The following is a 53,801-nucleotide window of genomic DNA, read 5'->3' on the forward strand; positions in this document are numbered from 1 at the left end:
CTTTCCCTTCCACCAGCCATGGACCGACTTGGGCATGTTGTTGCCCATCACGGACCCGGGTGTTCCCCACCGGAAAGGAATGATCAGGTACCGGCGGCCGGCCTTTGAGACGCGGACCTTGATCGAACTGTCCAGCATCTTCTTCATGTCATATTCGGGACAGCCTTCCTCAATCACCCTGGCGTAGGCCAGATCGGAATAAACCTCCGCAGAAAATGCGTTCAGCCGCCGGATATTGATCGAGCGCGCGTATTCCCCGGTGCGTGACCGGATCACGCCGCCGCCCGGCAGCGGGGCACCGTTCGCATACGACTTCCACATGTCCTGTGCCTGCTCCGCCAGAACGGAAACGGCGTGCGCGACAGTCGGGAACTCCCCCCCCAGGTCTCCGATACCACGCAGCAGGTTCAGGTCTGTCAGGACAGAGGCCCGGATGCGGCTCACCGCGTCACCCCCCCCTGCGTTGCACCCAGCAGGTCGAATTTGCGCAACACGACGCGGCGCGGCAATTGTAAGCCAGACGCGTGCTCGCGATCCTGGGGGAAGTCACGGAACAGGAAATACAGCGGCGACCGGCGACCGGTCATGGTGAAGGTCTGCCCTGCCGCCGGCACTGGCAGATCCGCAGGCCACGTCAACGTCCCGTCCGCGTTCACCACGGGAATGCCCCCCGTGATGATCTCGCTGCCATCGGCTGAGAGCCAGAACACACGATCAATGCTCAGGGGTGTGAACGCCAGGCGGTCGTTCTCTCCCACGGTAATGGTGCGCCCGAATGGCTCGCTCGACTGCGAGAGGGTGACGCGGTCATACTCTCCTGCTGCAAAAAATGGGGAATCGGACGGGATAGACATGACGATGTCGCCACTCATCCATTCCCCGTACTGCGCCCATTGCCGGACCAGTTTCATGGAGGTCATCGCCGACCAGGCAGCCTGCGCCGCGAACCAGATATGGCCGATGCCATGACATTGCGGGCAGTTGGGCTGCGGGGCGTTCAGCGTGCCGCCAATGCACGGGCACGGCGCAGACGGTTCCCACGAAATGTTCTGCCCCAGACCGCCGGTGGAGGATAACAGGGCATTGCATACCGCGACATTCGGCAGCATCACACAAACCCCATGCGGATTCCGTTCAGCCGTCCTTCGATCACGCTCTCACGCCCCTCCAGAGACTGCGCCAGCCCCGCGACCTGAACGGACAGGCTCTGCGAAATCCCGTCGATTGAAACTGATCCGGACTGGGGCAGGAACTGGTCCTCGATCAACGACAGCACGGCGCGCTTGAGCACGTAATCTGGCACCTCCGGACATGTCAGGAACGGGTTGGTCAGGCCTGCCTGATAAACGACCTGCAGCATCAGGGGGATGGTGCGGCCGCCCGACAGTGCCCCCATGACAAATACGTTCAGCGGCAGGCTGGACGGCGTCTGGGTGGCGACGATGTTGATCCGGCCATATTTCCGGTCATACCTGATCCAGTCCGACGGAACGACGTAGAGCGGCGCCTGCGGATTGGGGTAGCAGAACCGCAATTCCTGCACCGTCACGATGTGCGTCCGGCGCAGCTGGAGGAACCCCCACTCGTCACCCGAGAAAAATCCCGGATCGTAATCGTATCCCGGCTCCTCCAACGTTGGATAACCCGCCGTGTTCAGGGCCGCCAGAGCCGTCTGGTCGTAGCCCTGGGGAAACATCTGCCTGGGATGGAAGAAGGTGCGGAAACGCGCTTCCGCCAGTGATTCCTCCGCCCGAAGCTTCTCCCACAAGAAGTCGTCGCTGATTTCAACCTGCGGAAAATAACGCGCGGCGACGGACAGCAGGCGGTTCTGTCGCAGCAGTGGCAGGGCCTTCGCACGATCAAACATGCTGGGCTCCTGCGCGACGGTGCCCGTCGTGCCCGCTGCCGTCGTGCTTTCGCTCACTGAGGATCAAACCCCGGCAGTGTCAGCGGCGTGGGCAGCGTATCGGCCGTGATGCCCGTGATCCCGGCCGCAGCCAGTTGCTCAATGATGGCATTCTGGTTCTGCACCAGACCAAACAGCAGGTCACCCAGCCCCACGGACCGGGCGATCGGCATGCAGCGGTTCAGTTCGTCCTGCAGGGTCGCGGTCGGCTTGAACGTGTTGGACGTCATGAAGGCGGCTCCTCGTTAAATACGCGTTACGCAGCGGGCGCAGCCGGTTCTTTGCCGCCGGCGGGGTCGTCCTTGCTGGCGTCGGTTTCACTGTCCGTCCCGGCCTCGCCGCCCGTTCCTGCGCCGTCGGTCTTCCCGGCGGCCTTGCTTACAGCGGGCGTGCTCTTCTTGTCCTCGACCACGCGATAGCCCTTGATCCCCTTGAAATGGGCGGCGACGTCGTCGCTGACCTCCTCGGAAACCATCTGCCCCTTGTCGGGGCTGAACTTCACACCGTTCACCTCCGACGAGGTATGCGGGATCTTGCTTACAATGCGCGGCATCGGCGCGTCTCCTCAGGACTGGTGGGGAAATCGGAAAAGGGGCGACCGATGCCGCCCCCTCCCCGTCAGCTATTGGCGTGCGGGCGCCAGACGTCGTTGTTCGACAGGATGTTCTTGAACACCGCGATCTGCTTGCGCTTGGACAGGCGCAGGTATCCGAACAGCATCTGGGCCCACGGGATCACCGCCTGGTTGGTCGGATACAGCGGGAACTTGATCATCGGTAGCAGCTGACGCCAGACCACCGCGCTGTTTCCGGGCCGCATCGGCAGCAAGAATGCCTTGGACGTGCCCGGGATATCCTGGTTCAGGTCCGTCCAGACTGTCGTGGCTCCGGCGCAGGGGATACGGCAGACCAGACGGAAATCGCTGCCCTGCCCCGGCACGGACCCGGCAACCACGCCCGGACCGTTCTGGCGGGAACGATAGATCGCATAACCGGTCTCCTGGGCACCTGTGCTGCGCTTGATCGTCAGGGTCGCCCCCATGCCAGACGCGATCGCTACCTGGGCGGAGATGACGCCGGTGGACTGCCCGGATGCATTCACGCCCGCCACCAGATAGTAGTAGTTCCCCGCCTGCGCCGCCGTAAACTGGGACGAAACATCCGCGTCCGCCAGCGCAACGGGCGTGACTGCCGACGGTGCGATGGAGGCCTGCGCCGCCGCAATCGCCGGATAGATCACCTCGAACGGCTGCTGCATCTCGGAATCAGGGATGAACACGTCCGGGTCGTTGGAGATATTGCCGAACGAGGTCCGGATACCGTTGACGGGCGCACCCAGCTTCAGGCCACCATCCGAAACACCCGTCAGCGGCACGCGATAGGCCGGGTCGAGGTTCGTGTCGAAATCCGCCTGCGTGTTGTAGGAGCAGAACAGGTTGGTCGCGCGACCGAAGTTTCCGTACCCGGCCACCTTCGCTGCTGCCTTGTTGACCAGGTTGACGCTGGCCAGCTGCTGCCCGCGGCAGTCAAGGATATTGCCGGGATCGACCTGCCCCGCCGCTACGCCATAACGGATCTGCGCCTCAATGCCGTCGAACTCGGTCGGCACCACGGCGGAATCACCGCTGAACGACAGGTATTCAGCGTCGGTCAGCAACTGCAGCGCGCCGTTGTTCTGCTCAACGGCCTGTGAATCGGAAATCGTGTTCTGCAGGGTCTGCACGAACGACACCTGACGCTGGGTCATCAGGAATTTGACCATGCCCACGCGCCGGTTGTAATCACCAACAGAGTTGGGAATGTTCCCCATTTCCGAATTGGTGCTGCCGCCGAGGAAGCCGCCGACGCTATCCTGTTCGGTCCATTCGTCAACGGTTGCCCCGGCCCCCTGCTTGAGGAGCATGTTGAACAGGCGGAAATCCTCGTTCGACTGGATGGTGGACTGCATCGTCATATCCAGCGACTGGATACGCAGCGCGGCACCCCCGGTCAGCTGCGAGACGTCGGTGCCGTATCCCGCCTCAAGGGCTTTGCGAAGCCCTTCAAGGTCTTTCACCGACATCATGCCGGAACGGGCATCACTCGGCTGGATCAGCGCAGGGTTGAAATTCATGGTCTGTATTTCCTTGCTGTGATCAGGCCGACGTCAGACGGACTGAATCGCCTTGACGAGGGGTTCGGGGATCTCGGCGCCCTGGTTCAGGCACCCTTCGATCATCGACACGTCCACGGCCGAGATGAGGCCCTTCTTCATGGCCTGCATCGACGCCTGCATGATTTCGGCCCGCGACGCGCCCTGCGGCTGGGCCGGGGCACCGGCAGGCTGGCTCTTTTCCATGATGCTCAGGACCGAAGCGCGCCCGCGGCCCTGCGCGCCGAACGTATCGAGACGATCGGACAGGGACTTGATGACCGTGTCCTGATCCTTCACCAGCCGCAGTAGCGACTGCATGCCAGACAGGGCCTTGACCATCTCGCCGGCATTCTCTGCGCGAACGGCTGCCAGTTCGCTGGCCAGCGCCGTGTTCTGCCCCTTGAGGAAACGCATGCCCGTGACAAGGGCCGCACCGTCAACAACTTCGGCTGTCTCGCCGCCTTCCAGCGTCACGGTCAGCGACTTGCCGAACATCTCGGCGTCATCGTCATCCTCTTCCCCGCCTTCTCCGGCCTTGCGGCGCGCTTCCTCGGCCGCCCTGGCCTCCGCCTCTTTTTTCTTGCGGGCCTTTTCAAGTTCCTCCTCGGTCAGGGGCTTTCCCCCTTCCTTCGGATCGTCCTTGCCCTTATCCGTGGTGCGCGACTTGCGCATTTCCTCGATCCCGCTCAGATCATTGAGCAGCGCGTCAAAGCCCCCCGCCGTGGGCGCCGGGTTGGTTTTTTCAGTCATGTCTTGTCCTTTGTTCTCGGCCCCTCTGGAGGTCGCCCAGGAACCGTTCGACCAGCTCCGAGGCCCGGTCCGGATCCACGTCAAAAGCCTGCGCGACGTGCGCGACGAGCGCATCGACGGACGGCTTCACCCGACCGGCGCGGATGTCCCCCGCCAGCCTGTCCCTGAAATCCCAGTAATTCTGGAGGTGCGGATCCGGCATTTCGGAGCGCAGCGCTGCCCCTCCGCTCAGTTCCGCCATGTCCGTGCCGTAGCCAGCTTCCAGCGCCTTACGCATGCAAAACGCCCCGGCGGCCATGCTCTTGGCCAGCGCCCCGAACGGCACGACCGCCACGGTGGGCACGTGCAGGTTCACCGGCGTCCCGCTCATCCCGATATTGGTCCAGCGCACCCGATCGATGACCGGGCGCTGCCGCCCGGTTTTCGGGTCCGCGATCTTGCTCCGGTGGCAGTCTCCTCCCACCGACGGGAACCAGTGCTTCGGCGGACGCTGGCGCGTCAGGGAATCCCAGAACATGTTCGCATGCTCGACGGTCGGCCCCTCCCCGCCATAGATTTCGGCCTTCACGAACGTCTTTTTGCCATCTGCCCGTACGTCCACAGGCTTGCCGATCTCGAACAGATGGTGTGACGGCTGCCCGGCCACCGGCCCCATCTGGGTGCGATGATCGAGGTCTATGTTCCCGTATTTCAGGAAGTAGGGCGCGCTTTCCTGAAGCGCTTTCGACAGGACAACTTCGCCCTGATGATCCACGCTCTCGTCCGACGCCTGCATGTAGACAAAGCGCCGGCCACCCTCTTCACGCGGCTGGGCCTTGAACATGCTGTCGATGCAGAAAAACTCTTGATCGCTCATGCCCCAAGGCTGCCGTCACGATATGAGTCATTCCAGCCGGAAGGTCATCTCGGATCGCAGCCTTATGCCTTTCCGGCGAGGCGCACTGCCGTCATTCTTGTTTGCATGCATGCATGCATGCATGCAATTTATCGGGCTGGATGTCTGTCAGTCGCGGGTGCCTGGGTGCCTGGGTGCCTGGGTGCCGCACCCTTCCGGCCTGATTGGCAAGTTGCAAGAAAGGCGTCGGAAGGAAAATTCCGACGCCTTTCTTTTTACCCCTCCCACACAAGCGGCAATTCCTCAGGTGCCAGCGGCCTCCAGCGCGGCCTGGGCGTCCGCGATGACCAGCAGCAGTTTGCCTCTCTCACGAATCAGATCCAGAAACCTGTCGCGGCCTTCATCGCTCAGTAGGGATGCCATCCGGGCTGATTCGATCCTACGCTCCACGACCACAAGCTGGTTCTGCGCCGCCGAAAGAATGGCCTGGTCAGCCGCCCGGATCCGTGCCTGCCTTTCCCCAAGGCTCCCCAGCATTCCGCTGATTTCGGTTGCGGCCTGGGTGGGGTTATTGCGCTCTGTCATATGTGCTGCCTTTCTTTCTGATTTGCTTGCAAGCTTGCAAGCAAGGCGTCGTGGCGGGTTGCTTCGGAGGCATGCACTATGCCGCGCGCGAGGCATGATCGCGGCGTTCGGAGCGTGCCTGATGCAGGTATCCGGCGATTCCCGTTTCATCCAGCCCCTCAAGGGGTGACGTCACGATATCGCGGAGATTGTATTTCTCCGTCAGCCGCCGTCGGTTGCGGCGCTCGACCGGATGATCTGCAAGGATGTCGATCAGTTCGACATCACTGGTCTGACCCACACGGTTGATGCGCCCGTCGCGCTGCGCATGCAGCATTGCCGTCTGTGGCGTGTCATACTGCGCCAGCCATTTCCCGCGCTGAAGGTTCGCGCCCACTGCCGCAGCATCACTGGCAACCATGATGTCATGCTCGCCAGCCTGGTAGGCCCTTTTTTTCCGGTCCTTCTCGGCAGAGGAATCAGCCCCCGTCAGGGTCACGACCCGGTGCCCTTCCGCGCGCAGGCGTGACGCGATGTCATGGACCCGGTCCAGCGACCGCGCGAACACCACGCCCGGCCTGCCGCGACGCTGTTCCGCAACGGTGACGGTGCGATTGGTTTTCGCTTCGCCCCCCAAAGCCTGCATGATGGCGGTGTTGCGCAGGATCCCGATGGAGGGGTTCATCCGTTCGGCAATCGCGCGATGGTCGGCATCGTCGGCCGCGCTGAACGCGGCGGGCGCCAGCTTTTTCATCGCCTCCACATCCACATCGCCCTTCATGCGCGCGATCCGCGCCCTGGCCGACGCCTGCTCGACCTCCGCCAGACGGGACCTCTCCGCCGCGCCCAGGGGCACGACTTCCTCCGTCTTGGTGGCGTTCACGCCCGAGGCGATGCGCCCGGTGTAGAAGTGGCGGGCCATCTCGCGCCGCAGGCCTTCACGCGCGGCGCTGGTATCGCCGCCGTATTTGCGCATGAAGGCATCCCGGTCGCCGTAGCGTTTGCGATCCATCTTCGACAGCACGTCAAACGCCTCGGACGCGTCATTCTTGACCGGGTCTGCTGTCATGTTGACGTAGTACGGGGTGCTGTCCGCCACGGCGTCAACCACGTTCGCCAGGCTGGAGTTTTTCTTGCCTGCCCGGTTGAGCAGGTTATGCCCCTCGTCCACGTTCAGGTAATCGTGGTGGATGCCCTCCCGGTCCAGAACGCCGCGCACGTAATTCATCCGCCCGTCGGCATCCATGCCATCCAGTTTCTGGGTGATCTCGGCAGGCGATACGCCTTCCTGCCCCGCCGCCATGTGCAGGACGTCATCGCGGAACGCCTGATGGGTGACGACCGAAAAATGCACGTCCGGGTTTTTATAGGCCGCGATCCGCTGCTCCCGGTTTGCCGACGGATCCGCATGCCAGCGGAATTTCCCGGGCTGGAGCAGGGTAAGGGCCTCTCCATGGAACTGCCCCTGCACGATGGACGGTACCAGAAATAGCCCGCGCTTTGCCTTCCCCTGACCCTGCAGATGCGTGAACCCCGCCAACCCGATGGAGGTCTTTCCCGAGCCCACTCCCAGGCCGGCGACCACCCGCCTGTTGTGCTCGATCAGCTTGACCGCCCGCTGCCGCCCGACGAAACGTCCGCTCATGTCCGGGCGCCACAACTTCACCGGCTGCCCGGCACGGAACTGGGAACCGACATGCGGCATCATCTGTGCGATCGTCTGTTCCGCCGCATGACCCACAGACCACCGTTCCCCAAGCGCCGGCCCCTCCGCACCGACAGGGGAGGGGGCCGCGTCGGCACCAAAGAACTGCATCTGCGCTTCGCCGCGTCCCTCCTCCGCCGCACGCGCGGCATCCAGCCGGTCCGCTACGCCGCCCGCGGCATATCGCCCGTTCTCGCGCTGGCGCAGCGCATCAATGCGCTCGCGGTGTTCGGCCATGCGCCGTTCCCGCGCACCGGGATCGAGCGCATCCAGATGGCGCAGGTCGTGCGCGATGACCGTCTTTCCGACCGCCAGCGGCGCATCGGGGCGCAGGCGGTTGTAATGGTCCGCGAAACGCCCGATCACATGCGAGCGCGCCACGTCCTGCATGGCGGCGTAGGCGTTCGCGGGGCCGCCCATGGCATCGCTGTATTTTCCCCACGTCATCGTGGCCCGGTCCAGCGCGGACGCCTTCTCGTCATGCGCCTTCTTCCAGTCACGCCACTGCGGATTGACGGACGTGCCGAACATGTCCTGCGTCTCGCGCACGGGTTCCTGCCCGGCATGCGCCTCCAGATCCGCGCGCATCTGCGCCACCTTCGGGTCGGAACGCGCAAAATCCTCCGCGAAGCGCGCCCGCAGGCCCCGCCGCTCCGCATCCGTGAGGTCGCCAATCGGCTTGAACGCTGCCGCCCCGTCTGGATGCTCCGCCAGCGCGCGATGCAGAGCATCCACAGATGTCTCGTCCACCGGGAAATTCTGACGCTGCAGGGATGTCCGTGCCCCCCCGAGGGAGGCGACATGCTCATCCGCCATTTCCTCGAAACGGGGGCGATGCTCCTCCGCCCGGACCATGTTCCCGGCGGCGTCATACTGGGGGGCCTGCCGCCCCAGCGCCTGCATGAAGGCCTGCCGGTCGCCCGCGCGCCGCATGGTCGTTTCCGACAGCAGGTCGGCCAGCGCCTTCGCCGGGGTTTCCCCGTCGGCAATACGACTGCCGATGAACGAACGGATCGCCGCCTCGTGCCCCTCAACCGACGTCGTATCGTCCGGGGTGGCATAGGGCGCGGCCAGGCGCGGCAGCACGCCCGGCTGGCTGTCCATCGCCATATCTGGCCGGTTGGCCACGCCATGGGGCAGCCATCCATCCTCGTCGTGCCGCCCCTCGATGATGTCGAGCGCCCCGCGCACATGCGCCAGATCCTGCGGATCGACAGGTTTCGTCAGGCGCTCGATGCCCGACCGGTTCAGCGTGACGATGGTGGATGCCCCCGCCTTGCCCACCTCGTAATCGCCCTTCTGCAGGCCCAGCGCATGCAGCTGCACGATCGCGGTTTCCAGGGAGGTCTTGCCCATCGGCACCTGGACGTGATCCTTGCGCCCCTGCTTCATGGCCATGACCATGGCGGCGTTGGCCTCCATCTCGCCATAGGCAGTGCCAAGCCTGCGCTGCGCCCCGCTGACCAGATCCTTGCGCTTCGTGTTGAGTTCCTGCGCAACGGTCAGGTCCGAGGCGTCCATGGCGGGCGAAAGGTCGATGGCCTGCGCCTGGTCGTGCATTTCCCGCGCATCGGCCAGCGCTCGGCGTGACGTGTCCATGTAATGGTCGGTGTGGAACCTCTCCATCGCCGTGGCGGCGTCGGCCATGTCCCCGGGCGACAGGTCGCCATGCATCCGCTGCGCCAGCACCTGCGCCGCGCCCGCGACGCCCAGCACGTCCACCACGGACCGGTCCATCTGCGATGCGCCCGTGCTGGCCAGCGACAGGGCGTTCATGGCGTTGTAGGCCCCGGACGCAACATGGCGTTCCAGCGCCTCCCGGCCGCCCATGCGGCTGGCCTCGTTCAGGAAGGACCGCGTGCCGATAGTGCGCAGGTCCTTCTCGATGTCCGCCGCCACCGCGCCGTGGCTGGCCGGCTCCGCCTCGATGACGAAGGACTTGGGCTCGACGGGAGCCTCGGACGTGGAAATTTCGCGCAGTTTTTTCCGCGCGTCGGCCTTTGCCGTCTTCAGGGTCTTTTCCGCGCGCAGCAGGTCGATCGCCCGCCTCCCGTCAATCTCCCACCCTGCCTTCAGCGGCGGCGGGTTCTCGCGCACCTTGTCCAGTTCACGCCCGATCCGGTCCGCTGTCACCTTCGGGAGGCCTTCGGGCAGGGAGGCCTCCCGCGCTTCGTTGACCTCCTGCTCCAGCCCCTCCGGCGTCAGGCCGTTCGCCTCCGCCCGGTCGCGGTAATGCGCGGTGAAACCAAGCCCGGCCCCCGACGGCGCGGACGGGTCCAGATCCTGCATGCTGATGGTCTGGTCGCTCTCCGACGCCATCGGCACTTCGCCCAGCCCGGCCTTGCGCCGCAGGTCCGCATCCGCCAGCAGTCGCTTGCGCTGCATGCCCACCGCCTCCCGCGCGCGGGACAACAGCATCTGCGCATGCGCGTTGCGCGCCCGGGTCTTCTCCGCTTCGGTCGCGCCGCTGAACTGTTCCTCGGGAAACCGTGTCTCGGCCTCGGTCCAGCCCAGGGCATCGCCCACCTGTTTGACGAACGCGTCCTCATGCGCGCGTTCCTGCGCCCGCACGGCGTGGGTGGCTTCGTCCTTGGAGGGGGTCAGGCCCTTTTCACGGTCGGCCTTGCGCCGTTCTTTCTCCCGCGCGCGATGCTCCTGCGCCCGCTGGGCCGCTTCTTCGCGGTACTGGGCCTCGCTGCGCACGCCGGTCAGGCGCAGGTGGTTCAACGCCCCGCCCGCGCCTCCGATCACCTTGGCACTGCCGTCCTTCTGCACCTGCACAAGGACATGCACACCCTTGTCATCCCGGCCGTTGGGATGAACCGTCAGCCACCGCTCCCCCGGAGCCAGGGCCTTTAGAAGGCTGGCGCCGATCAGCACCAGCTTCTGCTTCACATTGCGGAATACCTGCATCCCGGAAGGATATCGTCACGATATACTTCCGAAACTTAAGCAGGTTGAAAGACCAGAAAGTTTTTGTTTTTTTCTCGCGATTGTGGAACCGCGCAACATCCGGAGCATAAGGTCTAAATATCATCGGAAGTTTAGTATTCAAAACTATTGCCATTTCCTTTCTAAACTTATCCTTTTCTTGTTCGCTAAATACAAAACTTTTTTCTTTTTTGCTTTGATAAAACTTATTATAATAATCTCTACATTTATTATAGATAATGCCGAATTCTCTCTTCACGTCTTTATTAAAATAAAATTCTGATTTAATAATTAATATGCCAGTATTCTTTACAGAATCTGAAGTAATAAATTCTTCAATATCTTTATCGTCTTCCATAACAGAAATATCAGAAACCATACTGCATATATTGTCAAATATCTCTATTCTTTTATCGAAGAGATCAAGTATATATTTCTCCCTTGCAATTTCTTTCTGTTCTGTAGCTATCGCCCGCGCACGAGAGGCAACCCATATCGCGATTCCTCCTGTAAACAACACAGCAATAAGTGGCGCAAAATTATGAATTACCCACATAAACCAATTTTCATGTGAAATCGCATGCACATGCAGTGGCGCAGAACCACTAGGCCCCGTAACAGTCCAATCCATACCTGACTAAAATCCCATTTATTGGCCCTGTACGACCGCAACTCCATACAGTCGCCAAAGCATCCTCACAAAAACGCCGAACCCGCATGGTTCCTGAACAGATCCGCATCCCGCACATACGCGTTCAGCGTCTCCAGACTTTTGTGCCGACTGACGTCGCGCATCTTGAAAATCGTCGCCCCGGCGCGCGCCGCGCTGGTCAGGAACCCTGACCGCAGGGAATGCCCCGAAAACTGCGCCGGGTCTTCGTTGATCAACAGGCACCGCTCCTTCACGATCTCCGCCACGGCCGCCGGGCGCAGGGGCTGCGCGCCGACCTTGCCGCCCCGGCGCACGCGGCGGAACAGGGGGCCACTTTCGATCCCGGCCGCCGCCATCCATGCCTCAATGGCTGGGCCAGGGCGCAGGCGGTTGCCGCGCGGGATCGCGATGGTCTGGCCCTGTCCCTCCTGGTCGGTCTTCGACTTGCGGATCAGCACCCGGTATCCGTCATCCGTGCGCGACAGGTCCTCCACACGCAGCGCGACCAGCTCGCTGCGCCGGAACGCCCCGGCAAAGCCCAATGCGAGGATCGCCCGGTCGCGCAGCCCCTTCAGGCTGTCATCGCAGGTGTCGATCATGCGCTCCACGATATCCGCCGTGGCGGCGGCCTTGCGGTCCGGGGCACCGCCCATCTCCCGCCGGATGCCCTTCAGCGTCTTGGACACCAGTTCGGACCGGGTCGGTGTCTCCTCGTCCGCCAGCCGGTGCAGGTAACGGATGGCCGCCACCCGCCGCCCGATCGTGGACGGACGCAGGCCCTGCTCCGCTGAATCCGCGATGAAGTTGGCCACCGTCTCCGGCGCGGCGGGCAGGGAACTGACCCCGCGCGCCGTGCACCAGGTGGTGAAGGTGTTGATGTCGGTCATGTAGGCGCGGCGCGTGCTCGGGGCCTCGGCCTCCAGGATGAAGCGGCGCGCGCGCGCGGACGGCACGATGGCGATGGCGGTGTCGGGCTGGGTCGGAACAATAATCTGGTTCATCTCGAAATCCTGTTCGTATCTGGGTGCTCCCCCGCTGTGACGGGGGAGCGGGAAGGGGGATCAGGTCGGGTTACGTTCCGTGATCCGACCCCTCCGCCAGCAGACGCCGCATGTCATCCTCAATCGATGCCACCATATCGCGCACCAGATCAAGACAGTCCGGGTTGCGGGACAATACCCGCACCACGCCGATTTTCAGCATGACGCCCCCGAACGTGGGCGATGCGGTGTCCATGATGTCGCGCTCGACGGCCTTCATCTCCGCAAAGACCTGCGTCAGCTCGTCGTCGCGCCAGTCCTCCGCGTCCGGGCGCGACAGCATCGCCTCCAGCCGCGCCGCGGCCTCCTGCGTCAGCGTCCACAGTGGCGCGAGGAAGGAGAGGGGATAGTTCGCCGCCAGCAGGCCGGGCGGCATCGTGGTATCGGCGCTCATCGTGCCGCCCCCCATCCGTGCAACATCTCCCCCAGGCGGGAGATGCCTTTCGCGGTCACCCGCAGGCGGGTCACAATCTTCGTCCTCCCTGATTCCTGATGCAGGGTGACCAGCTTGTGCTCCAGCAGGCCACTGTCCAGCTTGGTCTGGTACGCCAGCCAATGCTCGCCCTTGCGGTAGATCCAGCGCTGGTCGCGCATGAAATTGCGCAACAGGATCGGGTTGACCTGCAGGTTCTTCGCCGCCTGCCGCATGTCGATCGACCCCTCGGTCCCCGCAATGCGCGCCAGCGCGGACACCTTGGGCGCGTCACGTTCGATCCGCACCTGCTGCTGCGCGATCGTGTCCGCCTGCGCCGCGATCCGGTCCTGCTGGTCGGCCGCAAGGCGCAGCGCCTCCGACAGGGTGCGCGGCACACGCGGGTCCGGGACGGGCGACGTCGAGGCCTCCAGTTCCAGCCAGCGGTCGATGACTTTCAGCCGAAGGTCCGACCGGTAACCGGTGATGAGGTTGAGCGTCAGGTTCTTGGGGAGATTGTAGCATTTCCGCTGCTCTCCCTTGGCGTCAAGGTAGACGCATCCAAACTTGGATGCGTCGCATCCAATGTCCTGCAGCATCTTCTCAATGTCACGCACGACATGGAAATGCTTCTTTCCCGTCAGCGCGGAAATCTCACGACTGGACATTGTGAGAGAGGCAGCATCGCCAACATCAGGCACGATGCTGTCAAATAGAGTAGGCGACGACCGCCCCTTGGAAATGTTATGAAAATGATCAGCCGATGGCATGGGGCTCTATCCCTTGCGGTTGGTTAGACCGGGTAGGAGTTGCAGCCTCCTGCCCGGTCGCCTTTGTGTATGTCATGTATGCCGGTTGCGTCAACATAATGTATGCCGTTGACGCATACAGTTTGTTTGTGCCATGACATCGCCATGGATGAACTGAATTCAGAGCGCATCATCACCCCGATGCCGAAGTCTCTTGTGCAAGCGATTGATGATTTTCGCTTTTCTGAGCGCATGCCTTCGCGCGCGGAAGCCATCCGTCGCTTGATCCTGCTTGGACTTGATGCCGTGCATCAGGAGCAAATGAAGAATCAACCTCCTCTCTGAGAGCGTCATGATGCTCAATTGAGGTCGGAAAAGATGCCCTCAAGTTTGAGGGCATCTATCTTGACGCCTATGGTCGCAAGAAACCTTGCTACAACCTTCCCAAGAATCTGACGCTTAACCTGATAGCGGGCTACCGGTAGGACTTGCGGTTTAGGTCTCCTCAACTTTGAGGAGACCTCCAGCGCGCCGCATCCAGCATGAGCATCCCTGCCATGCCATCCCGTTAACCCGCTCCAGAAATGTTCTGTGATATCGGACATGCAGAACATCGGGGGCCGGGAACCTTGACGACAAGACTGCGACACGTTGTTGGCTTGGCTGCCGCCATACTTCTTCTCCCTGTTGTCGCGGTCCATGCGAACAGTCCGTCGCTCACGGAAGAAGGCAACGAGATCATACCACCTGTAACGAAAACTGGAGGCCTGTACAGCCCGCCAGGAAACTGGGTTACACAGCGTGGAAAGAACTCGAATATTCTGCTTACACGTTCCGTAATTAAAGATGTTGAACTAGCAATCACCATATTCTCGGAAACGCATGAAGTTTCTCTTGTCGGGGTAGCTTATCTGCCAGACGTACATGATTTCTCTCTGATCTTCCCAGACATGAAGATCACATTGCCACCCGCACCTGATGACTTCCCTGTGCATTACAGTTCAAACGTCGGACCGGTAGCCTTATTTGCCAAATCCATTCCAGCATCTGACCTTCCCGCAGTCATTCATGACCTGACCAAGCAGGACAAAGTCGAGATCGTGTTTAGTGGGAGGCATGTGGAATTTTCCCTGATCGGATCGTCCAGCGCCATCGGTACCCTCGCCAAAGCGGCTGAAGATCAGGGTACTTCTTTGCCGCGGCCTTTTAATCCATTCCCCAGCGCTCCCAAGACACAGGCAATGCCCCAGCCCAGTGACGGGCCTGCGCCCAATACGCCTGATCCCAAAGCCTTCACTGACGAAATTTCCGAACCTGCCGCGGATACATCGTCATTTTGGGACTGGGATTCATTGATCATGACAGCCGAAGTCTGTGGCGGAATTGGCTTCCTCGCGATACTGGGCATGGGGATTTCAGCACTCGGGAAACATGACAGAAAACTGAAATCAGACGCGCAGAAAGAAAGACAGCGTCTGCAGGATCTGTACAACCAGCGCATCAACACAGGCTTTGACGCCATCCGCGAACACGCCCGGACACTGGGCCTGAAACGATGGCAGCTCATCTCCTATGACGACTATGGGACGCCCCAGTACGGCAAATGGTACCGGGAAATCGATTATTTCCTCAATACCGTCATCTGGACGCTGCCGGCCCTGCAGGGCATCAATCGTCAGGCCAATCCACAACTGGATGAAAACTACCGCAAGGCCATCATCCAGGCAGCCGCCGCCAACCAGCCCAACCAGAACGGTGATATCCCGTTCAGCGACGACATGGACCCCTATGCCTACGAACGTGCCTGTGCCCAGGTGCTCACGAACGAAGGCTGGAACGCCCGCGCCACGGTCGGCAGCGGGGACCAAGGCGCCGACGTAACAGCCGAACGCAATGGCATCCGCATTGTCCTGCAGTGCAAGCTCTACAGCAACGCCGTCCCCAATTCCGCGGTCCAGCAGGTCGCGGCTGCGCGCCTGCACTACGCCGCGCAATATGCCGCCGTCGTCTCCAACGCCCGTTACACTGCCTCGGCCCAGCAGCTGGCGCGCACCACCAATGTGACGCTCCTCCACCACGACCAGCTTGCGGCCTGGGCAGCTTCGCTGAATGGCATGCCTGACAACGTGGAACCGATCCGGGCATGATGCCCGGACCATTAACCGACCTCCCACTGAATACCGGCGAACGGTAGCGCATATCGCTGGACACTCACGAGTGAAGCGTTCCCACTTGACGCTACGTCAAAAACTTCCTATTTTCACGACGAGGACTTGATAACGGTGCCGCACGATGCAGAACGTCGCAGATTGCAGAACGCTATCACGCAAGGGGCAAGGATCGTATGGACGCACCATGCGACACAGCGTTCACGGGAACGCCATATCTCCAAGCTGATTGCGGAGCGCGTACTCCGTCGCGGCAACATTGATCAAATCGAAGCACCACTGGACGGTGATGAAACCTGGCGCGTGGTCGGGACCGATAATGACGGTCGCCGGATAGGCGTGGTTGTCACTTTGAAAGATGACGTCTGTATCATTCGTATCATCACGGTTATGGCGCTCCGCTGAAAGGAAGAATTCATGTTCAGAACACTGCCCTCGTACGAGGAAGACGGCCTGGGGCTGCCTTACGCGGTGACGCTGATTGACGCCGCGGAAGAAGAAATTGACGAAACCACCGGGGAAGTGATCGGAGTTTCCGTGCCCGACATGGAAGGGCTTGCGGCCGCCGTGGCGATGGCGCGCGTCCTGATCCCGACCGGCCTTCTGCCGCTGGAGATCCGGTTCCTGCGCGACGTGCTGGACCTGTCTTCGGGGGATATGGCAAAGATCCTGATGATGAACCCGGCCACCTATTCCCGTTGGGAGAATGGCAAGCAGGAAGTCGGCCAGTGGGCGGACAAGCAGTTGCGCATGGTGGTGGTGACCACGCTGCGTGACCGTTTCCTGCATTTCAGCGTGGACCCGAAAACCGTGACATCGCTTTCCCCGCTCAAGCCACGCGCCAGCCAGACCGCTCCACGGATCCGGATGGTCCGGCGCGTCCTACCCGCTGAGGTCACACAACTGGACGAGTGGGATACGGTTCCGCAGGCCATGGCTGCCTGACCCCCGTCGGTATTGGAGCTGAGGCAGCCAGATTATTCCTCAATCTTGCGTGGGTTTGTCGGCTTGATGCCATGCTTGCGCTGGGTCTGGGCTACCCACCTCACAGCCCATTGAGATAATCATTACGTAGAAAATCAGGTATACTATGACTTGTTCATGTATTATACAAACTTCACATAGTATTAACATATGGGAAATAACAAAAACATTTCTTCCAGGCATTATTACAGCATGTGTGACAGGATCAATTGCTTCTGCTGCATATTTTGTTGCTAGATCACAGAGAGAAATTGCCACAAATAAGTATAATTTAGACCTATTTGACAAAAGATGGGAAATATATAAAGAGTTTTATCCGTTTTATACAGATAAAAATAATATATTTGATAGTTCTTTCAAGGAAAAAGAAACTGTCTTCGAGAAAATACCCCTTATATTTAATGGAATTACACAAACAGATATTAAGTCACTACATGACAATAAATCTCGCATTGAATCATTAGATATAGATCAAAAAAAAGATTCAATCTAGTATTTATCAAATAAATATTAGATTGAAAGATGACGAATTGAATCTTTTTGACCTTAATAGAAAAAAGGAACGTATAGATAAAGGTATAAGTACTTACGAAGTAAAAATTTTCACTAGTATTGGCGAAGAAATATCAAATTGTGACACATTAATAAAGGAGCGAAAAGAGGAAATTGCTAATCTTGATAAAAAAATTGAAAACATTACTTCTGAACGCGACAATGCAGAAAAAAACATCTATTCTACAATAAATGATATTAACAATAAGATTTATTCATCTCTAACTGTGAACCACAATGCATACACCACAATTAATTTGGTAGACTTTTTGCCTAATATTTCTATTTATGAGAGATTTACAGCATTAGCTTCTCTTTTTATTTGCTTATTAGTGTTTTCAATGATGTTTATTCATTTATTAATAAATTAAATCAAAACATCAATCATAAATAAATGGATAAATAATTTAGAATAAACATGAAGAGGAAGGTCAATCATACTTCATCCATGATCGTACACATCAAACGCACGGTCAATCCAGACGACATAGAAAACCCGGCCGCCACGATAACCGACCATCGGCGCCATGGCCGCACATCGAAAAGAAATTATTGGCGTCTCTTCTGTGATGAATGCCGGAATAGCCACCTTCATGGATGATCGACCGATCTTCTCGTATCCAAGTCCGTGACGACCGGATGCCCGCAGTTCGTTCCACGTTAATTTGGAACGTTTGGCGATTGCCATAGCGAACCTTGCCCGCTCATTCTCCTCGCAGCATTCGATATCATGCGATGGCTGCAGGTTTTCCAGACTGAAATGGGGCTTCAGGTGATCAGTACTGCCGCTTGATGACTGCGGCGCAGCAATTCTTCCCGATGTCCGCGCTGGGGCACTGGCGATACGCTTTTTGTTTTTCTTGGCCGACAGGACGCTAGTCCTTCAGCCGCCTCTTGAAGAATTTTTTCATAGCTGACTGGGAGATCACGTTATTTGCACCGCTCTTGTCAGTGTTGCGCCACGGCGCTTCCTCATGCGTCATATTGCGCAGTTTCCACGCGGAAAACTGCCCATACTCGTCATAGACTTCGTTCAGCAGTTCCCGGTCATCCTCGTCATATACCGAGAAATCCAGCCCCACAGGACATGGAATCCCTTGTGACCCATATATCTTGAACGCATGGTAAATTGATTCCACCACGGGGCCATGCTGCCAAGCGACAATCGGCTCCATAAACAGGGGCGTGTCGTTCAAAGCCAGGCTGAACCCCTGCGCGTAATAGCAGAGCTTCTGGAGCTTCAGATTGGAAATCTCATCCCCAACGTCTGGATCCGCCAACGTCAGAAAATAATCAGCGACCTGCCTCGCGCTCAGCATAACCGTGCCCCCAGTCTTGATACGCGGCGACGGAGATGGTCCGTGATACCACGATGATCGTAATAGGTAGTGGTCGTCGCCGGTCTGGTCAACATACCAGACAGCCTGCCAGCCCCCTATTTTTTACGACCCGACCGCCGCTGGCGACGGGATGCATGTATGATCGTGGCCCATGCCCGTGCCCGGGTGCGTTCCTCGCGGACCAGCAGCCAGATCAGTGCGCGCCACATCCTATGGCGCGGCGCAATCATGCCGGACTCTCGCGCCCAAGCATGATAAAGCATTTTCTCACCGGCTTCGGATCCCGCAGTTTTCCTCCGTTCTCCTTGGTCGCCATGACCTGGCGCTTGAAAGTGTCGAACGGCAGCTCGCGGATTGCCCCCAGGAAGGCAGGATTGTCGTAATGGCGCAGAAAGCTGGCCCGGGCCTCGCTTTCGCTGCCAAAGCCGAGCATCGCCTTTTCCTCGTCCTTCTTGCGAAAATCAGGGGGTGCCATGGTCTGGACGATCCAGACACGCTGCGACTTTTCATCCGGTCCGATGAACACGTCATAATGGTCGCCGTCCGCCCCCACGGTGCCCCGGATATATCCGTAATGGCATGTCATGGTGGTGGCCCATTCCTTGCCGCCATGATCGCGACCGCGGCGGACGCTCCCGGCCTCGTTCTCGATTGTGATTGGCAAGCCTCCGAACTCGGTTTTCGTCTTACGATAATTTCCAGCCCGTTTCTGTCCCTCCGTGGGTTCATGGAAGCATGACAAGGGATGCGGCATGGCTTTGAGGAGGATCAGCATGGCAGAATGCCTCGGCGCTTGCCGATTTGCTTGCAAGCATGCATGTCAGCCTCCAAACGCGCTGTAGGTCTGGCCTGCTTTCGCGCCATAGACCGTAATGGGGCCGCTGACTGGCCCCCACCGGAATATGCCGGGGTTCGTCGCCGATGCCGGATAGACGGCAATCGCTGTGGAACCAAGATCGCCCCCCGCGCATCCCGTCAGACAGATATACTCCACCGCCGCAGAGGTGTTCTGGAACACGCCGCCATGATTTTGGGTGCCAGCCGGGAAAATCTCCTGCCACGTGGCTGCGGCCATGATCGCCGGAGCCTCGGGCATCATGGGACTGGACGGCCCCACGCTCGCCGCCAGGGCAAGCACAGGGCAGGCCAGAACCGCAAGGAAAGTCAGAAAACCGCGCATAATCGCTCCGCTGCATGATGATGTCCCATCATGCCGTCACGACAGACGCGTGTTTTGCATGCATGCATGCAATCTGGCTACGTTGGTTGCTGCCCGCTTGGTCTGCCGACTGGCTTGAGACTATGCTTGCGCAGGATTCCGTCCATCCAGTTGACGAATTCAGGGGAAACATCAGGTCCCGGATCCGTAACCGTGACCCAGCTGCCCCGGCAGTTCGGGTGCTGGACGCCGGCGGCTGGCCACCACATCTCGTTTTCGCTGCGGGGCATCAGCCCTTCGTCAGTGCGACGCCGCGAAGCGGCAGAGCGCCCGATATTGGTTTTCCCGACCCAGACCTGCGTCTGGCCATTCTGCTCCGGCGCGTCGGGCGCAACGACGGTAAAGATTTTCCCGTTGATCGATTTGCAGAACGCGCACGCGCCGCGATAAGCTTCCACGCGCTTGACCCGCTGCCCGGGCGAGAGGGTGGCGATCAGGCCCTGGTTGCAGGCCTCCCCCGCCTCGGTCACTGCAATGCGCCGGAAATCTCGGTTCAGTTCCCCGAACGCATCAAAAAGGCTCTGCCGCAGTGCGGTGAACTGACCCTGCTTCATCCCGAACATCTGCGCTTCCATGTGCTGGATGATCAGGTTCTTCATCTTGTGGCGCGCCACGTCGGTGACGGCGGAGATGTTCTCGGCCGCGCGTGCCCGCGCAATCTCGATGGTCTTCATCTCGACTGGCGTGAGGATCTTGCGCGGAACCGCCCCGAACCCCGTGGGCATGTATTCCGCCATTTTCGCGATGCTCTCGGCATCCCGGATGCCCCGCGCCTCGAACGCAGCCTGCGCCTTTCCCGCGAGCGTAGCCCGTACCGTCAGCCAGTCCCCCCAGTCCACCGCCACGTCATGCGGCAGGTATTCCTGCATCAGCAGCTCGACCAGCAGCATCCAGTCATCAAGGGTATAATCTTCGGGAGGATGCCGCTCCAGATGCGCCCGGGCCTCCTGCTCCTGTTCAGGCGTCCACCGTCCCCATCCAGGGGATAGCGCCTTCTGGAGCGAGCCTGTGCCCTTCCCGGTAAGGATCTGGCCAAAGCGGTCCTGCAGTTGCTTCAGGACCGCCTGATATTTCTGGGTGAACAGTTCGACCAGCCTGCGGATGATCGGATTGGGAACGTCATCCCACAGCATGGTGGGGTTCCGGGCTGGCGTTTCCGTCGCGGCCTTGAACAGGCTTTCCAGCGCATCATCGCACTGGCATGACGCTATACCTCCAATATCGACCAGAATTTCCGCGCGCCTGGTCATGCACGCCGACAGTCAGGAAGCAGCACCAGAATACGGGCTGAAGGGATCAGTCCTTTCGTGAGGCGGTCGCGTCGGCTTCCGCCCGCATCTGCCGCGCCTTCCTGACGCGTTCCTCCCAGGCCGTCTCTGCCTCCGGAGACAGCTTCACGCGGCTCTCCCTGGCTATGTCCACCGTGTCCGGATAATCCCACGTTTCGGGATTTTTCAGTACGGTCATCTTTCTTCTCCGATATCAGGGCAGGCGGACTGCCCCGCGCCACCAGATTGCTGCGAAATGACCAGCTGTCCGCCAGGTCTTTCACGGCATCAAAACTTGCTTCGTTTGTCAGGTTTCCGAGCACCACGGAAGGAGGGACCAGCCGCCCGTCTTCGATATATCTGCTCACGGCGCGACGTGCTGCATCAAGCCGCGGCAGAAACATGTAATGCACTTCCAGCCGATAATGATCCGCTTTCATCGACTTTGCAAGGGCTACAGCCGTGGCTGTCGTGCGCATGGTGGAATCATAAACGATATTGGCTTTGATCGCCTTCAGACGCCGCATCAATTCTTCTGCGATGTCTGACGATTCCTCATGATAGAGATGTGCGTTCGTCCCGTCATAACCAGGCAGGCGCGCCTTGATGCCGTCTGCATCGATGACAAGCGCGTCGTCGCCATATGCGATACCCCGCAACGCGGATTTCCCGGAACCACCACGGCCGCCAAGGAAAATGAAGGTCGGCGCTTCCCCTTCGGCAGGGAAAGCCTTGGATAGGCGCTCTGCCGACGTATAATCGGCCAGTATCCTCTCATGAAGTGCTGCACGCTCAGGCGTGTAGACACCGTCATGGCAGAACAGTTCAACCGTCGTCGGCTTCTTGGCAAGTTCGTCAGCAGACTGATCCAGCCGGGCCTGCGTATCGGCCGGAAATCCGTGATAGACCTCCGGCAACGACACAGCATGATCGTTATAGGGCGCTGCGAAATCCACCGCGTTGAAATGTTCCGGCGGAATGGAGCGATGCACGCCACCTTCCTTTTCGGCTGCGGCATGGACATGGGCGGGGGGAGCATCCGGCGCGGCGACCCGCTTCCAGCGCCGCATGCGCCGCCCGCGGCGATCCGTCCCGTAAACCAGCGCCATGCCGGGCCGGTTCGCGATCGTGGCTTTTAGAAGGATGTAAATTCTCACCGTCGGGAAGTCCTGTTATCGGGCCTATTCGACCGTGTAGACAGTGGCCAGGGATTTCCTGACCGGCTCGGGATCATCGGTTTCTAGAGGCGTATCCGCGTCACCATCGGGAGGAGGATCGGACGGACGGCCGGGATCGCCCGGGCGCTGATCATCGTCGGTACCTGCGCCTGCGAACCGCTGTTTGTTCAGTTCCATCCATGGCTGGATCAGGCTGGGATTGAGCGGCGCGTTGCCCAGCACGGGGTCAGGGAAGGGCGCGTCACCGCGGCGGCCACGCAGTTCGTTGACCGTCATGACAGACTCGTCTTCCTTCGCCTTGGCCCCGGCATCCTCGCTATCCAGCCCGACGAAGCGGAAACACCAGTCATCGTTGAAGGCCGACACGATGAAATCGCTGAACGTAGCCTCATAGAACGCAAGCAGTGGCAGCAGCCCCGTGTCCTGCCCGTTCTCCAGCTTGGCCTCCGTATCGCTGCCAGACAGGGAGGACTTTGACGCGGAGAAACTCTCGAAATTGATCTCGTCCGGTGCCATGCCGTAGATCGCGCATGCGATGGATGTCAGGAACGTCATCCATTTGGCGAAATGCATCTCGTTGAAGTCGGTGTCGAACTTCTCGAACGCGACCTTGCTCTGCGCGTCCTTCGCCACCATGACAGGAAGGGCCCAGGTGTTGGCCGTCCCCTTGACCATGGCGTTCCAGTATCGCTTGAACGCCGCGATATCTTCCTGCCCGTAATCGCCGATCAGCTGCAGGATGCCCTTGGGGATGGAATTTTCGTCGAACCCGGCATTGTTGTAGGACATGGCGTTCAGGATGCCCGTGATGACCTTGATCATCACCTCCGGCTCCGCCTCACCGTATCCACCCGTGTCAACGTCGGTGCGCGGATTGCGAACCTCGTAGATCAACTGATCAATCGTGTAGGTGGTCCCGATGCGCCCATCGATGACCTGCAGGGCATAAATCGGGTCATCCCCCTCGTAATGCTGCTCGGAACACAGCCGGATCGTGGCACCGTCCACGGCGTAGAACCCGTCAAGCCCCAGTTCAGCGTTCCGACGCATCTCCGTCTCGATGGGGCATGAATCCAGCGTCAGGGAATCCCGCACCGACTTGGCCATGAACTGGCGGAAATTGTCGCGGTGCATCAGCTTGCGCCGGCGTGGATTGAACTCCCAGCCGCAGTTGAGGAAAAACCGCGCCAGATGCGCGGCGGCATCGGCCTCCGTCCCCTTGAGCAGATGGTTGCGATCCTTGTGCCGGATTTCAAACCCGAGGCCGCCATCCTCGCTGATCTGGGCAAACCTACTGACCTGGCGCACACGCCGGCGCACGATGGCGCTGAGGATCGGCGTCTGCGCCACGATCGCGCGCAGTCCGGTGAAATCCAGCGCGGACGGCCTCTCAAAATACCGCGCCTGGGAAAATATCTTCTGGGGGTCCAGCCGCACTGACCGCATGCGGCCGCCCGTGTCATTGCCGTCGCCCAGCCGGATGATCTGCCGCGGGGTTGCCTTGTAGAACTCAGCGTCCATCAACCCATTGTTGATGTAGTCAATCACAGGGCGCAGGTTTTCAGGCGGGATCAGTTGGGACGCCAGCGGGCGATACGCCTTGTGCATCTCCACGGACGCGTCGAAACGTTCGTCAGGCGGGGTATCGAGGCCGAGGGCCAACTGTCGCACGGTTTCGTTCATGCCGTTCAGTGTCGCATCACGATGTCACGTCGTCCGCAGCGGGCTCGTAGAACACGCAACCCGGGTCCAGCGCACCAACGCGCAGATCCCGTTCCGAACAGGTGCCCCCTCCGAAATACCGGCATTTCCCGCAGGCACCCTCCGGGGCGCTTCCCATCATTTCTGCCAGCCGCGACGTCAGGTTCTGGGCTGCGGACGGAGACGGCGACTGGGCGGTACCCACGCCTGCCAATCCAGCATCAGGAAGGATGAACGTGGAATTGCCCTGCACACGTGCCCATGCCGCATCACATAGCATCAGTGCAAAACTGAAATGCGGGTCCAGCCCGATCTTCTGGACAGTGCGCCGTGTCTTCCCTGTTTCCGGATCTGCAACCGTGACCAGGGCAGTACGGGAAAAATGCAGGAAAACCCAGTCGTAGAGGATCGCGATGCGCCGCTTCCTGCCGTTCTCGATGACTTCCTGCTCCAGCCCGTTGGGGTCGGGAAACAGGCAGATACCGTCGCGAATGCGGTACAAGGACGTCTGCATGCATTTGTATCGGTCCAAGCGAACTGTGTAGCGCGTCCGTTCTTCCTCGCTGGTCATACGCTCCGACCGCGACAGGCTGTCCCCCCAGTGCATGGATTCATCGCCCATGTCCTGATAGCCGGTGCACAGGAACACGCGGCCGGGGAAGCGGTTGGCGAATTTGCGCGCATCGTTGAAATTCGGCAGCTGTTCGACGACACAGACCTCAACCCCGTACTGCCGCATCAGATCAGCACACCGGTCAAACGGGGACAGGTCGAACACAGCCTCCACATGGATCACCGCCTGCCGGTTGTCAGGCAGCCGCTTCTTGATGATGACGGCGTTAAAGCCCCCCATCTGGTCGATCCCCATGTAGGTCCCGCTGCCCGTTTCCTCCCATGTCACGCCAGCGGCACGTCCGCGCTCCACGCCCGCCTGGCAGACCTCGTAGGAAACTGGGATCTGGTCTGGATCAACATAGGGGCGCGCCAGCGTGCGATTGAAGAAACTCTGTTTCTGCGCTCCTGTCGATGCAAACCCGAAATCGGTGAACATTTCCCGGGCGGTCATCCTCGGGCTGATCGTCCGGGGCAGCAGGAATGAGCGGATATCATTTCCAGCACCGGGATTCTGGGCAATATAGTCACCATATTGCGGGTCGGGGATGTAGCCCTGGCACTCCGGGCAGACCCACACATAATCATCAACAGGCGGCGCGTGCTGGGCCGTTTCGCCGGGATATGGCGGGGCAGGGCGGACCTGACCCTTGTTGAAAACGATCGAGCGCGACGGGAATATGCCGTTGGGATCGGACAGGTCCGACAGCGCCCCGCAACCGGGACATCGCGTGTGCCACACCTCCTGCGTGCCACGCTTGTACCAGTTGTTGATATCCTCGTCCGGCATGTTCGCCGTGGACAGCAGCATCTTGAAACGCACGTCGCTGTCACCCATTCGGGCTGCGACCTTGTCAATTTCCTCCAGGCTCATACCCTGGACTTCGTCCAGACTGACGATATCCATGGGCCGGGATTCCGTGGAGACCTTGCCCGACGTCCACAGGAACATCAGGAGCGACCCCGCGATCTCGCGCGTCAGGACATTGCCTTCACCGATCTTCTGCCGGCCGCCCTTGCCGTCATAGCGATAGATCAGTTCCGATAGCAGCTGTGGCGACGACCGGATGATCGGCATGAACCGTCGTTCGGACTTGAACGCCGCCGTGTTCTGGTCGGGCAGGAACATCCCGATATTCACCGGCGACCATTTCTTGGCCATGTAAAGGTCGGCCAGCACTTCCCACACGGTAAGGCCCAGCTGGGTCGCCTTCTGGATCACGAGAGTCTTGCCATAGGCCTGCTGGCGGGTGGTCGGGATTGCATCGTAGATCGGGCGCAGGGCCGGCCGGTTGTCCAGGCGGAAAGGGCGTCCGTCAATTTTCAGCCCCTTTGCCGCCAGGTCCTCGCACCACTCCAGAAACCCCATGGCCTCCGGGATCGAGCCCGTCCCGCCATAGCCCAGCCGTGCCGCAGTTTCCTCCAGCATCATGAGCTGGCAGTCGAGAGAACGCTGCAGCAGGTTCATCCCGCCCCTCCGCGCTGGGTTGCGTTCAGTTGCCGCAAACGCCCGAGGATCGTCTCCGCCACGATCGGATCAACGTCACGGATGACCTCGAAAATCGTCTTGTGGAACGTCTCAACCTGTTGGTACGCGATCATCATTTCATACAGGCCTGCCATCGTATCGACCGAGCGGCGCAGGTGCTCCGACGCGGACAGGGCCAGCTTGGCGTTGCGGGGCTTACCGTCGTCATGGAAACTGTGCTTGAGGATCCTGCGTGCGACATTCATGCACATCTGCATCTGGTCAACGATCTTGCCGACGCCCAGCCCCACGATCTCGTCAGGATCGGGCACCACCGGCAGTTCGGCGACGATATCCGCGCCGATCGCTACCGCAGGCTCTTGGCTGGCCTGGCTGCGTTCGCGCACGTTATCTCGAACCTTCTCGGCAAATGCACGGCCCGGGGCGCCCGATGATTTGATGGCGTCAAACCAGCGATACAGGCTCGACGTGTTGAGCCCAGCAGCCGTGTATTTGCGCATGAGGGCGGATTTGTCGAAATCGGGTCCAAAATTGGCGAACGCGGCCATGACCTCCTTTTCAAATTCGGCACGCAATTCCTTCTTGCGGACGCGGTCCAGCGCGGGTCTCGCCATCAGGTCACGCCCCCGATCCGCGCGGCGTCTACGAAGGCTCCGATCTCTCCGCTCCAGTCGCCATATCGCCGGACCACCTCGCGGAACTCTTCGAGATCATGGCCTTTCAGGCTCCAGACCGGGCGTCCTTCATCATCGAATTTCAGTTCCCCATCCCTGTCCACGGCATGCTCTGCGTGCATCAGTTCGTGGAAGACCAGTGCTTCCTGTGCTTCCGGACGTGCGCCATCCCACCAGTCCTGGTCGATCATCAGGATGTAATCCGGTCCCTGAAACCACGTTGCGCGCTGCAGAAGCCATGAACCAAGGCGGGCAAGCCCCCCCTGGAACCGTGGCAATGCCAGTTCGCCCAATACGATCCGTCCCTGCTTTTCCTTCGGAAAATGCCTCATGAACACGGCAATCCGGACTTCACCGGTTTTCAGGAAGGAAAACATCCCCTCGGTGTCAATCAGGCGTGTCATCACGCCCAGCGGACTGTCTTCAGTCTCAGGGGCAGCCGAAAAGGCCTCAAATTCCTCGTCGTCAGACATTTCTGGGAATTTCCGATTTTTCCGGCCGGTAGCCGATCACAATTTCAACCGGGTCAGCAGCCGATTTCCGTGGATTGGGCATGCATATAAATGGCCGGTCCTTGCCTACGCGCATCCCGCAGCCACACAGGGCCGAGACTTTTCCCCGTGCCCGGCGGTCGCATCCCGAGCAGCGCAGTTCCTCTCCCCGCTGAAGCATGCGTCCTTGGCAGACGGCACAGACGTGCCGCGTTATCGACCATCCATGTGCGTCCGGATCGGCAGGAAGATTCATAGTGGCAATGACAGTTGCAGCCCCGGAACGGGGATGTTCAACCGTCGCCGCGCGGTAAACCACAGGTTTTCCGTTGCGGTATGAAGTGCCTGGAGCATCAGTTCGCTTCGGTTCAGAACTGTGCTGGTAACGGTGTAAGATCTGCTGGAATTGTGGACGTCAATGCTGTCGGTGTACAGTTGATCTGCCAGTACGGGACGATGTCCGTTCCTGTCACGTCCACGACGGGCCTCTCCCTCGCGATTGTAGCACGAGATGCACAGGCGGTTCTGGATCACTCTTTCCGCCTGTTTGTGACAGCGTACGCAGATACGGGCCACACGCATTGGAGGCGTCGCTGCTTTCTCAGGAGCGACGCCAGCACGCATCGCTCCTAGCGCGCATCCCCTGCAGGCCTGCCGTCCTTCCCACGCCTGTGGTGGCCTGATGCGGGTTGATTTCCACAGGGCGGCGCATCCTGCCTCCGTGAGTTTCAGCTGTCGCGTCGGACATTCGACAAGCTCCATGGATGCCTCCCCTATGGTCAACCATGGTTATCTAACCAGATACCCACGTAAAACCAAGAGAAAGAACCGGAAAATTGTTGATTGTCAGGCCAAAAGCGGCAGGCGTGATGACAATAATGTCTGGTTATCCACAGACCATTATCGTTAAGAGGTTATTTAAATTTGTTAAAACAGTTACGGGTCTGAAAACCGGTTTCGAATCAGCATATTGCGCGTTTTTCAGTCCATAAAACCACGACATACGGTCCGTGATGTTACGACGCTTCAGTCCGCGATATTACGACGCCTGGTCCCGGATATACGACAAAAATCTGATTTTCCACAGGAAATGGCAGAAATCCCGCCTCTGGTGACGCCGCCAGAGGCTATTCCACGCATGAGCGGCATCAGGGCCGTTCATTGACTGCCATCAGGACAGCCAGGTTTTGATAAAAACCCTTTATAAACAAGTGGATGGTCTGTTGGGTCCGTAAAACCACGATGGATGGGTCAAACCCTGTCCCTATGCGAAAATACGACCTGCACACGTCGCGGCGGTACGCGCACGATCCCGGGCGGTGCCTCCAGGTTCATCTGGTAATGGATCAGGCTGTCGCGGCGGCATATCTCGACCAGTTCCGCCTTCAGCTTCTTTAATTCCATCTGCGTGCCAATTTTCTCTGCCAGGCGCGGAAGCGAGATCATCCACGTCTGCTGGTTGCCCAAATGCTTGCGTACCAGTTCATACAGCCGACGTTCCATTGCCATGGTCAGTTCGAAATATTTGGAATCCATCGCGAGAACGCGGCGCTCCTTGACGATGGCGCGGTACATCCAGTCGCTGAGGGTAACTTCAATGGCCTCCATGACCCGGTTGCCGTCCTTGCGCATGCGCTTGACGATGCGCCACGCCTCGATCCAGCCAAAACCGCGCTCCTCCTCCTCTCCGGCCGACGCGATTGACGTGGTGATCGTCGTTGAGCGCAGGCGGAACAGCGCATCCTTCAGCTGCTCATAGGATTTTCCGGATGTCCCGCGGCCCGCCACGCGCAGAAAATCCACGGCCGCGAACTGAATGGTCCGGCCGGGCTCGATTCCACGCTCCAGCTGCTCGTTCATCAGGGACGTCACATAGATCAGAATGTCCTTGTCCCAGATGGTCGCGATGCCCCGTTCTCCGGGCGAGACGCGTATCATCACCCGCCCATCGTCATAAGTGATGGGCGTGTGACGGGGGCGCTTGGCCAATGAAAAGAAAGGGAATTCCATCAGGGCGCGGTCCCCGCGCAGGGTCTGCCCCATCATGGAATCAAGAAAAAGATCAACCTGCTGCGCCGCCACATCCACCTCCGGATCTGATGCCCGGACCGCTTAGGTCCCTGAAACCACGACAGCCTAACGTCGCGGATACCGAACGACAACAGATTTTGGTCCCCGAAACCACGACAGCAGGAGATCGGCAGGGGCTACCCTCGGGAAAAGGGGTTATCGGCGATATTGAAAGTCACCGACAGGGTCATTTCTGCTCCTGCGAGATAGTCTTTGCGCACAGATTTACAATAGCGGGTAATTGTTACCTTGCGACCATCATCACTATTTTTTATTTTGTCTTTTGAGAGTTGATCGGGCACAAACCCCAGATCATGGCACAGTTGATCCAGGCGCTTCTTGTCGTATCCCCCCTGCAATGGAATTATATTGACTGGAATGCTCAGGTGACCAACTTGAGGGGTGACAGCCTCATGGCGATATGAAGAACTGGGGACTTCAAGTTCTTCATCATGTTTGAGGCGCGTCCTTACTTCCGCAAAAAAATTGTCAGCCGGGTTGTCGTTCTGGGTCACGATCATTCCTTTCATCGTCATTATTTTGGGGATCAGAATTTTTAAGTCTCGTGCATCTACCGTTTGATGCAGGAACTTCATTTTTTATTGTTCCCAAATCAGGACAGTCCCGCAACCCTTGCGGCAGTTTTTCGCTCTGGAACACCATATCGATTCTTCTCCGGTCGTAGGGATGTAATGCGTGTGCAGGGCCAACGGCCAGGGCATGGAAGGCAGCACCGCAATGTTCGCAGTTGATGTAGGAAAGTGGCCCGATGCCCTCGCCGCCCTCCGGCCAGAACAGGCCTGCGTCATCCTCTGCTGCCAGAACGCTGATCGTCATGTCGCAGTCGGGGCAGGGGGCGCACAGACTTTCGGGGAGCATCTGAAGGCGTCTAGGAGGCATCGTCCACATCCATCTCCATATCGCAGGTCCCGTACTGGCACCTGCCGTAATGGTGGCAGTCCGCCGCCGGTGACTGGCAGCGCACAGCGGCTTCCGCCGCCAGACGTGGCGCATCGCTGGTCAGCCAGCTCTCCCGGCAGCCGCCCGCAGCCAGCAGGGCACGGCAGGCCCGCGACCCGATCTTCGGGCGGCGGCGCGCGGGAATGTCCTCGCGGATCCTGTGCCCGTAGCGCGCAGCCCATGCATGCACCCAGACACGCGCGGCGGCGAAAGATGGCAGGTCGATGTTTTCGGTCCGTGATACACACCATTGCCGTGCAACGTCCCGCGTTTCTGCCACACAGACCCAGATTTCCACGCCCGCGCGCCCACGATGCGTCAGCGAGAAAACCACCCCACGCACCCCATGGTCTCCCCTGATGACGCAGGCACGCGCCGGGATCGGCATGGGCTGCACCATGCGTCGGCCGATCAGATCGACAGGCTTCCCCATCACATCAGCCCCAGCTTGCGCTTGCGTGCCCAGAACATGCGCAGGAACCCGCTGCACATCCGCATCTTCGCGGTGTCCCAGGCCCCATCCGCGCGCTGCGGAAACAGGAAATTCCCCGGTCCCTTGCTCATGTCGATCGGCACGTGCTTGTGACAGTAGAACCTGCCGGTGAACATGCCATCCCCGTCCACCTGCAGGCTGTCCAGTAGGGATTTCCAGGTCTCCGGATCGGCCTGCTCCGGCGCGCCGGGCCGGAATGCACAGTTATCACATGGCTCCGCGCAGACCGGGTCCGCGATATACTGCGGGGGGAAAACCTCCCATATCGCCCGGCATGACCCGCAGAATCCGACCTCCTGTGGCAGTCCCAGTTCCCGCAGGCGCGCATTGGTCTGAACCGTCGTGGTTTCACGGACCCCGCATGACGGACATTCCGTCGGGCGCGGGACGGGCAGTCCCTCCGCTGTTCGGCTCTCCTGCAACTCGCGGCGACGCTTTGCCTCACCCATGGCCGCTTTCCTTCAGGGAGGGGAATTCCTTCCATTCCCGCCCATCCAGCAGCGCGCCTGAGCGCTTTTTCCCGACGCGATTTCCTTCCGCGTCATGTTCGCCCCACTGCTTGAAAAAGAACGGAATTCCGTATTTTTCGCACTGTTCTTGCAGTTCCGAGACCCAGTCCCGCGCCATTGGTCGGGCGTGCGGTCCGCTTTCGCCGCCAACGATTACCCAGTTGATGCATGGGTCAAAGCCGTCGCCCTGGGTCCCCCGCCAGTCGGCATCGCTAGGACATGGCTGGCAACGGCACTCCGGTTCGCCGCCACAGCACGCCCCCGTTGGATCCAGCCATTCCAGCAGGTCTACCTCGCCGAGGAGCGGTTCGATGGACAGGAACCGGCAAGAGGCCGGCACCTTCAGAAGGGTCGGCACATTGCGCTCTGCCTCGACCTGGTTGGCGATGGTCGCCCCCAGCCAGACATTGTGCCAGCCCATGCCCCATGCCGGCGCGTCGTCCTGACCATCAGGCAGGAACTTCGTGAAGTTCTGCGGACGCTTCGTCAGCAGCAGCCAGTCCAGATGCGGTGTCTGCGCGATCAACGCCCACAGATCCCGCCGCCACGCGTGCGGCACCTGGTTGTCAAACACGTCCGCCAGCGACGCGCAGAACACCCGGCGCCTTACGCCTGCGTCCCGTGCCTCCCGGTCCCATTTGAGGGGCTGCCGCCAGTTGGTCCCTGATGTACGACGACGATCGCCCTGCCACAACTGCGGCGCGCCGGTGCGCTTCGCCCAGGCCTCCGCATAGCAGTGGTCGCAGGCGGGGCTGATCGCGGTGCATCCGACCCACGGATTGAACGTGTGGTCGGTCCATTCGATCGCGGAATTGCGTCCCATGCCCGTTTTTTACCTTCGATAATGACAATTCCCGTCGGAACCTGTCAGCGTGATTTCCAGAGGGTGACGCGGCCGGACACGGCCCGCTCCGCACGCCGGCGGCGCACGAGGAATTTCAGGCAATACCGGACGGCGGATGCGTTCATCTCGCCGTCCATGGCCTCGATAACGTCCTCCGACGCGACCCAGAGACCGGAACACGCCCGCAGAAAGCTGGCGATCCGCTCCATCCGCGCATAGGTCGGTCCGTGATGTTCGATCATATCCCGTCGCCTTCAGGTTCGGGCAGTTGCTCAATCATTTCAGCCTCTGCCCGTATGCCGTCGCTGAGGGCAATTGCGGCTTCAGCAATGTCCTCTGCGGGTTCAACAGCCTCCATAATGCGCCAAGCCTGCCCAATGGTCAGAGGCAGTCCGATCATGTATCGCCCCGCATGGAATGATGCTTTCGACGTGATGAGCGCATCGGCTGCGGCGATGATCGCTGCCGAGACATCCAGACTGGAAACGGTGGGCTTGTCCTGCCGAGGGCAGCACCGACGATCTCAATAATCCGGGGATCAGACATCCCCACATCAAGGTCTGCCAGCGCCACACCAGGTTTTGGCAAGATCGTGTAATCGACGCCGGAACGAAAGTTCCAGGTCCAACTTTCGTCATCGCCCTCGCAATGCTTGAGATGGCCATCACCGCGCGTTGCCCGGTCGTGATAAAAACCACAGCTATGCCAACATTCCAGACCGGCCTTGATGTAGGCAACTGCCGCATCAGATGGAAGATCTGTTCCATCATGGTTCTTAACGGCCTGTATGATATCCTTCGCGCTCCAGTTTCCTTTTGCGAGGTACGCCAGCGTTTTTTCGCATGGGGACAAGACGGTTTCTATTACGGGTCGCTGCGTCATGACACGCTGACCTTTTCCAGAACCCGGACCTCTCCTCTCCAGACTACATAAGCAGGAAGACCCAGCTGCGCCGCATCCCATTCGATGTGACGCCCATCCCGATATGGCGTCCGGATTTTTCCGTCAGGCCCGTGTTCCACTGGCGGCGAACATCTCGTCCAGCCCATGGGAATGGCCATAAAGCAACTGCGCTTCTCACCGCCCACTTCGCGTCTGATATCGACGCTCTGAAGCCGCAGGATCAGTTCGTAGTGGCAAATGGTTCCTCCATCCGTCCATCGAAGCTGAAGGCGTGGAACTGGCAATTCTTCGTAACCTGCGCCATCTCGGTTCCAGCATGCCAGCGATTTGTGTTCGATGAGGTAATCGTCTGCGATCAAGGCGCGGAACGCGCGGCGTACGGCATCCTTCTCCCGTTCCGTCATTTCAGGATCAGCCTGCATGGCGACATGCATCAGTTCGGTAACATCGCTCATGACGCACTCCGCGTGTTCCAGGGCCGGAAAGCCTTGATTGCTTCAGGCGTCAACGCCGGGTCTGCCCAGTTGCCCTGAAAGCAGAATGCCCGGTCATCTATCGTCAGAAACGCTGGCGGCTTTTCATGGGCGAACTCGATTTCCAGCGGTTCGGTCGGATGCCGATTACCTCCGGCCTTGATCCATGCGTTGCGCTGCTCATGAAGCCAGCGGCCCATGGCCACCAGTCCGTCGTTTGTCTTGGAACGCGAGGAATAGACGACAACCTTGAGCTTGCCGCGTGTGGTTTCGAGCCATTCAAAGAAACCCGGGACAACATGGCCGTATATCACGCCATTCTGCCATCCCTTGTCATAGGAATGGATCACCCCATCGAAATCGACGCAGACTGTCGGCAGGAATTCGCTCATGACATGCCTCCACCAAAACGGTCTTTTTCGGCTCGTTCTTGCGCAGCCAAAGCATCTTCCACCAGAGCACGCCATGCCTGATCGAAATTCCCTCCGGCAAGCACGGCCTTCAGCAGCCTGAAGATGACGAAAGCCTGCTCGGCTTCGGCTTTGCGGGGGACATTCTCCCCAACCGATCGGAATGCAGCCGCAAAAGGCACTGCCTGAAAACAGATGATGCCTAAGGCGGCGGCAATGTCAGGCGACATTTCTGCGGGGAGGGCCAATTTTTGAAGGCGAGCGATCTCTTTTTTCAGAGCATCGCATTCCTGCGTGAGGCTGTTTACTGCTTCCTCCAGAGCGCCGATCTTGCCCTTCGCGGCATCACGATCGTTCCGAACTTCCACATAATGACCTGTTTTGGCGCTCAGCTTCTTCCTCAGACCAGCAATTTGATCGTCCTTCTGAGCAATTTGCGCTTCCATGTCGGCGCGGCGGACGAGTTCAATATCCGTTCCGTTCGCGGAGCGCAAAGAAACCGGGAATACCTGCGCACGGCCAAAATCCTTGAGATTGTCATACAGCGTAGGAAGCGAGACGAAGAGCGTTTCCACATCCGCGAACGGCGGGATAGGAGAACCAAGACAGACCACGGCTTCGGCCGCCTTGCGGGCCAGCAGCATGAACCCCTTCAGGTCCGTTTCAGGCCAATCCTGCTCCCGGACAGGCATCATGGCGCGGGCGACCTGGGCAACCTGCGTTTCGCTCAGGCTGGCGGGCAGCATCACCCGATCCGTTGTGCTGCTACACATATTGGCTTTTCCTTCTCTTGCGGTTCAGGTTGAACCGCAGGCGCGACGTCAGGGCGTCAGGCACCGCATCTCCGAGCGCCTGGTTGATCCAGACGCCCCCGACCTGCACCCATGTACCCGGCGGCGCGCATGTGACGATTTTCCGGCTTCTGGGGCTCCAGACGACATCTACCTCGATGCCGGTCCGCGTATGCGTGACGCGCCATATCTCGGACCCGGAGCGATCCAGTCGGTTGAGGAACAGGCCCCGCCGGTCCCGGATCTGGGTGAACAGATCATCGTATTCCCCCGCGCGCAGCGCGATACCGTACCGTTCGAACAGGCGATCCGCGAAATGCTGGCAAAATGGAATGGGCAGGGCCATGGCGCTACGGCCCCTGCACGATGTTGGGGATGCGCGACCACAGCGTGTATGGCTCCATGTCGTCATCATCCCAACTGGAGCTTAACGGGTGCGCGACGACAGGAGCTTCGCACAGTCGCCCATGCTCGTCAGGGCGGTGCCATAGCACGTCTCCCTCATCCTCATGCCATGCATCTTTCGGCATCAGGACGGAGACACGGCGCCACTGCGCGGCATAGTCGCGCTCAACAGCCGAAACCGCCCCAGTTACGGATGCCCGTCCTGCAGCGTAGGCCGAGTGCCGGACCTCCTGCACCAGCGTGCGCACCTGCGATGGCGTCAGCACCGCACCGTGGTAGATGTAGCGCGCGCCAAACTCGGCCGCCGTGTAATCAAATCCGCCCCAGCCGGCCTGCGCCGACCAGGCGATCGGGAAGGGGGCACCCACGCGGTCGCCGCGTATGGCCGCGACCCAATGCCGCCCGTCAATGTGGGGCTTCTCCGGCTTTCCCAACTCCCCGGGCCAGCCATTGTTTTCGGGCACATCCGGTAACCGGCGGGAATTACCCTTATCGGCGGCATCCGTGCGCTTGTGCGTCAGGTTTGCGGTTTTCATGCCGCTTCCTCCACCTGGTCCATCTCGATAAGATGGTTCGCGGTATCGGAGATGGACATCCGCTGGGCAAAGCAGGCGCGGCAGGCGTCCTCCATATCGGCACGGGCCGACATGTCCGTGGCGGAGCGCATGAAAACCAGTTCCTTGACGAAAATCAGAAATGAATCAAACGTCATGGCATCATTCCGGTGTTGCTTCCCCGGGTGAGCGGGGAAGCACGGTCTCGGGAGGGTCAGGAAATTTCGGGCTTGCCACGCATCACGGGCATCAGTGTCGTTCCACTTGCCTGCGCCAGGACACCCGCGAAGGCATCGTCAAACGCAACATCCGCGCGATAGCGCTCCACCGCCCAGGTGACCGAACCTGCACGCAGGCGGTACCGCAGGCGCACCAGCAGTCGGTACGCTGCATCGTTGGCGAATACCGGGATCGCGATCAGGAACAGGTTCGGAATCTTGAGCGGTTCGCCCTTCTCATCCGCATGTTCGGTCTGGAAAACCATCTGCCCCTCGCCGCTGGACAGATTGACCGCCTGTGCCACCCGGCTATTCTCGTGCACCTTCAGCCCGCGGGACAGTTCCAGCAGCCTGTGTGAATCAGCGAGGTTCCCGCCAAGCTTGGCCACGGTCTCGCGCATTGCGGCGTCCAGCGGGCTTTCGCCATCCACTGGCGTGGAGGAAATCGGCTCCATCACGTCCAGAAGCCGGTTTTCGATGAATTCGGCAAAATCTGTGATGCTGACATAACCGCGCTTTTCAAACGCCTGCCATGCCGTCCATTCGTCGGACAGGGGGAAACGGTACAGGCCACGATGTTCGCAGTTATGCGTGCCGGCGCGCTCGTCAGGGCCGGACTCATGATAATCGAGGACGGACATCATGGACGGGTTTTCACGGTCATCATTCGCGAAAATGACGCTGTTTACCGCCTGGAAACGCAACGCGTGGGCACAGAACGACGGAACGTCGGTGAAGACCGCAGTGCCCTTGCGCCGTTCGGGCACAATCCGGTTTTCGTCCAGAAACGCCTTGACCGAATGCAACTTCACGCCGTCCGGAACCGAGAGGACCACCGTGCTCGCATCATTACCACGATCCACCATCACACCCTTGGGGCCAATGGCGGCCGGCATGATATCGCGAACGACGGCGGCGCCGGAATTATCGATTGCGGCGATTTTTTCGGGAGTTTTTTCAGACATTATACGTTCCTGATAGGTGATGATGACGTCGGAACCTCACGCAGTTCCATTTCCTGCTGGCGCGGGTTGCGCCTGGTCAGGTGGTTCTCGGGCGTGGCCCAGAACACGGATTTCGCACGCGCCATGCGCGGCTTCGTCACCTTGAAATCGGTCGTCGTCGTGATGACGCCGCCTTCCAGCTCGAAGCCGATCGTGATCGCAATTTTTCCCTTGCTGCGGCCATTTTTGGACATGGCTGCATCACTCATCGCGGCGACGAGGTCCTGGATGGCATTCCCGGCGTCGTGATTGAACTGACCGTCCTCAACCTGGGCGACCAGCTGGGAAAACGACGTGGCGGCTCCCCTTTCTGCACTCATGAAATTCTCCGTCATGCTGGCCCTGATTGGCCATGCGGCGCATGCGCGCGGGCATCCGTCACATGGTCAATCCGCCATGGCGTTCGAATACGTTCGATTATTTCCGTCATATCCATGGATACTTGTTCAGAGACGGCGGAATACTGTTATCCCACGAAAGCGGTGGTTGGTGCTTTTCCACATCCCAATGGTGGCCTCGACCATGAAATGGTCCTTTCGGAACATCGGCAGCACCTGGTCCAGCCATACGATATGCGCCCCTGCTGGCAGGCGCTGCAGCGCGCGCATGACGAGGTTCCGCTTGACCATGGTGGTGCCGTAATGCTCGCAGTCCTCGACCGAATACGGCGGGTCCGCCAGCACGAGGTCATATTTGTCCAGCGGGACATTGGTCAGGGTTTGCGCGCAATCGACATATGTCGGGGATCGGTCCGGATTGATATCCACGGTGTCGCCGGGAAACGCAGCCAGATCCACGCATCCGCTAAACAGGTGCAGGGTGCTGCGTTTTTCGGGAAACAGCGCGCGGACCCGTTTCAGGTATCCCGCCGGATAGCCCCCATAATACCCGCTTGAGACACGATAATCGGCCCCCATGATCCATGTGCCGACCACGCGACCGGTCCCATCCACGAACAGCGAGCGCGGAAACCCGGTGACGGCGCAATAATTGTCAATGCGATCAGGCCAGTTCACGATTGCCCCTTTCGCACTTTGCACCCTCCATTTCCGCCACCAGGACGGAACACTGATCATCAACCTCACAGAAAATGAGCAGTCCCAGAGCCTCCAGGCATTCGCGCACAGCCCCGATGAACAGGATGGCGCTGTCCTCCGCACCCAGAGGCTCCGGCGCGGTGCCCCTGATGACCGGGGCCAGATTGCCCCAACTGTCCGGTGACGGCCCCATGAACGCCTCTTTTTCGCACGACAGCGCATGCATGTCGGCCCGGTGCACACGTTCCATAATGGAAACGCTGGCCATTTCCGGCAGGCGGAAATGCCTGTGGACCGCCTTCTGTATCCGGTGTTGGAGGATCTCGACGGGATCGTCGGACCGGCCGGCCGAGCGCAGGACTGCGCGGATAGCCATTTTCATCGGGGTGGTGATGTCGCCCGTGTAGGCCTCATGCGCATCGTGCAGCAGGGCATAGATCTGAACTATCGGCCCCGCATCAGGATAAAGTTGCAGGAGGATGTCGCGCACAAGCAGCGAATGCTGCGCGACGTTCCAGCTTTCAACCGTCGTCGCGCCATTGAAACGCGGTGTGCGAGAAAGATGCACGCCGATATCCATCAGACGCACCTGCTCGGGCCGAGGATCGAGCAGATCGAACTTCATGCCCGTATAGGTCTGTTTCCATGGCTGGGTCGCATGCGACCCTGTCGCATCGCCCCGCAATCTGGTGCTGGAAAATTCCATTTTCGGTTTACCCGCGAGAATAACGATTATCGACGGTTATCCATCTGGCGCCCAAGGATGGCGTCCAGGCGCTTGCGCGCGGATGCGATGACGCGTGCCCCTTTGGCGGTGACGCGGATAAATGGCGAACGCCTATCGGCCGCATTCATCTCACGTTCGACCAGTCCCTCGGCCACCAGCGCATCAATCGCGCGAACGGCCGCCCCTTTGCTGATCCCGACCGCCTTTGCGATGTTGCGCACAAACTCCTCGCGATCGGCGCAAAGAAATACGCACCACTGTCGAACGGTAGCGATTCCAGAAGCGTCGCCACCCAGATAACCGTGGTGGAGAATTTCAAACAGAGCGCAGTGTGTGTCCGCACCACGGGCCATGTTCTCCACCTCAGATTGTCCCGATCAGGTAGTGCAGTGCGATATTGATCGCCCACACGCCGCATGCCAGCGCCGCGGCCATCGCTGCTCCAGAGATGACGCCGGTCCGGAATGCGGAATTTTCCGCCTCCATCTTCTTGCGACGCCAGAATGTTTCCAGAACCTCCACAGGGGTCTGTGTCGGAGAGGGAGCGGCTGTGGAACGTTCATACATCATGGTTATCTCCATATGCGTCATGGTTAAATAACCAGATACGAAAACGATTATCCCGTCAAGCGGATTATCCTCGTGATGGCAGTAATATACCCATTCCCGTTGGAATATGTGTTATTCCTCGGGTCGTGACGGCACGCTGGCCTAGCTGAATATGGTTTCTGAAAAACCATACAATTCTAGGAATAACGATGCCCGAAACCGACTTTGATTTCTGTGCTGACTTCACGCTGAACGAAGAGGGCGGTTATCAGAAAAACCCTGCTGACCCAGGCAACTGGACAGGGGGTGCGATCGGGCAGGGCATCTTGATCGGCACCAACATGGGGATTTCCGCGCCGTGTCTGCGCGGCTGGTTGAACCGCGTGCCAACCGAGGCGGACATGCGGGGCCTGACGGAAAGCATGTTTTCCCAGATCTATGCGGACCTGTTCTGGACCCCGTGCGGCGGTGCGGAACTGCCATCCGGTATCAACCTGATGGTGGTGGATGAGGCATTCAACGCAGGCGAGGAAACGAGCCTGCGCCAGCTGGCCGAAGTCAGGTCATCGCTGACTCCGACTAGATTGATTGCACCGCTTTTTGCCATGCGGCTGCAGGCCACCCTTGGAGTACGAGCTGACGGGATTATTGGCCCTGTGACATTGGAGGCCATTGCCGCCGCAGATGCACTGGACCTGGTGCATATCTGCGCACTCGGGTCGCTACAGGACAATGCCTACCGGCAGGATGCCGGGTTCGCCGAATTCGGCACTGACTGGCTGGGGCGCACCGCGCGCCGTGTCACCAGTGCGTTCCAATTATCCAATGCCGCGCGAAAGGCTGCATCATGAAACCGTCATCGTCACTGGCATCCATTACCGCCGCATTTTCCATCCTGCTCTACGAGGTGCCGCAGCAGTACGTGGCCCCCGTATGCACCGTGATCGCGGCGTGCGCCATTGCGGCCGCCATCATCCAGCCGCCGCCGCCTGGCGCGCGTATCGAGGGCATCATCTACGTTCTGATTAATGGCATTGCGGCCAACGTCGGATGGGCCGTCAACGCGGTGCGCCGCGGGAAAACTGCCGTCATGGTGGATCGGGTGCAGAAGCCGACCGCGACCACGATCCTCGATAAGAGCGGTATTCCTGTCACGCCGACGCGGCTTCACTTACCGACGAAGTTAAGGCAGGTGATTGAAAGTAAAACTTCATCAAAATCGTAATAGAAAGCCCCGACCAAGGTATCTTGGACGGGGCATCCCCACTTTATGTCGTGGGATCGTGGCATACCTGCAGCATCATATGCTGAGTGGCAGTGCAAAAGGGTATCTGTCAGTGCAATACATTTAATAATGTGTTCTTGACAGATGGCAGTCCGATGATCGCAACCGATTTCCAGAAGGTTCCATCAGAGGGGCAAGACGACCGAATTTCACGGTATTCAACGACTGAAGCTCGTGGCTGAGTCTGTGATCTACACGTAAAGCAAACACTTTGTTTTATTTACGTGATGCTAAGCGATGTCCAGAATTTCCCGATATTACCGTTTTCTATTCGGTTCTATTCCGACCCACTTGATATCATGAAGACGGACACATCCCGGCTTCACGGGAGGAAGTTTCGAATGGATAGGATTTCCACCGATTTCCCATCCTTCATTGGTTACCATTGCCGCAAATGCTTTTGCAAAAGCACCCTCTATGGGAAGATCTGCAAATGCATAAGATTGGCCGGGAACCATACGAAACTGGTTCATAATGCCACCTTTCTAGGCAGTTGTGCGGGACTGAACATTCTCAGTCCCGAATGAATGGGATGGCATTTTCCTTGAGAACGCAAGAAATTTTTATGCGTTTGTTGCATTTTGTCATAAAATTAGAAAAAGGGGATTTAGCGAGGATATATTCTTTCTCCTACCAATGGCATAAGTGTCCCATGCTGGATGCACTGGTCTGCATGCCAGTGTTCAATCAGATCTACTACATGCGTTCGCAACGCTTCCCGGTCCTGAATCAGCCGAGCGGCTTCCTGGTGCCGCGCGTCATCATTTTGGGCGAGCAACTCCGTCTCGTAGCCAATTTGCCGTGACATCTCGACGTCAGGCAGGGAGGACAGCGGTGCATACGACAGGGGCACCGTCAGGGATTGTCCGCGGGTCCGGCTCCCGCTCAGTTCTGCCCCGATGGTGGGTGCCGTTGTCAGCGCGCCGACCGTTGCCTGTGCGCCCTGTGTGAACTGCACAGACAGGGTGCCGGTCACTGTGCCAGCCAAAACCCCCACCACGGGATCAGACCGCTGTTGCGAGCACTGGACGGCCTGCACATCCTGCTCAAATCTGGTTGCCTGCTCGGGCGTCCAGGATGCTGCATGGGAGACAGACACCGCCCCCGAACGCGCCAGGCTGTCCTGTATGGACGCCATTGCCTGGGGGATCGTGGTGGCAACCTGCGGCCGGGCGCTGCATCCAGTCAGAAACGCCACGGCCATGATGAGAATGGCACCGGCGATCATACAGGGCATAAAATTGGTGGTGCCCCCTTTTGGAATCGCGAACTGCCCGCAAAGCGATTTCCGTTCGACGCTCATGATATCTCCTTCGGCCGCATGCGGCAGGTCGCGCTTTACGCGCGATAAATGGTATTCTCGCCCGTTCATCCTATCGTCACGACCTGGGCCGCCCCGCGCATCAGGCGCCTGACAACCATTTTCTCCGTGCGGCGAAAATGGTCGTGATTGGCATGGAGCCGTCGCTTCATATGCGACGGCGGCGCGGGACAGTAATGCAGGCCCGGTCGCTCTGAGCGCCGCGCTCGACCTCCGGACGCCGCAGGCCTCTTGACTTCTTCCACGTTGTTCATGTTACGTTCGGATTCGCGAATGAAAGGGGAACAGACGATGTCTGGCTACGCAGGCGACAGGACAACCGGATTTGCGTCGCCTGCTGCGGACAGCGCTGAGGGACCTATCGATCTGAGCGCCGTGCTCGATCTCTATCGCCCCAATCGGTATCCGGTGCGCGTCGTGGGAGACGCCCTGTCCGCGCGCGGGATCCTGCATGGGGATGTGCTGATCGTGGATACGGCAGCATCGCCTCGCACGGGCAGCGTCGTCATCGCGCGCTGGCAGGATCAGACCATTGTCTGCGAGATTACCCGCAACCGGGACGGATGGTTCCTACGGTCAGGCCGGTCAGGCGATGGTCATGTCCTTCGCCCGGTGGACGGAGACCAGGACGCGGGGATATGGGCCGTGGTCTGCGCCCTGGTGCGGACCGAGGTGTGAATATGCCGGTCTTTGGCCTCATCGATGGGAACTCGTTTTACTGTTCCTGCCAGCGGGCCTTTGACGCCAGCGTCAGGAACTCGCCCGTCGTGGTTCTGAGCAACAACGACGGGTGCGCGATCGCCCGGACGGCCGAGGCCAAGCAGCTGGGCATCAAGATGGGCGAGCCATGGCATCTGGCATGCAGGCGCCCAGCACTCCAGGGCGTGCGGTGGTACTCGAGCAATTATCCGCTGTATGCTGACATGAGCCGACGCATGTTCCAGGTGCTGGAATATCGGGTTCCCCGCGTCGAACCCTACTCGATCGATGAAATGTTCCTCGACCTCACGGCGCTCCCATATGATCTGGCCACCTTCTGCGCGGACCTGCGGCGTGACGTTCTGGAAATCTCCAAGATTCCGACCTGCATTGGCTGGGGGCCAACGAAGACCATAGCCAAGGTGGCCAACCGCATCGCGAAAGCGGATCCCGCGCTACAGGGGCTGTGCGATCTCAATGATACGGCCCTCCGGCATGACTGGTACCGCCGGACTGACATCGAGGATGTGTGGGGCATAGGCCACAAGGGGGCCGAACGCCTCCGGCGGGCAGGCATCCACACGATCGCGGATTTTGTCGAGATGGATACACGCGCCGTCCGCAACCTGCTTACGGTCGTGGGCGCGCGGGTGCAGGCGGAACTGCAGGGGCAATCGTGCCTCCCCCTGGCGGATCTGGCAGCTCCACGACAGGGACTCGCTTGTACGCGCACATTCGGCAGGCCGATCGACAACTGGTCGGATCTGCGCGAGGCCGTCGCTTCATATGCGACGACGGTCGCAGCCAAACTCCGACGCGATCGGCTGCATGCCGGCAGCATCAGTGTTTTCATACGGACCAACCCCCGCACATCGACCGAGGCGGGATGGTATGCCAACCAGCAATCGATCAGCATCGAGCCGACCAATGATACGATGGCGCTGATCGCGGCATCACTGCGGCTGCTGCGAAAAATCTGGAAACCGGGATATCGGTATTTCAAGGCTGGCGTCATTCTTGACGCTCTGGCACCGGCCGCGCGGCAGGGCGCGCTGTTCTCAACCCGCGATCCACAACGCGCCGAAAGCGTGATGGCAGCGATGGACGCCCTCAATGCCCGGTTTGGCCGCGGGACCGTGCGCCCGCTGGCGACCGGCACGCGGCAGGACTGGCGCCCGCGGCAGGCCTTCCTGTCACCTGCCTATACCACGCGGTTTGAGGACATCATGCAGGTCCATGCGTGGTGATGCCGATTTACCGGCGATAACGCACATTCCCGCGCCCTTAATACCGTGACGACAGCCTAAACGAAGGCCGCCAGCGAGTGCAGCGCTGGCGGCCTTCTGATTCAACCACTGACGGAACCAGAGGATGAACTTGCAGAATCTTACCGGAAGGCTCGGGCCGGTACAAGCCTCGGCATCAGGCCGCCGCCGCGCGCAGATAGTTGTCGTTGGCCGCTACCAGGTTCTGCCACTCCTCCCACAGCGGGAGCGGACTGTCGGCGGCCAGCAGTTGACGCCATGCCAGGGCATGCGCCTCTACTGCGCGGCTGCGCAACCAGCGCCACGTCGCACGCTGCTGGCCGCCCCACGTCAGCAGTTCGACCAGATCATCGTCGGCCATCCCGGTATAGGACCAGCCCAGCAGGCAATGCCCCTTGCGGGGATTGGGAGTGGGATCGCCATATCTGGCCGGTGTGCGCGTGTCCCAGACGGGCGGCAGCTGGCCAGCCTCATCCTCGTACAGATCCGCATCGGCGAACTGCACCCCGAAATATGGAGCCGTCAGGTCCGCCATGATGTTGCACAGCCCGTTGCGGTCATGCGGGTCCGTGCTGCCCCAGATCGGGAACAGCGTCTGGTTGGTCACGTCGTATCCGTCCCGGGCCGCCGCGGTGAGCATGTCCACCTCTACTGCGCCGGTGTCCGTGGCAGGATTGCCCGGCACGAACCCCGTGTGGCGGCCGTAGAACGTCAGCGCCTGCGCCGTGGTCACGTCCACCTGGAACCGGTTGAGCGCCGCCGTGGCGCGGATATGATTCCCGATACCCGCGCTGGTACAGTCATTCGTCGTGTCGTTCCCCAGCATGAGAACGCCGGGGTCAATATGGGACCGGATCAGACTGCTTGGCGCCCTGCGGGCCATGAAGCTGCGCATGACCGCCATGGTCGGCTGGCCAGCACGGGTCTCTGGCGGCTTGCAGCCAAATTTGCGGAGCATCATCGTGGGGCATCCGATGGATCAGGCGGAGGAGGACCCAGTGTGGCGTCGATTTTTCGCTCACGGGCGCGCTCCCGCCACGCGGCCAGAGCGAACGCGACGACCTGCGAGAATGCGCAGCCGGTCAGGAAAAGACCGACCGCTGCCAGAAATTGCACCGTCATGCGTCACGAAGCCGCTGCCGAAGCAGATAGCCCCCCGGATCTTCAGAACTGCTCATCGTGAATTGCTCGCCAGATATGCGTAAAGGAAGAACGCGCCAGCAACGCCGCTCACGACGCCACTGAGCCAGAGAAGGACGGCGACCGTCGGGTTCATGGCCGGCCTCCTACAGCGCGTTGCTGTCTTCATCCCGGGCGACCGACAGGCGCCGCAGGCCGTCGCGCAGGATGCGATTGTCGCTGGCGAGGAATGGCAGCCCGTGGCGGTCATATCCGATATCCACGTCCGGATCGAAATTGGCCTCCCGCAGGATGTCCTTGCGGTCGAGGTAAAACCGCTTTTTCTTCGATCCGTGGAATCCATGCGACAGCAACCCGGGCACGACGCCGATATCCTGACGCACGGCCCGGTCGCAGGCCGCGGCAAAATGGCGCAGACGCCGCGCGCAGGCGGGTGACGTGTAGGCGTCCGAGGTATCCAGCTTCCCCGCGAACGCCATGGCGGCGATATAATCGGCAGCACCCGTCACCAGCCAGTCGGGCAGGCCGCCGAAATCGTTCCAGACATCCAGACGGAACGCCCAGGCGTATCCGTAATGCTGCCGCCAGTCGCGCTTACGCTCCGGGTCCAGCAGCCACTGGGCGCTGGACTGCCCGATGCCGTAATCCTCGTCGGTGACGATGATGTCGCCCGCCGCCCACGCGGCGCAGAACGAGCGGTCCATCTGCCGCCCATGCTCGTCGCAGACCGGGTTTTCATCGGGGCCGAGGTCAACGGAATAGGACCAGGGCTGCCCCACGCGATGCACCTGAAGCATGTCGAGCGTGGCCAGTGCCCAGTCCTGTCGCTGGAAAAACACGTCGGCGTCGATCACGGCCAGATACTTCGCGTCGGCCGGCAGGCGGCTGACGCCATAGCGGATCAGCCCTTCCTTCAGCCAGTTCTCCTGCCGGCTGTCGCCGCGGACCTGGAACAGGCGCACCCCGGCCAAGGCCGGGTCATCAGGATCCAGCACGAAATCGCGCTCGCCCATCACATGCTCGACCATCGTCAGGGTCACGCCCGACGCCTGCATATGGGGAATGAACCTGCGCAGCAGACGCTCACGCGAGCGCCAGCGCCGGTTGTTGGAGAAAACGGAGACAACGTGCAGGTCGGAAGGCTTGAGCATGTCAGAGATACCAGGAAGAGAGGACCATGAAAGCGGCGGCACCGAATACGGCACCCCCGACGAACGCCGCCAGCGCGACGCAGGCGATCAGCAACGTCAGCCCTTGACGGCGACCGGCGGCAGGCCATGCCGCGCAAGGATGCCGTTGACCTGCAGCATGCGGGCCTGCGTCGGGGTCAGCGTGCTCGCCTGCGCGCCCAGCGACAGTCCCGCCGTTGTCCGGACGATGCTGGAGACGATCGCCGCAAGCGACGCGATGTCCGACGATATGGAGGTGATTTTGGACGTCAGGGTGGTGCCGAGGGTGGCCGCCTCCGACGTCGCGACGTTTCCGATGGTCGTGGCGGCATTCTGCAGCGCTGCGATCACGCTGGACGCTTCCGTCGGGACGCTGGTGGCGTCAAAAACGACCGTCTGCTTGCCGCTGCAATATTTGTCCCAGGTGGCCAATGCCGCCTCGACACCGTCGATCGCATCATCCACGACATCAGCAACGGCCAGCGGCAGACCGGTGAACGCGAGAACGGTTTTGAGGATATTCAATGCGGCCGTGCCGTCGGTATCGATCTCGGACACGTTGACGGTGATGGTGGTGACGTTGCCATCCTTACTGGACGAGCACCCGGGCAGCGCCGCAAGGGAGGCGACGGCCAGGCCGGACAGGAACGCGAAGCCGAGAAAATTGCGGCGTGTGCCGCGCACGGCTTCGATTTTGACGAGATCGGGCATGATGCGGCCTCATGACGATGATGGGAACGGGATGCCCCAGCCTATCGTCACGATCCGCCGTTTACCGGCGATAACTGTTATTCTCGCCGGTGTGTCAGTTCCTACCAGCGGCCCTTCGCGATTTTCTCCCTGTCATACTTGTCAATCGCTGCCATTGCTTCCTGTGCAGCCTGGTCTTTTGTGTCGCAATTAAACCCGCTGGCAATTATCGGTTTTTTTGCTCCTCGAGGAGCATACGCAATCCAACTATACCCTTGTCGCAGGTTTGGGTTCACATCGTACTCGCAGTCGCCGTATTTCTTCCCCATCACTCATCCATCTTAGATTTGGCCAGCAGCGTCGTGCGCTGTTCATCGTTTAGCATTTCCCATGCCCGGATAATGGTTGGCAGATAGGCCGGAATGCCTTTCTCCCACTCCCCGCGCAACCCGCGCGATACCGAGTTCGGCGCAAGGCCGGTCAGTGCAGCGAGCGTCTTCTGGTCAAGGCCTGCGTCGCGTGCGCGCAGCCCCCACGGTGATGTCGGTGCTCGTCCCATTCCTCAACCCTATGGGCCAAAAATAATCAACGCAACGTGTTTTATTGCCCTTGCCTTTTTAATATACGCTGCGTATATAATAAGCATGCGGCGGACAGGAAATTCCCTGATCCCCGGTTCTTCCGGAAATCATCGCCGCATCCCATTACCGACAATCGAAGAGGGACAGAAAATGACCCAGCAAATTGCCATCAAGGCGTCTGTCGATGAGCTGTGCGCGAACCGGGCGAAGGCGATCGAAGGTTTCCTGTCTGGCGTGGAACAGATCCGGCAGGCGCGTACGGACATGCAGGCCGCCTGCGTGGGCACGAATGGCGTGGGCAGCAAGATCGACCAGGTAATCGAACGATCCCTGAAAGGCTGGTCAGACACGAAAGGCCTGCCAGAGCAGGTCCGCATCGAGGTGGACCGGGCCATGTGGCGGTCATTCGTGATCGGCACCCCGCTGTGGGGCATGATGGACGCGACCGCACGCGCCCAGTTCGAAAAAGACATGGCGGGTGTGCCGCCGGAGGCCAGCCCCGACAACCTGCGGGTCACGATGGAAGGGCTGTTTGCAGAGTCCGACATGATCTTCCGGCGTGGTCTGGTTGAGGTATTCCGGGGGCTCTGCCGGGAATACCGGTCCAACAACGGGTTCCGGCTGGCCAAGCGGATCGTCATGACCGGCGTCCAGACCTCCTACGGGTCGCTCAACTCCTACCGGGACGATTCAATTCGTGATCTTGACCGGATTTTCTATGTCCTGGACGGCCGGGAACCGCCCACTAGCTACAATGAAGGCCTACGTGGCGCACTGGCGGAGGCCATCCGCACGGCCTCATCTTTCCGCCCGGGCGCCGGCACCATCGAGACCGACTATTTCCGGGTGAAGTTCTTCAAGAACGGCAATGCGCAGTTCTATTTCCTCCGGCCCGACCTGGTGGAAAAGGCAAACCGGATCATCGCCGAATTTTACGGCGAGACGCTGGGCGCCGGACCGGATGCCGCGGGCGCCAGGCGGAAGGCAGACCCGGCCGCCGGGCGCAAGGATACCTGGTCGGAGGACTTCTATCCTACCCCCGTCGATACGGCCGAACGCATGGCCGATCTGGCTGATATAGACGATGGCATGACCGTGTGTGAGCCCAGCGCGGGGAAAGGCGCGCTGGTGGATGCCCTGCTGGAGACGCCGGCAGCATCAATCGTGGCGGTGGAGAAGAATGCAGGCCGGGCGGACTTCCTGACAGAACGCTATGCGGGGAACCCGCGGGTCAGCACACAGCGCGCGGACTGGCTTGACCCCGACACAGCCCGCTATGACCGGATCGTCATGAACCCGCCCTATTCCTCCGGACAGTGGATCCGCAACCTTCTGGTGGCATGGGAACGGCTGGCACCCGGCGGCCGACTGGTGGCGCTGGTGCCCAAGGGCCCAGGCGCTGGTCCTGCGGTATTGAAAGCCGACGCGGCAGCACTGATCGGCAGCGCCGCGCTGATCGAGGATGTCCCGGAAGGCGTGTTCAAGGCGGCGGGCACGATGATCGGCACCCGGATCGTGGTGCTGGATAAGCCGACAAGCCCCGCATAGGGGCTTCTATCCGCGATAAGAGAGTTTCCCGTCGGCTGACATTCGATCAGCCGCGCTTCGACTTCATGATCAGAAACCATGGATATGTGAGAGATGCGATAAGCATACAGAGGCAACCGGCCGCCTGCACAATATACTCCCGACCTATGAAATCCGGCCGGCAGGCCAGTTCGTTCATTTTCTCACGCATGCCCATCTGGAATTTCTTTCTTGAAACCAGATACATGCCGAACGCCCAATACAGAGCAAATATGGTGGTGACATAGGGAGGACTGGTCATTTCCGTTCCTGCCATATTTTCATGACGTTTTCTGAGGAAAATAGCGCGACAGCAAAACATGCTGCGGTATTGACGTAGAAATACATCGCAATCCAAGGTCTCGAAAGCAAAATACTATTGGCTGCACACAGATCAAAGCTTCCGACCCATGCAGAAATTAAAACAAGCCACAAATAGAGGAATATTTTGTCAAACATCCCCGTTCTCCGCGTTCATGGCGGCGTCAATGGCGGCACGTAAGGTGTCGCCAGTTCCTATCGTTTCCGCCGTGTCGCCGCTCATAGATAGAATTTCCCATTGCCCATTTACCTTCATGGCATCGATCTGCGTATGTTCCATGAAGTCCAACCGGCAGGTATCATCCGTTTTTCTCTCCGCGCGCTCCTGTTCACGCCCGCGCTGGAAGGCTTCGTCTACCTGCTTGCGTGCATATTCCCGCACTTCCGATGGGCCGTTCCATATGGCGCCTCCTGCACCACTACCGGATAGACGCCGGTAGCATGGGAGGCATTCCGGATTGTTGTCACGAAAAACAAACTGACTGGTGAGTGTGGATGCAACCCCACAACGAGAACAGACCATGAGAGTGATCATCCCGCTGCTCCTTCGTCGCGAGTTGCGCGGGCGATCTCTGTCATTTTAGCACCAATCCCGTACCCGTCTTCGGGGCTGATTCCGCCGTCGTCGGGGACCGCCATGATCCGCGTTAATCCGTCTCGCAACCGCGCAATCTCCGCATCCTTCTCAGCCGCCACACGGGCAACCTGCGCCTCCATGTCGGTGCGGCGGACTAATTCATTTATTGGATAGTCAACCGGGTAAGACATTCCGGTCATCTCATCGACTTCAATACACGTTTTCATTTCATGGGTTATTGTCTCCACATCCGCGCACGGCTGGATGGGGGTGGCGATGGCCGTCATGTAGGCATGGAACTCGGGCCACGTAATTTGGTGCCCATACCTGTCAATTACGACTGTTTCCGCCCGATGTTCCTGCTCGGGCGTTGCTTGATCCGGCACGAGATACATCTTCACTTCGTTTGCCATGGTCATTACCTTCGGGAATATGAATTATCGTTGCCAGTCGGCGTTTATTCACACAGACCATATTGAGAGGAGCATTCGGATCTGGGCATAAAATGTTCGAGGTCGAACTGCTGACCACCGCGGCTTGTCTGCGACCAAGCGACCGCCTGCCGAATATTGTTGGCCTGATAATGCTCGATGTCGGTCCGTCCTTCTTTAGAGTCAAAGAAAAAGAAGGTTGCAAGCTGCCTTTTCGAGCATTTTCTAACAATAAACTCCCATTTTTCTATCTTTTCGATTACGAATGGCCAGCGTGACTGAACATTAGAAATTTCAGATTTGCTTGTATTGATGCACATCATGCATCCAACACGTGTACATCCAAACGAATAGAGTGGATTGCTCTTGATTCCGTGGCGGCGCGCAATATCAAACGTGTCCTGAGCTGTCCACGTCGCAATCGGCCGGTGAATCCAGAGACCACAATCCCCGTCCTCCCAGACCAGCGCATTTTTCCGGGCAGATGATTCGTCACGGCGCACGCCCTGCCAGTTTTCGACGTAGAGATTTGTGCTCCGGGCGATATCGAACAATGCGCGCGTGAGCGGCCTGGTTTTCAGTTCCTGTGTGCAAAACTGGGCACGGCGGGAGGGAAACCTCCCTTTCCATACGCACAGATCAAGAAAAGGAATGCCTGTTGGGACAAGAAATTCGAGCGCTGTTTTGATGGTATCTTCGGCGACACCTTCATCGCGCCAGACCGTATCAATGTATGTGCGTTTCCGTTCGATTTCCTTTGAAAAATCAGCACGCACCGTCTCGATTGTTACACCCAGTGCATCAGGCAGATATTCGTAAACATACTCCTCGACCAAGGGATGTTCGTTTCCTGTGTCCGCATACTGCAATCGCACCCGATCCCGGCCGTGCCGTTCGATCGCCAGCAATGCGGTCGCGAGGCTATCTTTCCAGCCAGATAGCGATACGACCGGCAGGGCCAGTTCACGGGGGTAAGAGGGGACTGGATTACCGTCATTATCGGCTGGTTTCATCGTATTTCCCTCACCTGGGCAATCTCCCGCTCCACGCGCGTCAAGATCCAGTGCAACACCGGCACGGGCATTGAATTGCCCAGTGCCTTGTATCGTGGGCCGTCTGCCGCCGGCCTGTTGCCATTGGGCACGTCGGTATGGTCGTCGGCGAAACCCTGCAGGCGTTCGCACTCGACGGGCATCAGGCGTCGTACGGCACTGGTCAGGACGTGCGGTTTGTCCGACCCGCCCTGACTGGCGCGCAGGGTGTGTGCCACATCGTCGCCAACCTCGATCTGGCTGCCACCGTCCCGGCCACGCAATGCGACGGAAAGCGGCTGCATGACCGCCAGATGACCGCCGCCGTTGGAATAGCTGCCTGCGTGCCCCATCGCGCGCATCGTGCTGGCAATATCGCCTACGCCAAAACCGTTTTGTCCCGACGCTTTGCAGTCGAACGCAACCGGGACCAGAGGTGTCCCGCGTCCGGTACCGTCTTCACTGGCGTCAAATCCTTCGCCGCGCAGGGTATGGGTGATGAACGTTTCAGTTTCAAAATCCTGATGAAGGCCACTCGTTAAAAGCGATCTCGCCACATCGATCGGACCCGAGCAGTTTCCGCCACCGAATGCGACCGGGTGTACCTGCAGGCTCTCTACCGTGTCGGCATCTAACCCGTAGACGCGACCGCCTGGAGAGCCGCGTGCAACTGTCGGGGCAATGTTTTCCCCCGTGCCGCGGCGCGGCGCAGGATTCCCCGGCAGGCTTTCGGGCTCAAAAAGTATCGCTGTGGGATCTGCCCCCCCCCACAGCACCTGCCACAACGAACACACGCTCGCGTCGTTGGGCCAGGCCGAAATATTGAGCGTCCAGCACACGCCATGTGACTGTTCGTCGGGGTCCAGCAACCACACCCGCGCGGGTCCAGTGCAGTCCTGATGGCGGAACGATGGGGGTCTCGCATCCTGCAAGCGCTGCAATGATATTTCCGAACGCGTTGGTTTTGTCCGACAGGACGCCGGGAACGTTTTCCCAGACGTAGAGGGGCTCAGGGCGTCCAGCAGATCGGGCTGCATCACAGTGGTCCTCGTATATCTGGATTGCGCGCAGGCTCAGGTTCCCGCGCATGCCATCCAGCCCGTCGCGTGGGCCTGCCACGCTGAAATCCTGACAGGGTGTGCCGGCGACCACTACGTCGAGAGGCCCCAGCGCGCACGACCGGGCGCTGAAATCTTCTGCCATCAGGTCGCCCATGTTGACCGACCCGGGAAACCTGCGGGCGAGGACACGCGCAGGGAATGGCTCGATCTCGGCACACCAGCGCCAGTCCCAGCCGGGCATGGCCGCTTCTGGCGCGCCGATACCACTGCACATTGTCGCGGCATGGATCATCAGACGCGCATTGGCATGACAACGAACAGTTTGTTCGCATCATCCACGTCGCGCACCACGGCTGGCGCCGTTTCATTGTGCAGATGAAATTCAACGGTTTCGCCGACATGCTGCAGGACATCCAGCACATAGCGCGCCTGGAAACCGATTTCCGTCCGGCGGCCGCGCAGGGAATATCCTTCCTCCACGACGTCAACAGCGCTGCCGCGCTCGTCCTGCGACGCCACGGTCAGCGTATCGGAAAACGTCATCTTGACCGGTTTGCTGCGCTCCTGAATGACAGAGGACGCGGCCTGCACGCAGTGTTCCAGAGCACGCGCAGGCATCCGGGCCGTATTGGGGTGATCTGTCGGGATCACCCGCGCGTATTCGGGATATGTGCCGTCAATGACTGTCGAGGTCAGATAGTAATTCCCGATCCAGATCCCGACGCGGCGTCCCCAGATTTCCAGCGTAACGCTATCATCGCTTTTGTCATCCAGATGCGCCAGCATCTCGGTCACGAGCCGTGTCGGCAGGATCACCGGATCGGGCGCACTGGCCATCTTCTCGGGCACGTCCTGACACCACGCCAGGCGATGGCCATCGGTGGCGACGGTACGGACCATGGCCACGCCATCCGGACCGTCAACCGGGTGCAGGTACACGCCGCACAGGTAGTACCGTGTTTCTTCCGTAGACGCGGCAAACCGGACTGTTTTCAGCAGACGCACCAGCCGCGACTGGGGCAATGCGATGCCGATGGCTTTCTCCTGACCAACTGCTCCTGCCAGACTGGGGAAATCATCCGGCTCATAGGCGCTCAGGTGGCTGGAAAATTTCCCGCTGCGGACTGTGACACGGCCCGTCTGGTCCTCAATGCCAACGGATACCGTGCGATCGCGCGGCTGGGATTTCAGGGCCTCCAGGAGCGCCCCGAGCGGCACGGCCACGCTGCCATCCTGCGTCCTGTCCGCCTGGATGCGGATTTCCGCGCGGATCATCATGTCCGTAGCCGTCAGCACCACGCCCGACGGACGCACGGCGATCAGGACGCATTCCAACACCGGGATGGTGTGCGCCTTCGATATCG

70 protein-coding genes and 1 pseudogene (1 of these 71 running past the window's edge) are annotated in these 53,801 nt (G+C 59.9%); 11 read left to right on the forward strand and 60 right to left on the reverse strand.

The genetic code is table 11. The annotated features are described in order from the left end of the window. The 14 genes from HNH97_RS09605 to HNH97_RS09670 all read right to left on the reverse strand — a co-directional run. Window positions 1–444 (reverse strand): hypothetical protein (locus HNH97_RS09605; protein WP_216657606.1); only part of this gene is annotated, 444 nt, incomplete at its 3' end. Beyond that, window positions 441–1,109 (reverse strand): hypothetical protein, encoded by a 669-nt coding sequence (locus HNH97_RS09610; RefSeq protein WP_048859016.1) that lies wholly within the window; start codon window positions 1,107–1,109, stop codon window positions 441–443. The genes HNH97_RS09605 and HNH97_RS09610, both read right to left, overlap by 4 nt. Continuing rightward, window positions 1,109–1,924, reverse strand: coding sequence for a hypothetical protein (locus tag HNH97_RS09615; RefSeq protein ID WP_048859017.1), 816 nt, complete (start codon window positions 1,922–1,924; stop codon window positions 1,109–1,111). Before HNH97_RS09615 ends, HNH97_RS09610 begins: the two co-directional genes overlap by 1 nt. Continuing rightward, a complete protein-coding gene (locus HNH97_RS09620) occupies window positions 1,921–2,136 on the reverse strand; it encodes a hypothetical protein (protein WP_048859018.1) in 216 nt (71 codons plus the stop codon). Before HNH97_RS09620 ends, HNH97_RS09615 begins: the two co-directional genes overlap by 4 nt. 26 nt (window positions 2,137–2,162) lie before the next feature. Further along, window positions 2,163–2,459 carry a hypothetical protein gene (locus HNH97_RS09625; protein WP_048859019.1) on the reverse strand — a complete coding sequence of 99 codons (297 nt, stop codon included), beginning with the start codon at window positions 2,457–2,459 and terminating at the stop codon, window positions 2,163–2,165. Window positions 2,460–2,524: 65 nt separating this feature from the next. After that, window positions 2,525–4,018 carry a hypothetical protein gene (locus HNH97_RS09630; RefSeq protein ID WP_048859020.1) on the reverse strand — a complete coding sequence of 498 codons (1,494 nt, stop codon included), beginning with the start codon at window positions 4,016–4,018 and terminating at the stop codon, window positions 2,525–2,527. 33 nt (window positions 4,019–4,051) lie between these two features. Next, complete coding sequence (locus HNH97_RS09635) at window positions 4,052–4,789, reverse strand: hypothetical protein (RefSeq protein ID WP_048859021.1); 738 nt, start codon at window positions 4,787–4,789, stop codon at window positions 4,052–4,054. After that, entirely contained in the window at window positions 4,782–5,645 is an 864-nt protein-coding gene (locus tag HNH97_RS09640; protein WP_048859022.1) for a PqqD family protein, read from the reverse strand. Before HNH97_RS09640 ends, HNH97_RS09635 begins: the two co-directional genes overlap by 8 nt. Before the next feature lie 282 nt (window positions 5,646–5,927). Continuing rightward, a complete protein-coding gene (locus HNH97_RS09645) occupies window positions 5,928–6,209 on the reverse strand; it encodes a hypothetical protein (RefSeq protein WP_048859023.1) in 282 nt (93 codons plus the stop codon). A gap of 76 nt (window positions 6,210–6,285) precedes the next feature. Beyond that, window positions 6,286–10,788, reverse strand: a complete 4,503-nt coding sequence (locus HNH97_RS18285) for a helicase-related protein (protein WP_171790736.1) — start codon at window positions 10,786–10,788, stop codon at window positions 6,286–6,288. Then, window positions 10,694–11,455 carry a hypothetical protein gene (locus HNH97_RS09655; protein ID WP_139312892.1) on the reverse strand — a complete coding sequence of 254 codons (762 nt, stop codon included), beginning with the start codon at window positions 11,453–11,455 and terminating at the stop codon, window positions 10,694–10,696. Before HNH97_RS09655 ends, HNH97_RS18285 begins: the two co-directional genes overlap by 95 nt. Window positions 11,456–11,520: 65 nt before the next feature. Then, window positions 11,521–12,477 (reverse strand): site-specific integrase, encoded by a 957-nt coding sequence (locus HNH97_RS09660; protein WP_075594788.1) that lies wholly within the window; start codon window positions 12,475–12,477, stop codon window positions 11,521–11,523. 70 nt (window positions 12,478–12,547) lie between these two features. Then, a complete protein-coding gene (locus HNH97_RS09665) occupies window positions 12,548–12,910 on the reverse strand; it encodes a hypothetical protein (RefSeq protein ID WP_139312891.1) in 363 nt (120 codons plus the stop codon). Then, window positions 12,907–13,596 (reverse strand): phage antirepressor KilAC domain-containing protein, encoded by a 690-nt coding sequence (locus HNH97_RS09670; RefSeq protein ID WP_171790737.1) that lies wholly within the window; start codon window positions 13,594–13,596, stop codon window positions 12,907–12,909. The genes HNH97_RS09665 and HNH97_RS09670 overlap by 4 nt, the downstream gene beginning before the upstream one ends. Window positions 13,597–13,842: 246 nt before the next feature. Between HNH97_RS09670 and HNH97_RS09675 the strand changes: the two genes are divergently transcribed. Further along, window positions 13,843–14,022 carry a ribbon-helix-helix domain-containing protein gene (locus tag HNH97_RS09675; RefSeq protein ID WP_216657608.1) on the forward strand — a complete coding sequence of 60 codons (180 nt, stop codon included), beginning with the start codon at window positions 13,843–13,845 and terminating at the stop codon, window positions 14,020–14,022. A gap of 14 nt (window positions 14,023–14,036) precedes the next feature. On the opposite strand, the gene HNH97_RS09680 is transcribed toward HNH97_RS09675, so the two are convergent. After that, window positions 14,037–14,282 (reverse strand): hypothetical protein, encoded by a 246-nt coding sequence (locus HNH97_RS09680; RefSeq protein WP_216657609.1) that lies wholly within the window; start codon window positions 14,280–14,282, stop codon window positions 14,037–14,039. Between the two features lie 24 nt (window positions 14,283–14,306). Here HNH97_RS09680 and HNH97_RS17750 point away from each other — a divergent pair, with 24 nt between their 5' ends. From HNH97_RS17750 to HNH97_RS09705, 5 genes are all read left to right on the forward strand, one after another. Continuing rightward, window positions 14,307–15,824, forward strand: coding sequence for a restriction endonuclease (locus HNH97_RS17750; RefSeq protein ID WP_216657610.1), 1,518 nt, complete (start codon window positions 14,307–14,309; stop codon window positions 15,822–15,824). A gap of 135 nt (window positions 15,825–15,959) precedes the next feature. After that, complete coding sequence (locus tag HNH97_RS09690) at window positions 15,960–16,250, forward strand: DUF4258 domain-containing protein (RefSeq protein WP_048859029.1); 291 nt, start codon at window positions 15,960–15,962, stop codon at window positions 16,248–16,250. Window positions 16,251–16,262: 12 nt separating this feature from the next. Continuing rightward, a complete protein-coding gene (locus HNH97_RS09695) occupies window positions 16,263–16,790 on the forward strand; it encodes a hypothetical protein (protein ID WP_171790739.1) in 528 nt (175 codons plus the stop codon). 235 nt (window positions 16,791–17,025) lie between these two features. Further along, window positions 17,026–17,322: a hypothetical protein gene (locus tag HNH97_RS09700; protein WP_171790740.1), complete on the forward strand. Its 297-nt coding sequence runs from the start codon at window positions 17,026–17,028 to the stop codon at window positions 17,320–17,322. 22 nt (window positions 17,323–17,344) lie between these two features. Then, window positions 17,345–17,752 carry a hypothetical protein gene (locus tag HNH97_RS09705; RefSeq protein WP_171790741.1) on the forward strand — a complete coding sequence of 136 codons (408 nt, stop codon included), beginning with the start codon at window positions 17,345–17,347 and terminating at the stop codon, window positions 17,750–17,752. Between the two features lie 71 nt (window positions 17,753–17,823). On the opposite strand, the gene HNH97_RS09710 is transcribed toward HNH97_RS09705, so the two are convergent. The 32 genes from HNH97_RS09710 to HNH97_RS09865 form a co-directional block, all read right to left on the reverse strand. Beyond that, window positions 17,824–18,069, reverse strand: coding sequence for a hypothetical protein (locus HNH97_RS09710; protein WP_171790742.1), 246 nt, complete (start codon window positions 18,067–18,069; stop codon window positions 17,824–17,826). Window positions 18,070–18,256: 187 nt separating this feature from the next. Further along, on the reverse strand, window positions 18,257–18,700 hold the full coding sequence (locus HNH97_RS09715) for a Panacea domain-containing protein (protein WP_171790743.1): 444 nt from the start codon (window positions 18,698–18,700) through the stop codon (window positions 18,257–18,259). A gap of 247 nt (window positions 18,701–18,947) precedes the next feature. Next, window positions 18,948–19,496 carry a hypothetical protein gene (locus HNH97_RS09720; RefSeq protein WP_171790744.1) on the reverse strand — a complete coding sequence of 183 codons (549 nt, stop codon included), beginning with the start codon at window positions 19,494–19,496 and terminating at the stop codon, window positions 18,948–18,950. A gap of 45 nt (window positions 19,497–19,541) precedes the next feature. Then, entirely contained in the window at window positions 19,542–19,901 is a 360-nt protein-coding gene (locus HNH97_RS09725) for a hypothetical protein (protein ID WP_048859034.1), read from the reverse strand. A 77-nt stretch (window positions 19,902–19,978) separates the two neighbouring features. Beyond that, window positions 19,979–21,190 carry a hypothetical protein gene (locus HNH97_RS09730; protein ID WP_048859035.1) on the reverse strand — a complete coding sequence of 404 codons (1,212 nt, stop codon included), beginning with the start codon at window positions 21,188–21,190 and terminating at the stop codon, window positions 19,979–19,981. Beyond that, window positions 21,187–22,365: a zeta toxin family protein gene (locus HNH97_RS09735; RefSeq protein ID WP_171790745.1), complete on the reverse strand. Its 1,179-nt coding sequence runs from the start codon at window positions 22,363–22,365 to the stop codon at window positions 21,187–21,189. The genes HNH97_RS09730 and HNH97_RS09735 overlap by 4 nt, the downstream gene beginning before the upstream one ends. Window positions 22,366–22,389: 24 nt before the next feature. Beyond that, entirely contained in the window at window positions 22,390–24,069 is a 1,680-nt protein-coding gene (locus HNH97_RS09740) for a phage portal protein (RefSeq protein ID WP_048859037.1), read from the reverse strand. A gap of 16 nt (window positions 24,070–24,085) precedes the next feature. Further along, complete coding sequence (locus HNH97_RS09745; RefSeq protein WP_048859038.1) at window positions 24,086–26,167, reverse strand: phage terminase large subunit family protein; 2,082 nt, start codon at window positions 26,165–26,167, stop codon at window positions 24,086–24,088. Next, window positions 26,164–26,802, reverse strand: a complete 639-nt coding sequence (locus HNH97_RS09750; RefSeq protein WP_171790746.1) for a hypothetical protein — start codon at window positions 26,800–26,802, stop codon at window positions 26,164–26,166. The genes HNH97_RS09745 and HNH97_RS09750 overlap by 4 nt, the downstream gene beginning before the upstream one ends. Next, on the reverse strand, window positions 26,802–27,335 hold the full coding sequence (locus HNH97_RS09755) for a putative metallopeptidase (RefSeq protein WP_048859040.1): 534 nt from the start codon (window positions 27,333–27,335) through the stop codon (window positions 26,802–26,804). Before HNH97_RS09755 ends, HNH97_RS09750 begins: the two co-directional genes overlap by 1 nt. 270 nt (window positions 27,336–27,605) lie before the next feature. After that, window positions 27,606–27,887 carry a hypothetical protein gene (locus tag HNH97_RS09760; protein WP_171790747.1) on the reverse strand — a complete coding sequence of 94 codons (282 nt, stop codon included), beginning with the start codon at window positions 27,885–27,887 and terminating at the stop codon, window positions 27,606–27,608. 717 nt (window positions 27,888–28,604) lie between these two features. Then, window positions 28,605–29,435: a replication initiator protein A gene (locus HNH97_RS09765; protein WP_048859068.1), complete on the reverse strand. Its 831-nt coding sequence runs from the start codon at window positions 29,433–29,435 to the stop codon at window positions 28,605–28,607. Between the two features lie 125 nt (window positions 29,436–29,560). After that, a complete protein-coding gene (locus tag HNH97_RS09770) occupies window positions 29,561–29,938 on the reverse strand; it encodes a hypothetical protein (protein WP_139312888.1) in 378 nt (125 codons plus the stop codon). Beyond that, entirely contained in the window at window positions 29,913–30,260 is a 348-nt protein-coding gene (locus tag HNH97_RS09775) for a hypothetical protein (protein WP_141312834.1), read from the reverse strand. The genes HNH97_RS09770 and HNH97_RS09775 overlap by 26 nt, the downstream gene beginning before the upstream one ends. A 52-nt stretch (window positions 30,261–30,312) precedes the next feature. Beyond that, on the reverse strand, window positions 30,313–30,819 hold the full coding sequence (locus HNH97_RS09780; protein ID WP_141312836.1) for a hypothetical protein: 507 nt from the start codon (window positions 30,817–30,819) through the stop codon (window positions 30,313–30,315). Then, a complete protein-coding gene (locus tag HNH97_RS09785) occupies window positions 30,816–31,325 on the reverse strand; it encodes a hypothetical protein (RefSeq protein ID WP_171790748.1) in 510 nt (169 codons plus the stop codon). Before HNH97_RS09785 ends, HNH97_RS09780 begins: the two co-directional genes overlap by 4 nt. Next, on the reverse strand, window positions 31,318–32,208 hold the full coding sequence (locus HNH97_RS09790) for a phage Gp37/Gp68 family protein (RefSeq protein ID WP_048859043.1): 891 nt from the start codon (window positions 32,206–32,208) through the stop codon (window positions 31,318–31,320). The genes HNH97_RS09785 and HNH97_RS09790 overlap by 8 nt, the downstream gene beginning before the upstream one ends. Window positions 32,209–32,252: 44 nt before the next feature. Next, window positions 32,253–32,471: a hypothetical protein gene (locus HNH97_RS09795; RefSeq protein WP_171790749.1), complete on the reverse strand. Its 219-nt coding sequence runs from the start codon at window positions 32,469–32,471 to the stop codon at window positions 32,253–32,255. Next, entirely contained in the window at window positions 32,468–32,629 is a 162-nt protein-coding gene (locus tag HNH97_RS09800; protein WP_171790750.1) for a hypothetical protein, read from the reverse strand. The genes HNH97_RS09795 and HNH97_RS09800 overlap by 4 nt, the downstream gene beginning before the upstream one ends. Next, window positions 32,626–33,111 carry a hypothetical protein gene (locus HNH97_RS09805; protein WP_171790751.1) on the reverse strand — a complete coding sequence of 162 codons (486 nt, stop codon included), beginning with the start codon at window positions 33,109–33,111 and terminating at the stop codon, window positions 32,626–32,628. The genes HNH97_RS09800 and HNH97_RS09805 overlap by 4 nt, the downstream gene beginning before the upstream one ends. Continuing rightward, a complete protein-coding gene (locus HNH97_RS09810; RefSeq protein ID WP_171790752.1) occupies window positions 33,108–33,587 on the reverse strand; it encodes a hypothetical protein in 480 nt (159 codons plus the stop codon). Before HNH97_RS09810 ends, HNH97_RS09805 begins: the two co-directional genes overlap by 4 nt. Continuing rightward, window positions 33,584–33,997, reverse strand: coding sequence for a hypothetical protein (locus tag HNH97_RS09815; RefSeq protein WP_171790753.1), 414 nt, complete (start codon window positions 33,995–33,997; stop codon window positions 33,584–33,586). The genes HNH97_RS09810 and HNH97_RS09815 overlap by 4 nt, the downstream gene beginning before the upstream one ends. After that, on the reverse strand, window positions 33,994–34,761 hold the full coding sequence (locus HNH97_RS09820) for a TMF family protein (protein ID WP_171790754.1): 768 nt from the start codon (window positions 34,759–34,761) through the stop codon (window positions 33,994–33,996). Before HNH97_RS09820 ends, HNH97_RS09815 begins: the two co-directional genes overlap by 4 nt. A gap of 19 nt (window positions 34,762–34,780) precedes the next feature. Further along, a complete protein-coding gene (locus tag HNH97_RS09825; RefSeq protein ID WP_171790755.1) occupies window positions 34,781–35,152 on the reverse strand; it encodes a hypothetical protein in 372 nt (123 codons plus the stop codon). Window positions 35,153–35,156: 4 nt separating this feature from the next. After that, window positions 35,157–35,747 carry a hypothetical protein gene (locus HNH97_RS09830; RefSeq protein ID WP_171790756.1) on the reverse strand — a complete coding sequence of 197 codons (591 nt, stop codon included), beginning with the start codon at window positions 35,745–35,747 and terminating at the stop codon, window positions 35,157–35,159. After that, a complete protein-coding gene (locus tag HNH97_RS09835; RefSeq protein ID WP_171790757.1) occupies window positions 35,744–35,923 on the reverse strand; it encodes a hypothetical protein in 180 nt (59 codons plus the stop codon). Before HNH97_RS09835 ends, HNH97_RS09830 begins: the two co-directional genes overlap by 4 nt. A 56-nt stretch (window positions 35,924–35,979) precedes the next feature. Beyond that, a complete protein-coding gene (locus HNH97_RS09840) occupies window positions 35,980–36,948 on the reverse strand; it encodes a DUF2303 family protein (protein ID WP_171790758.1) in 969 nt (322 codons plus the stop codon). Next, complete coding sequence (locus HNH97_RS09845; protein ID WP_171790759.1) at window positions 36,948–37,322, reverse strand: hypothetical protein; 375 nt, start codon at window positions 37,320–37,322, stop codon at window positions 36,948–36,950. Before HNH97_RS09845 ends, HNH97_RS09840 begins: the two co-directional genes overlap by 1 nt. Before the next feature lie 111 nt (window positions 37,323–37,433). After that, window positions 37,434–38,003: a hypothetical protein gene (locus tag HNH97_RS09850; protein ID WP_171790760.1), complete on the reverse strand. Its 570-nt coding sequence runs from the start codon at window positions 38,001–38,003 to the stop codon at window positions 37,434–37,436. Next, the gene (locus HNH97_RS09855; protein WP_075594833.1) at window positions 37,990–38,730 is read right to left on the reverse strand and encodes a hypothetical protein; all 741 of its coding nucleotides are present in this window, start codon (window positions 38,728–38,730) and stop codon (window positions 37,990–37,992) included. The genes HNH97_RS09850 and HNH97_RS09855 overlap by 14 nt, the downstream gene beginning before the upstream one ends. A 26-nt stretch (window positions 38,731–38,756) precedes the next feature. Then, window positions 38,757–39,104, reverse strand: a complete 348-nt coding sequence (locus HNH97_RS09860) for a MarR family winged helix-turn-helix transcriptional regulator (protein WP_141312844.1) — start codon at window positions 39,102–39,104, stop codon at window positions 38,757–38,759. A 10-nt stretch (window positions 39,105–39,114) separates the two neighbouring features. Continuing rightward, entirely contained in the window at window positions 39,115–39,321 is a 207-nt protein-coding gene (locus HNH97_RS09865) for a hypothetical protein (RefSeq protein ID WP_141312846.1), read from the reverse strand. 188 nt (window positions 39,322–39,509) lie between these two features. On the opposite strand from HNH97_RS09865, the gene HNH97_RS09870 reads away from it, so the two are divergent. Both HNH97_RS09870 and HNH97_RS09875 read left to right on the forward strand, forming a co-directional pair. Then, window positions 39,510–40,151, forward strand: coding sequence for a glycosyl hydrolase 108 family protein (locus HNH97_RS09870; RefSeq protein ID WP_048859059.1), 642 nt, complete (start codon window positions 39,510–39,512; stop codon window positions 40,149–40,151). Continuing rightward, a complete protein-coding gene (locus HNH97_RS09875; protein ID WP_048859060.1) occupies window positions 40,148–40,525 on the forward strand; it encodes a hypothetical protein in 378 nt (125 codons plus the stop codon). The genes HNH97_RS09870 and HNH97_RS09875 overlap by 4 nt, the downstream gene beginning before the upstream one ends. Window positions 40,526–40,842: 317 nt before the next feature. On the opposite strand, the gene HNH97_RS09880 is transcribed toward HNH97_RS09875, so the two are convergent. After that, complete coding sequence (locus tag HNH97_RS09880) at window positions 40,843–41,058, reverse strand: hypothetical protein (RefSeq protein WP_141312848.1); 216 nt, start codon at window positions 41,056–41,058, stop codon at window positions 40,843–40,845. Between the two features lie 134 nt (window positions 41,059–41,192). Further along, window positions 41,193–41,813 (reverse strand): hypothetical protein, encoded by a 621-nt coding sequence (locus HNH97_RS09885; RefSeq protein WP_048859070.1) that lies wholly within the window; start codon window positions 41,811–41,813, stop codon window positions 41,193–41,195. Window positions 41,814–42,197: 384 nt separating this feature from the next. Here HNH97_RS09885 and HNH97_RS09890 point away from each other — a divergent pair, with 384 nt between their 5' ends. Both HNH97_RS09890 and HNH97_RS09895 read left to right on the forward strand, forming a co-directional pair. Then, window positions 42,198–42,584 carry a LexA family protein gene (locus HNH97_RS09890; protein WP_171790761.1) on the forward strand — a complete coding sequence of 129 codons (387 nt, stop codon included), beginning with the start codon at window positions 42,198–42,200 and terminating at the stop codon, window positions 42,582–42,584. Between the two features lie 2 nt (window positions 42,585–42,586). Further along, on the forward strand, window positions 42,587–43,852 hold the full coding sequence (locus HNH97_RS09895) for a Y-family DNA polymerase (RefSeq protein ID WP_171790762.1): 1,266 nt from the start codon (window positions 42,587–42,589) through the stop codon (window positions 43,850–43,852). 175 nt (window positions 43,853–44,027) lie between these two features. Here HNH97_RS09895 and HNH97_RS09900 read toward each other — a convergent pair whose 3' ends face one another. From HNH97_RS09900 to HNH97_RS09915, 4 genes are all read right to left on the reverse strand, one after another. After that, window positions 44,028–44,831: a hypothetical protein gene (locus tag HNH97_RS09900; RefSeq protein ID WP_075594826.1), complete on the reverse strand. Its 804-nt coding sequence runs from the start codon at window positions 44,829–44,831 to the stop codon at window positions 44,028–44,030. A gap of 325 nt (window positions 44,832–45,156) precedes the next feature. After that, window positions 45,157–46,161, reverse strand: coding sequence for a hypothetical protein (locus HNH97_RS09905; protein ID WP_075594825.1), 1,005 nt, complete (start codon window positions 46,159–46,161; stop codon window positions 45,157–45,159). Between the two features lie 96 nt (window positions 46,162–46,257). Further along, entirely contained in the window at window positions 46,258–46,890 is a 633-nt protein-coding gene (locus HNH97_RS09910; protein WP_171790763.1) for a hypothetical protein, read from the reverse strand. 307 nt (window positions 46,891–47,197) lie between these two features. Further along, the gene (locus HNH97_RS09915) at window positions 47,198–47,428 is read right to left on the reverse strand and encodes a hypothetical protein (RefSeq protein WP_075594823.1); all 231 of its coding nucleotides are present in this window, start codon (window positions 47,426–47,428) and stop codon (window positions 47,198–47,200) included. Window positions 47,429–47,600: 172 nt separating this feature from the next. Here HNH97_RS09915 and HNH97_RS09920 point away from each other — a divergent pair, with 172 nt between their 5' ends. Then, window positions 47,601–48,998: a DUF4942 domain-containing protein gene (locus HNH97_RS09920; protein ID WP_075594822.1), complete on the forward strand. Its 1,398-nt coding sequence runs from the start codon at window positions 47,601–47,603 to the stop codon at window positions 48,996–48,998. 46 nt (window positions 48,999–49,044) lie between these two features. On the opposite strand, the gene HNH97_RS09925 is transcribed toward HNH97_RS09920, so the two are convergent. The 7 genes and pseudogenes from HNH97_RS09925 to dnaN all read right to left on the reverse strand — a co-directional run. Continuing rightward, window positions 49,045–49,278, reverse strand: a complete 234-nt coding sequence (locus HNH97_RS09925) for a hypothetical protein (protein ID WP_048858984.1) — start codon at window positions 49,276–49,278, stop codon at window positions 49,045–49,047. Between the two features lie 189 nt (window positions 49,279–49,467). Further along, complete coding sequence (locus HNH97_RS09930; RefSeq protein WP_139312901.1) at window positions 49,468–49,872, reverse strand: hypothetical protein; 405 nt, start codon at window positions 49,870–49,872, stop codon at window positions 49,468–49,470. Next, window positions 49,869–50,327, reverse strand: coding sequence for a hypothetical protein (locus HNH97_RS09935; protein WP_048858987.1), 459 nt, complete (start codon window positions 50,325–50,327; stop codon window positions 49,869–49,871). Before HNH97_RS09935 ends, HNH97_RS09930 begins: the two co-directional genes overlap by 4 nt. A gap of 44 nt (window positions 50,328–50,371) precedes the next feature. After that, window positions 50,372–51,358 (reverse strand): phosphoadenosine phosphosulfate reductase domain-containing protein, encoded by a 987-nt coding sequence (locus tag HNH97_RS09940; RefSeq protein WP_080937636.1) that lies wholly within the window; start codon window positions 51,356–51,358, stop codon window positions 50,372–50,374. Beyond that, complete coding sequence (locus tag HNH97_RS09945) at window positions 51,355–52,245, reverse strand: DNA cytosine methyltransferase (RefSeq protein WP_216657611.1); 891 nt, start codon at window positions 52,243–52,245, stop codon at window positions 51,355–51,357. The genes HNH97_RS09940 and HNH97_RS09945 overlap by 4 nt, the downstream gene beginning before the upstream one ends. A 70-nt stretch (window positions 52,246–52,315) precedes the next feature. Next, a pseudogene (locus HNH97_RS18380) lies at window positions 52,316–52,729 on the reverse strand (DNA cytosine methyltransferase); the annotation flags it as partial. Beyond that, a protein-coding gene (dnaN, locus tag HNH97_RS09950; protein ID WP_048858989.1) for a DNA polymerase III subunit beta crosses the window boundary here: on the reverse strand, window positions 52,729–53,801 show its 3' portion. Its footprint extends 58 nt past the window's final position; the window shows 1,073 of its 1,131 coding nt (coding positions 59–1,131); its start codon lies off the right edge, out of view — the gene reads right to left on this strand; the stop codon is at window positions 52,729–52,731. The gene dnaN and the pseudogene HNH97_RS18380, both read right to left, overlap by 1 nt.

The sequence above is a fragment of the Gluconacetobacter entanii genome (assembly GCF_013155425.1).
In the GTDB taxonomy this organism is placed as follows: Bacteria; Pseudomonadota; Alphaproteobacteria; order Acetobacterales; family Acetobacteraceae; genus Novacetimonas; species Novacetimonas entanii.

What these genes read in the sequence shown, in the direction of transcription:
- HNH97_RS09830 (WP_171790756.1), bottom strand. Translation starts at nt 35,747, where the DNA reads ATGAAAACCGCAAACCTGACGCACAAGCGCACGGATGCCGCCGATAAG.
- HNH97_RS09775 (WP_141312834.1), bottom strand. Translation starts at nt 30,260, where the DNA reads ATGACGATCAGCGTTCTGGCAGCAGAGGATGACGCAGGCCTGTTCTGG.
- HNH97_RS09745 (WP_048859038.1), bottom strand. Translation starts at nt 26,167, where the DNA reads ATGAACCTGCTGCAGCGTTCTCTCGACTGCCAGCTCATGATGCTGGAG.
- HNH97_RS09920 (WP_075594822.1), top strand. Translation starts at nt 47,601, where the DNA reads ATGACCCAGCAAATTGCCATCAAGGCGTCTGTCGATGAGCTGTGCGCG.
- HNH97_RS09725 (WP_048859034.1), bottom strand. Translation starts at nt 19,901, where the DNA reads ATGCGCGGTTTTCTGACTTTCCTTGCGGTTCTGGCCTGCCCTGTGCTT.
- HNH97_RS09740 (WP_048859037.1), bottom strand. Translation starts at nt 24,069, where the DNA reads ATGAACGAAACCGTGCGACAGTTGGCCCTCGGCCTCGATACCCCGCCT.
- HNH97_RS09805 (WP_171790751.1), bottom strand. Translation starts at nt 33,111, where the DNA reads ATGACGCAGCGACCCGTAATAGAAACCGTCTTGTCCCCATGCGAAAAA.
- HNH97_RS09665 (WP_139312891.1), bottom strand. Translation starts at nt 12,910, where the DNA reads ATGAGCGCCGATACCACGATGCCGCCCGGCCTGCTGGCGGCGAACTAT.
- HNH97_RS09895 (WP_171790762.1), top strand. Translation starts at nt 42,587, where the DNA reads ATGCCGGTCTTTGGCCTCATCGATGGGAACTCGTTTTACTGTTCCTGC.
- HNH97_RS09635 (WP_048859021.1), bottom strand. Translation starts at nt 4,789, where the DNA reads ATGACTGAAAAAACCAACCCGGCGCCCACGGCGGGGGGCTTTGACGCG.
- HNH97_RS09940 (WP_080937636.1), bottom strand. Translation starts at nt 51,358, where the DNA reads ATGAAACCAGCCGATAATGACGGTAATCCAGTCCCCTCTTACCCCCGT.
- HNH97_RS09845 (WP_171790759.1), bottom strand. Translation starts at nt 37,322, where the DNA reads ATGACGGAGAATTTCATGAGTGCAGAAAGGGGAGCCGCCACGTCGTTT.
- HNH97_RS09835 (WP_171790757.1), bottom strand. Translation starts at nt 35,923, where the DNA reads ATGACGTTTGATTCATTTCTGATTTTCGTCAAGGAACTGGTTTTCATG.
- HNH97_RS09750 (WP_171790746.1), bottom strand. Translation starts at nt 26,802, where the DNA reads ATGGCGAGACCCGCGCTGGACCGCGTCCGCAAGAAGGAATTGCGTGCC.
- HNH97_RS09865 (WP_141312846.1), bottom strand. Translation starts at nt 39,321, where the DNA reads ATGATGTATGAACGTTCCACAGCCGCTCCCTCTCCGACACAGACCCCT.
- HNH97_RS09680 (WP_216657609.1), bottom strand. Translation starts at nt 14,282, where the DNA reads ATGTCCGATATCACAGAACATTTCTGGAGCGGGTTAACGGGATGGCAT.
- HNH97_RS09785 (WP_171790748.1), bottom strand. Translation starts at nt 31,325, where the DNA reads ATGGGTGAGGCAAAGCGTCGCCGCGAGTTGCAGGAGAGCCGAACAGCG.
- HNH97_RS09935 (WP_048858987.1), bottom strand. Translation starts at nt 50,327, where the DNA reads ATGGCAAACGAAGTGAAGATGTATCTCGTGCCGGATCAAGCAACGCCC.
- HNH97_RS09855 (WP_075594833.1), bottom strand. Translation starts at nt 38,730, where the DNA reads ATGGAATTTTCCAGCACCAGATTGCGGGGCGATGCGACAGGGTCGCAT.
- HNH97_RS09610 (WP_048859016.1), bottom strand. Translation starts at nt 1,109, where the DNA reads ATGCTGCCGAATGTCGCGGTATGCAATGCCCTGTTATCCTCCACCGGC.
- HNH97_RS09675 (WP_216657608.1), top strand. Translation starts at nt 13,843, where the DNA reads ATGGATGAACTGAATTCAGAGCGCATCATCACCCCGATGCCGAAGTCT.
- HNH97_RS09695 (WP_171790739.1), top strand. Translation starts at nt 16,263, where the DNA reads ATGTTCAGAACACTGCCCTCGTACGAGGAAGACGGCCTGGGGCTGCCT.
- HNH97_RS09875 (WP_048859060.1), top strand. Translation starts at nt 40,148, where the DNA reads ATGAAACCGTCATCGTCACTGGCATCCATTACCGCCGCATTTTCCATC.
- HNH97_RS09625 (WP_048859019.1), bottom strand. Translation starts at nt 2,459, where the DNA reads ATGCCGCGCATTGTAAGCAAGATCCCGCATACCTCGTCGGAGGTGAAC.
- HNH97_RS09800 (WP_171790750.1), bottom strand. Translation starts at nt 32,629, where the DNA reads ATGATCGGACTGCCTCTGACCATTGGGCAGGCTTGGCGCATTATGGAG.
- HNH97_RS09890 (WP_171790761.1), top strand. Translation starts at nt 42,198, where the DNA reads ATGTCTGGCTACGCAGGCGACAGGACAACCGGATTTGCGTCGCCTGCT.
- HNH97_RS09620 (WP_048859018.1), bottom strand. Translation starts at nt 2,136, where the DNA reads ATGACGTCCAACACGTTCAAGCCGACCGCGACCCTGCAGGACGAACTG.
- HNH97_RS09925 (WP_048858984.1), bottom strand. Translation starts at nt 49,278, where the DNA reads ATGACCAGTCCTCCCTATGTCACCACCATATTTGCTCTGTATTGGGCG.
- HNH97_RS09755 (WP_048859040.1), bottom strand. Translation starts at nt 27,335, where the DNA reads ATGTCTGACGACGAGGAATTTGAGGCCTTTTCGGCTGCCCCTGAGACT.
- HNH97_RS09720 (WP_171790744.1), bottom strand. Translation starts at nt 19,496, where the DNA reads ATGCTGATCCTCCTCAAAGCCATGCCGCATCCCTTGTCATGCTTCCAT.
- HNH97_RS09790 (WP_048859043.1), bottom strand. Translation starts at nt 32,208, where the DNA reads ATGGGACGCAATTCCGCGATCGAATGGACCGACCACACGTTCAATCCG.
- HNH97_RS09710 (WP_171790742.1), bottom strand. Translation starts at nt 18,069, where the DNA reads ATGGCAATCGCCAAACGTTCCAAATTAACGTGGAACGAACTGCGGGCA.
- HNH97_RS09915 (WP_075594823.1), bottom strand. Translation starts at nt 47,428, where the DNA reads ATGGGACGAGCACCGACATCACCGTGGGGGCTGCGCGCACGCGACGCA.
- HNH97_RS09810 (WP_171790752.1), bottom strand. Translation starts at nt 33,587, where the DNA reads ATGAGCGATGTTACCGAACTGATGCATGTCGCCATGCAGGCTGATCCT.
- HNH97_RS09825 (WP_171790755.1), bottom strand. Translation starts at nt 35,152, where the DNA reads ATGGCCCTGCCCATTCCATTTTGCCAGCATTTCGCGGATCGCCTGTTC.
- HNH97_RS09795 (WP_171790749.1), bottom strand. Translation starts at nt 32,471, where the DNA reads ATGATCGAACATCACGGACCGACCTATGCGCGGATGGAGCGGATCGCC.
- HNH97_RS09905 (WP_075594825.1), bottom strand. Translation starts at nt 46,161, where the DNA reads ATGCTCAAGCCTTCCGACCTGCACGTTGTCTCCGTTTTCTCCAACAAC.
- HNH97_RS09815 (WP_171790753.1), bottom strand. Translation starts at nt 33,997, where the DNA reads ATGAGCGAATTCCTGCCGACAGTCTGCGTCGATTTCGATGGGGTGATC.
- HNH97_RS09910 (WP_171790763.1), bottom strand. Translation starts at nt 46,890, where the DNA reads ATGCCCGATCTCGTCAAAATCGAAGCCGTGCGCGGCACACGCCGCAAT.
- HNH97_RS09860 (WP_141312844.1), bottom strand. Translation starts at nt 39,104, where the DNA reads ATGGCCCGTGGTGCGGACACACACTGCGCTCTGTTTGAAATTCTCCAC.
- HNH97_RS09730 (WP_048859035.1), bottom strand. Translation starts at nt 21,190, where the DNA reads ATGACCAGGCGCGCGGAAATTCTGGTCGATATTGGAGGTATAGCGTCA.
- HNH97_RS09930 (WP_139312901.1), bottom strand. Translation starts at nt 49,872, where the DNA reads ATGATCACTCTCATGGTCTGTTCTCGTTGTGGGGTTGCATCCACACTC.
- HNH97_RS09645 (WP_048859023.1), bottom strand. Translation starts at nt 6,209, where the DNA reads ATGACAGAGCGCAATAACCCCACCCAGGCCGCAACCGAAATCAGCGGA.
- HNH97_RS09880 (WP_141312848.1), bottom strand. Translation starts at nt 41,058, where the DNA reads ATGAACCAGTTTCGTATGGTTCCCGGCCAATCTTATGCATTTGCAGAT.
- HNH97_RS09630 (WP_048859020.1), bottom strand. Translation starts at nt 4,018, where the DNA reads ATGAATTTCAACCCTGCGCTGATCCAGCCGAGTGATGCCCGTTCCGGC.
- HNH97_RS09870 (WP_048859059.1), top strand. Translation starts at nt 39,510, where the DNA reads ATGCCCGAAACCGACTTTGATTTCTGTGCTGACTTCACGCTGAACGAA.
- HNH97_RS09660 (WP_075594788.1), bottom strand. Translation starts at nt 12,477, where the DNA reads ATGAACCAGATTATTGTTCCGACCCAGCCCGACACCGCCATCGCCATC.
- HNH97_RS09640 (WP_048859022.1), bottom strand. Translation starts at nt 5,645, where the DNA reads ATGAGCGATCAAGAGTTTTTCTGCATCGACAGCATGTTCAAGGCCCAG.
- HNH97_RS09655 (WP_139312892.1), bottom strand. Translation starts at nt 11,455, where the DNA reads ATGGATTGGACTGTTACGGGGCCTAGTGGTTCTGCGCCACTGCATGTG.
- HNH97_RS09820 (WP_171790754.1), bottom strand. Translation starts at nt 34,761, where the DNA reads ATGCTGCCCGCCAGCCTGAGCGAAACGCAGGTTGCCCAGGTCGCCCGC.
- HNH97_RS09840 (WP_171790758.1), bottom strand. Translation starts at nt 36,948, where the DNA reads ATGTCTGAAAAAACTCCCGAAAAAATCGCCGCAATCGATAATTCCGGC.
- HNH97_RS09715 (WP_171790743.1), bottom strand. Translation starts at nt 18,700, where the DNA reads ATGCTGAGCGCGAGGCAGGTCGCTGATTATTTTCTGACGTTGGCGGAT.
- HNH97_RS09900 (WP_075594826.1), bottom strand. Translation starts at nt 44,831, where the DNA reads ATGATGCTCCGCAAATTTGGCTGCAAGCCGCCAGAGACCCGTGCTGGC.
- HNH97_RS09670 (WP_171790737.1), bottom strand. Translation starts at nt 13,596, where the DNA reads ATGTCCAGTCGTGAGATTTCCGCGCTGACGGGAAAGAAGCATTTCCAT.
- HNH97_RS09885 (WP_048859070.1), bottom strand. Translation starts at nt 41,813, where the DNA reads ATGATCGCCGGTGCCATTCTCATCATGGCCGTGGCGTTTCTGACTGGA.